The sequence below is a fragment of the Pseudomonas sp. NFACC56-3 genome (assembly GCF_900100025.1).
Classification (GTDB): domain Bacteria; phylum Pseudomonadota; class Gammaproteobacteria; order Pseudomonadales; family Pseudomonadaceae; genus Aquipseudomonas; species Aquipseudomonas fluorescens_AA.
Window position 1 is genome coordinate 283,695 of record NZ_FMTK01000001.1, and the last position, 56,640, is coordinate 340,334.

The 56,640-nt window shown below is 62.4% G+C and carries 50 protein-coding genes, 1 tRNA gene and 3 pseudogenes; 36 read left to right on the plus strand and 18 right to left on the minus strand.

Going from position 1 to position 56,640, the window contains the following annotated elements; translation table 11 throughout:
* Positions 1-144 precede the first annotated feature (144 nt).
* From BLO80_RS01135 to BLO80_RS30525, 4 genes and pseudogenes are all read right to left on the minus strand, one after another.
* Positions 145-3,240, minus strand: a complete 3,096-nt coding sequence (locus tag BLO80_RS01135; RefSeq protein ID WP_092326211.1) for an efflux RND transporter permease subunit — start codon at positions 3,238-3,240, stop codon at positions 145-147.
* A 3-nt stretch (positions 3,241-3,243) separates the two neighbouring features.
* Positions 3,244-4,413 (minus strand): efflux RND transporter periplasmic adaptor subunit, encoded by a 1,170-nt coding sequence (locus BLO80_RS01140; protein ID WP_092326212.1) that lies wholly within the window; start codon positions 4,411-4,413, stop codon positions 3,244-3,246.
* A gap of 101 nt (positions 4,414-4,514) precedes the next feature.
* Complete coding sequence (locus BLO80_RS30520) at positions 4,515-5,270, minus strand: methyl-accepting chemotaxis protein (protein WP_371856651.1); 756 nt, start codon at positions 5,268-5,270, stop codon at positions 4,515-4,517.
* A gap of 102 nt (positions 5,271-5,372) precedes the next feature.
* Positions 5,373-6,566 (minus strand): annotated as a pseudogene (locus BLO80_RS30525) (HAMP domain-containing protein); the annotation flags it as partial.
* A gap of 479 nt (positions 6,567-7,045) precedes the next feature.
* Between BLO80_RS30525 and BLO80_RS01150 the strand changes: the two are divergent.
* The 4 genes from BLO80_RS01150 to BLO80_RS01165 all read left to right on the plus strand — a co-directional run bounded on the left by BLO80_RS01150 (position 7,046) and on the right by BLO80_RS01165 (position 12,768).
* The gene (locus BLO80_RS01150; RefSeq protein ID WP_092326214.1) at positions 7,046-8,494 is read left to right on the plus strand and encodes an APC family permease; all 1,449 of its coding nucleotides are present in this window, start codon (positions 7,046-7,048) and stop codon (positions 8,492-8,494) included.
* An 83-nt stretch (positions 8,495-8,577) separates the two neighbouring features.
* Positions 8,578-9,999: an aldehyde dehydrogenase family protein gene (locus BLO80_RS01155; RefSeq protein WP_092326215.1), complete on the plus strand. Its 1,422-nt coding sequence runs from the start codon at positions 8,578-8,580 to the stop codon at positions 9,997-9,999.
* Positions 10,000-10,010: 11 nt separating this feature from the next.
* Positions 10,011-11,360: an aminotransferase class III-fold pyridoxal phosphate-dependent enzyme gene (locus BLO80_RS01160; protein WP_092326216.1), complete on the plus strand. Its 1,350-nt coding sequence runs from the start codon at positions 10,011-10,013 to the stop codon at positions 11,358-11,360.
* Positions 11,361-11,442: 82 nt separating this feature from the next.
* On the plus strand, positions 11,443-12,768 hold the full coding sequence (locus BLO80_RS01165; protein WP_092326217.1) for an alginate export family protein: 1,326 nt from the start codon (positions 11,443-11,445) through the stop codon (positions 12,766-12,768).
* A gap of 156 nt (positions 12,769-12,924) precedes the next feature.
* On the opposite strand, the gene BLO80_RS01170 is transcribed toward BLO80_RS01165, so the two are convergent.
* Positions 12,925-13,677, minus strand: coding sequence for an IclR family transcriptional regulator (locus BLO80_RS01170; protein ID WP_092326218.1), 753 nt, complete (start codon positions 13,675-13,677; stop codon positions 12,925-12,927).
* Between the two features lie 274 nt (positions 13,678-13,951).
* Here BLO80_RS01170 and BLO80_RS01175 point away from each other — a divergent pair, with 274 nt between their 5' ends.
* The 15 genes from BLO80_RS01175 (at position 13,952) to BLO80_RS01245 (ending at position 29,362) form a co-directional block, all read left to right on the plus strand.
* Positions 13,952-15,493 (plus strand): acetolactate synthase large subunit, encoded by a 1,542-nt coding sequence (locus BLO80_RS01175; RefSeq protein WP_092326219.1) that lies wholly within the window; start codon positions 13,952-13,954, stop codon positions 15,491-15,493.
* A 10-nt stretch (positions 15,494-15,503) separates the two neighbouring features.
* A complete protein-coding gene (locus tag BLO80_RS01180) occupies positions 15,504-16,994 on the plus strand; it encodes an aldehyde dehydrogenase family protein (protein ID WP_092326221.1) in 1,491 nt (496 codons plus the stop codon).
* A 26-nt stretch (positions 16,995-17,020) separates the two neighbouring features.
* Positions 17,021-17,815 carry an SDR family NAD(P)-dependent oxidoreductase gene (locus tag BLO80_RS01185; RefSeq protein WP_060742718.1) on the plus strand — a complete coding sequence of 265 codons (795 nt, stop codon included), beginning with the start codon at positions 17,021-17,023 and terminating at the stop codon, positions 17,813-17,815.
* Between the two features lie 12 nt (positions 17,816-17,827).
* On the plus strand, positions 17,828-18,868 hold the full coding sequence (locus BLO80_RS01190; protein WP_092326222.1) for a YCF48-related protein: 1,041 nt from the start codon (positions 17,828-17,830) through the stop codon (positions 18,866-18,868).
* A gap of 11 nt (positions 18,869-18,879) precedes the next feature.
* Positions 18,880-19,329 carry a VOC family protein gene (locus BLO80_RS01195; RefSeq protein ID WP_060742716.1) on the plus strand — a complete coding sequence of 150 codons (450 nt, stop codon included), beginning with the start codon at positions 18,880-18,882 and terminating at the stop codon, positions 19,327-19,329.
* Between the two features lie 13 nt (positions 19,330-19,342).
* Positions 19,343-19,945: an amino acid synthesis family protein gene (locus BLO80_RS01200; protein ID WP_092326224.1), complete on the plus strand. Its 603-nt coding sequence runs from the start codon at positions 19,343-19,345 to the stop codon at positions 19,943-19,945.
* Positions 19,946-19,971: 26 nt separating this feature from the next.
* Positions 19,972-20,835, plus strand: a complete 864-nt coding sequence (locus tag BLO80_RS01205; protein WP_092326225.1) for an alpha/beta fold hydrolase — start codon at positions 19,972-19,974, stop codon at positions 20,833-20,835.
* 2 nt (positions 20,836-20,837) lie between these two features.
* Positions 20,838-22,445 carry a bifunctional 3-(3-hydroxy-phenyl)propionate/3-hydroxycinnamic acid hydroxylase gene (locus BLO80_RS01210; RefSeq protein WP_092326226.1) on the plus strand — a complete coding sequence of 536 codons (1,608 nt, stop codon included), beginning with the start codon at positions 20,838-20,840 and terminating at the stop codon, positions 22,443-22,445.
* Positions 22,442-23,206, plus strand: coding sequence for a 2-keto-4-pentenoate hydratase (locus tag BLO80_RS01215; RefSeq protein ID WP_092326227.1), 765 nt, complete (start codon positions 22,442-22,444; stop codon positions 23,204-23,206). Before BLO80_RS01210 ends, BLO80_RS01215 begins: the two co-directional genes overlap by 4 nt.
* A gap of 178 nt (positions 23,207-23,384) precedes the next feature.
* Complete coding sequence (locus tag BLO80_RS01220) at positions 23,385-24,326, plus strand: helix-turn-helix domain-containing protein (protein WP_092326692.1); 942 nt, start codon at positions 23,385-23,387, stop codon at positions 24,324-24,326.
* A 238-nt stretch (positions 24,327-24,564) separates the two neighbouring features.
* Positions 24,565-25,233, plus strand: a complete 669-nt coding sequence (locus BLO80_RS01225) for a GntR family transcriptional regulator (RefSeq protein WP_072410018.1) — start codon at positions 24,565-24,567, stop codon at positions 25,231-25,233.
* 76 nt (positions 25,234-25,309) lie between these two features.
* Complete coding sequence (locus BLO80_RS01230) at positions 25,310-26,116, plus strand: ABC transporter substrate-binding protein (protein WP_092326229.1); 807 nt, start codon at positions 25,310-25,312, stop codon at positions 26,114-26,116.
* A gap of 12 nt (positions 26,117-26,128) precedes the next feature.
* On the plus strand, positions 26,129-26,905 hold the full coding sequence (locus BLO80_RS01235) for an amino acid ABC transporter permease (RefSeq protein ID WP_060742708.1): 777 nt from the start codon (positions 26,129-26,131) through the stop codon (positions 26,903-26,905).
* A gap of 3 nt (positions 26,906-26,908) precedes the next feature.
* Positions 26,909-27,688: an amino acid ABC transporter ATP-binding protein gene (locus tag BLO80_RS01240; protein ID WP_092326230.1), complete on the plus strand. Its 780-nt coding sequence runs from the start codon at positions 26,909-26,911 to the stop codon at positions 27,686-27,688.
* A gap of 63 nt (positions 27,689-27,751) precedes the next feature.
* Positions 27,752-29,362 carry a gamma-glutamyltransferase family protein gene (locus BLO80_RS01245; RefSeq protein WP_092326232.1) on the plus strand — a complete coding sequence of 537 codons (1,611 nt, stop codon included), beginning with the start codon at positions 27,752-27,754 and terminating at the stop codon, positions 29,360-29,362.
* 20 nt (positions 29,363-29,382) lie between these two features.
* On the opposite strand, the gene BLO80_RS01250 is transcribed toward BLO80_RS01245, so the two are convergent.
* Entirely contained in the window at positions 29,383-30,399 is a 1,017-nt protein-coding gene (locus tag BLO80_RS01250; protein WP_092326233.1) for an NADP-dependent oxidoreductase, read from the minus strand.
* A 99-nt stretch (positions 30,400-30,498) separates the two neighbouring features.
* Positions 30,499-31,287, minus strand: a complete 789-nt coding sequence (locus tag BLO80_RS01255; protein WP_092326235.1) for an SDR family NAD(P)-dependent oxidoreductase — start codon at positions 31,285-31,287, stop codon at positions 30,499-30,501.
* Between the two features lie 156 nt (positions 31,288-31,443).
* Between BLO80_RS01255 and BLO80_RS01260 the strand changes: the two genes are divergently transcribed.
* The gene (locus tag BLO80_RS01260; RefSeq protein ID WP_092326236.1) at positions 31,444-32,031 is read left to right on the plus strand and encodes a TetR/AcrR family transcriptional regulator; all 588 of its coding nucleotides are present in this window, start codon (positions 31,444-31,446) and stop codon (positions 32,029-32,031) included.
* Positions 32,032-32,091: 60 nt separating this feature from the next.
* Here the strand turns inward: BLO80_RS01260 and BLO80_RS30450 are convergent, their stop codons facing one another.
* Together BLO80_RS30450 and BLO80_RS01270 are read right to left on the minus strand one after the other, a co-directional pair.
* On the minus strand, positions 32,092-32,280 hold the full coding sequence (locus tag BLO80_RS30450) for a hypothetical protein (RefSeq protein ID WP_175459434.1): 189 nt from the start codon (positions 32,278-32,280) through the stop codon (positions 32,092-32,094).
* A 108-nt stretch (positions 32,281-32,388) separates the two neighbouring features.
* Positions 32,389-32,664 (minus strand): fructose-bisphosphate aldolase, encoded by a 276-nt coding sequence (locus BLO80_RS01270; RefSeq protein WP_092326238.1) that lies wholly within the window; start codon positions 32,662-32,664, stop codon positions 32,389-32,391.
* 767 nt (positions 32,665-33,431) lie between these two features.
* Between BLO80_RS01270 and BLO80_RS01280 the strand changes: the two genes are divergently transcribed.
* The 4 genes from BLO80_RS01280 to BLO80_RS01295 all read left to right on the plus strand — a co-directional run bounded on the left by BLO80_RS01280 (position 33,432) and on the right by BLO80_RS01295 (position 36,913).
* Positions 33,432-33,506: transfer RNA gene (locus BLO80_RS01280), tRNA-Lys, on the plus strand.
* Between the two features lie 25 nt (positions 33,507-33,531).
* On the plus strand, positions 33,532-35,844 hold the full coding sequence (locus tag BLO80_RS01285; protein WP_092326239.1) for a hypothetical protein: 2,313 nt from the start codon (positions 33,532-33,534) through the stop codon (positions 35,842-35,844).
* A gap of 164 nt (positions 35,845-36,008) precedes the next feature.
* Entirely contained in the window at positions 36,009-36,422 is a 414-nt protein-coding gene (locus BLO80_RS01290) for a GFA family protein (RefSeq protein ID WP_092326241.1), read from the plus strand.
* 29 nt (positions 36,423-36,451) lie between these two features.
* A complete protein-coding gene (locus tag BLO80_RS01295) occupies positions 36,452-36,913 on the plus strand; it encodes an NUDIX hydrolase (RefSeq protein WP_092326242.1) in 462 nt (153 codons plus the stop codon).
* A gap of 44 nt (positions 36,914-36,957) precedes the next feature.
* Here the strand turns inward: BLO80_RS01295 and BLO80_RS01300 are convergent, their stop codons facing one another.
* From BLO80_RS01300 to xylA, 4 genes are all read right to left on the minus strand, one after another.
* A complete protein-coding gene (locus BLO80_RS01300) occupies positions 36,958-38,094 on the minus strand; it encodes a sugar ABC transporter permease (protein WP_092326244.1) in 1,137 nt (378 codons plus the stop codon).
* Positions 38,095-39,651 carry a D-xylose ABC transporter ATP-binding protein gene (gene xylG / locus BLO80_RS01305; RefSeq protein WP_092326245.1) on the minus strand — a complete coding sequence of 519 codons (1,557 nt, stop codon included), beginning with the start codon at positions 39,649-39,651 and terminating at the stop codon, positions 38,095-38,097. It abuts the gene before it with no gap.
* 183 nt (positions 39,652-39,834) lie between these two features.
* Positions 39,835-40,836 carry a D-xylose ABC transporter substrate-binding protein gene (gene xylF / locus BLO80_RS01310; RefSeq protein ID WP_092165548.1) on the minus strand — a complete coding sequence of 334 codons (1,002 nt, stop codon included), beginning with the start codon at positions 40,834-40,836 and terminating at the stop codon, positions 39,835-39,837.
* Positions 40,837-41,041: 205 nt separating this feature from the next.
* Positions 41,042-42,358 (minus strand): xylose isomerase, encoded by a 1,317-nt coding sequence (xylA, locus tag BLO80_RS01315; RefSeq protein ID WP_092326247.1) that lies wholly within the window; start codon positions 42,356-42,358, stop codon positions 41,042-41,044.
* 155 nt (positions 42,359-42,513) lie between these two features.
* On the opposite strand from xylA, the gene BLO80_RS01320 reads away from it, so the two are divergent.
* Positions 42,514-43,752, plus strand: a complete 1,239-nt coding sequence (locus tag BLO80_RS01320) for a XylR family transcriptional regulator (RefSeq protein WP_092326248.1) — start codon at positions 42,514-42,516, stop codon at positions 43,750-43,752.
* On the plus strand, positions 43,742-44,677 hold the full coding sequence (locus BLO80_RS01325; RefSeq protein WP_092326250.1) for a hypothetical protein: 936 nt from the start codon (positions 43,742-43,744) through the stop codon (positions 44,675-44,677). The genes BLO80_RS01320 and BLO80_RS01325 overlap by 11 nt, the downstream gene beginning before the upstream one ends.
* A gap of 30 nt (positions 44,678-44,707) precedes the next feature.
* On the opposite strand, the gene BLO80_RS01330 is transcribed toward BLO80_RS01325, so the two are convergent.
* Complete coding sequence (locus tag BLO80_RS01330) at positions 44,708-44,947, minus strand: hypothetical protein (RefSeq protein ID WP_092326251.1); 240 nt, start codon at positions 44,945-44,947, stop codon at positions 44,708-44,710.
* A 150-nt stretch (positions 44,948-45,097) separates the two neighbouring features.
* Between BLO80_RS01330 and BLO80_RS01335 the strand changes: the two genes are divergently transcribed.
* Positions 45,098-45,439, plus strand: a complete 342-nt coding sequence (locus tag BLO80_RS01335; protein WP_092204573.1) for a YajG family lipoprotein — start codon at positions 45,098-45,100, stop codon at positions 45,437-45,439.
* Positions 45,440-45,546: 107 nt separating this feature from the next.
* On the opposite strand, the pseudogene BLO80_RS01340 reads toward BLO80_RS01335, so the two are convergent.
* Positions 45,547-46,146, minus strand: a pseudogene (locus BLO80_RS01340) (LysR substrate-binding domain-containing protein); the annotation flags it as partial.
* On the opposite strand from BLO80_RS01340, the pseudogene BLO80_RS01345 reads away from it, so the two are divergent.
* From BLO80_RS01345 to BLO80_RS01360, 4 genes and pseudogenes are all read left to right on the plus strand, one after another.
* Positions 46,123-46,464, plus strand: a pseudogene (locus BLO80_RS01345) (aldo/keto reductase); the annotation flags it as partial. The pseudogenes BLO80_RS01340 and BLO80_RS01345 sit on opposite strands and share 24 nt — an antisense overlap.
* 112 nt (positions 46,465-46,576) lie before the next feature.
* On the plus strand, positions 46,577-47,371 hold the full coding sequence (locus BLO80_RS01350; protein WP_092326253.1) for a DeoR/GlpR family DNA-binding transcription regulator: 795 nt from the start codon (positions 46,577-46,579) through the stop codon (positions 47,369-47,371).
* Between the two features lie 118 nt (positions 47,372-47,489).
* Positions 47,490-48,416: a Gfo/Idh/MocA family protein gene (locus tag BLO80_RS01355; protein WP_092326254.1), complete on the plus strand. Its 927-nt coding sequence runs from the start codon at positions 47,490-47,492 to the stop codon at positions 48,414-48,416.
* A gap of 15 nt (positions 48,417-48,431) precedes the next feature.
* Entirely contained in the window at positions 48,432-49,127 is a 696-nt protein-coding gene (locus BLO80_RS01360) for a tRNA (adenine(22)-N(1))-methyltransferase (protein WP_092326256.1), read from the plus strand.
* 161 nt (positions 49,128-49,288) lie between these two features.
* Here the strand turns inward: BLO80_RS01360 and BLO80_RS01365 are convergent, their stop codons facing one another.
* Together BLO80_RS01365 and BLO80_RS01370 are read right to left on the minus strand one after the other, a co-directional pair.
* Positions 49,289-49,666, minus strand: a complete 378-nt coding sequence (locus BLO80_RS01365; protein ID WP_092326258.1) for a hypothetical protein — start codon at positions 49,664-49,666, stop codon at positions 49,289-49,291.
* A 23-nt stretch (positions 49,667-49,689) separates the two neighbouring features.
* A complete protein-coding gene (locus BLO80_RS01370) occupies positions 49,690-50,415 on the minus strand; it encodes a CPBP family intramembrane glutamic endopeptidase (RefSeq protein ID WP_256574057.1) in 726 nt (241 codons plus the stop codon).
* Positions 50,416-50,616: 201 nt separating this feature from the next.
* On the opposite strand from BLO80_RS01370, the gene BLO80_RS01375 reads away from it, so the two are divergent.
* On the plus strand, positions 50,617-50,982 hold the full coding sequence (locus BLO80_RS01375; protein WP_092326695.1) for an avidin-fold protein: 366 nt from the start codon (positions 50,617-50,619) through the stop codon (positions 50,980-50,982).
* Positions 50,983-51,322: 340 nt separating this feature from the next.
* On the opposite strand, the gene BLO80_RS01380 is transcribed toward BLO80_RS01375, so the two are convergent.
* Entirely contained in the window at positions 51,323-52,567 is a 1,245-nt protein-coding gene (locus BLO80_RS01380) for an acyl-CoA dehydrogenase family protein (protein ID WP_092326261.1), read from the minus strand.
* 376 nt (positions 52,568-52,943) lie between these two features.
* Between BLO80_RS01380 and msuE the strand changes: the two genes are divergently transcribed.
* The 4 genes from msuE to BLO80_RS01400 are packed head-to-tail and all read left to right on the plus strand — an operon-like array spanning position 52,944 to position 56,615.
* Positions 52,944-53,507 carry an FMN reductase gene (gene msuE / locus BLO80_RS01385; protein WP_092326263.1) on the plus strand — a complete coding sequence of 188 codons (564 nt, stop codon included), beginning with the start codon at positions 52,944-52,946 and terminating at the stop codon, positions 53,505-53,507.
* A gap of 39 nt (positions 53,508-53,546) precedes the next feature.
* Positions 53,547-54,644, plus strand: coding sequence for a dimethylsulfone monooxygenase SfnG (gene sfnG / locus BLO80_RS01390; RefSeq protein WP_092326265.1), 1,098 nt, complete (start codon positions 53,547-53,549; stop codon positions 54,642-54,644).
* 14 nt (positions 54,645-54,658) lie between these two features.
* Positions 54,659-55,819: an AMP-binding protein gene (locus BLO80_RS01395; protein ID WP_092326266.1), complete on the plus strand. Its 1,161-nt coding sequence runs from the start codon at positions 54,659-54,661 to the stop codon at positions 55,817-55,819.
* A gap of 13 nt (positions 55,820-55,832) precedes the next feature.
* Entirely contained in the window at positions 55,833-56,615 is a 783-nt protein-coding gene (locus tag BLO80_RS01400) for an ABC transporter ATP-binding protein (protein ID WP_092326268.1), read from the plus strand.
* The last annotated feature ends 25 nt before the right edge of the window (positions 56,616-56,640 follow it).

Here is a 56,640-nt window from a genome sequence, read left to right on the forward strand (position 1 = left end):
GTCAATGAAGATGTTGAATGTGCTGGCCTCTTCGCGAGCAAGCCCGCTCCCACAGAAGTATTCCGGATACACGCGGATAGTGTGTCCGCTGAAGAGCCACTGTGGGAGCGAGCTTGCTCGCGATAGCGGTGGCCCGGCCTGGCCTCACTTCCGATCAACACGCCTGACACGCTTCATCACCACCACGAAAAACACCGGCACGAACACCACCGCCAGCGTGGCGGTGATCATCCCGCCGATCACCCCGGTGCCGATGGCCTGCTGACTCGCCGAGCTGGCACCGGTGGCAATCGCCAGCGGTACCACCCCGAGGATGAACGCCAGCGAGGTCATGATGATCGGGCGCAGGCGCAGGCGTGCGGCCTGGAGCGTGGCGTCGATCAGGTCGTGGCCTTCGTCGTACAGGCTCTTGGCGAACTCGATGATCAGGATCGCGTTCTTCGCCGACAGGCCGATGATGGTGATCAACCCGATCTTGAAGAACACATCGTTGGGCATGCCGCGCAACGACACGGCCAATACCGCGCCAAGCACACCCAGTGGCACCACCAGCAGCACCGAGGTCGGGATCGACCAGCTTTCGTACAGCGCCGCCAGGCACAGGAACACCACGAGCAGCGACAGGCCCAACAGGATCGGCGCCTGGCTGCCGGACAAGCGTTCCTGCAAAGACAACCCGGTCCATTCCTGGCCCAGGCCCGTCGGCCCCAGGGCCACCAGCCGCTCGATTTCGGCCATCGCTTGGCCGGTGCTGTAGCCCGGTGCCGGTTCGCCGGAAATGCTCACCGCCGGATAACCGTTATAGCGGGTCAATTGCGCCGGCCCCTGGGTCCAGCGGGCCTGGACGAATGCCGACAACGGGACCATTTTCCCGCTGTTGTTGCGCACGTGGATCTTCAGCAGATCCTCGACCTGGCTGCGCTGGTCGCCCTCGGCCTGGACCACCACCCGTTGCATCCGCCCCTGGTTGGGGAAGTCGTTGATGTAGGCCGAACCCACCGCCGTGGACAACACGCTGCCGACATCGGCAAAGGAAATGCCCAGGGCATTGGCCTGCTTGCGGTCGACCTCCAGTTGCACCTGCGGCGCTTCCGCCAGGGCGCTTTCGCGCACATTTATCAGCATCGGGCTTTTTTCGGCGGCGGCGAGCAATTCGCTGCGGGCCTGCATCAAGGTGGCATGGCCGAGTCCGCCACGGTCCTGCAAACGGAACTCGAAACCGCTGGAGGTGCCCAGGCCATCCACCGGCGGCGGCAGCACCGAGAACGCCATGGCATCCTTGATTCGACCCAGGGCCAGGTTGGCGCGGTCGGCAATTGACGCTGCCGAATCCTCGGCGCCGCGTTGCGACCAGTCCTTGAGGGTAGTGAAGGCCAGGGCGGCGTTCTGCCCGCTGCCGGAAAAGCTGAAACCGAGAATGATCGTGCTGTCGCCGACCCCTGGCTCGCCGGCGTTGTGGGCTTCGATCTGCTCCACCACCTGCACCGTCCGGTTTTTGCTCGCACCCGGTGGCAGCTGGATGTCGGTGATGGTGTAGCCCTGGTCTTCCACCGGCAGGAACGAGGAGGGCAGGCGACTGAACAACAGGCCCATGCCCACCAGCAGCACGCCGTAGATCAGCAGATAACGGCCGCTGCGTTTCACCGCATAGGCCACCCACCCCTGGTAGCGGTCGCCGAAGCGGTCGAAGCCACGGTTGAACCCGCCGAAGAAACCGCTTTTGGCGTGGTGATCGCCTTGGGCGATCGGCTTGAGCAAGGTCGCGCAAAGCGCCGGGGTCAAGGTCAGGGCGAGAAAGGCCGAGAACAGGATCGATGTCGCCATCGACAGCGAAAATTGCTGGTAGATCACCCCCACCGAGCCCTGCATGAACGCCATCGGAATGAACACCGCCACCAGCACCAGCGTGATGCCGATGATCGCACCGGTGATCTGCCCCATGGCCTTGCGCGTGGCCTCCTTGGGCGACAAGCCTTCCTGGGCCATGATCCGCTCGACGTTCTCCACCACGACGATGGCATCGTCCACCAGGATACCGATGGCCAGCACCATGCCGAACATGGTCAGCACGTTGATCGAGAACCCCAGCGCGAGCATCGTCGCGAAGGTGCCCATCAATGCCACCGGCACCACCAGGGTCGGGATCAGGGTGTAGCGGATGTTCTGCAGGAACAGGAACATTACTGCGAACACCAGCAACATCGCTTCGCCGAGGGTGTAGATCACCTTGGTGATCGAGACCTTGACGAACGGCGAGGTGTCGTAGGGAATCTTGTACTCCACGCCGGCCGGGAAGTAGCGCGATAGTTCGTCCATCTTGTTGCGCACCAGGGTCGCGGTGTTCAAGGCGTTGGCGCCCGGCGACAGTTGCACCGCCACCGCGGTGGACGGCTTGCCGTTCAGGCGCGTGGAAAACTGGTATTCCTGGCTGCCGATCTCCACCCGTGCCACGTCGGCGATGCGCACCGTCGAGCCATCGGGATTGGCCTTGAGCACAATGTCGGCGAACTCTTGTGGCGTGTTGAGCTGGCCTTTGACGACGATGGTCGCGGTGATTTCCTGGGTGCTGCGGCTCGGCAATTCCCCCAGGCTGCCTGCCGACACCTGGGCGTTCTGCGCCACGATAGCGGCATTGACATCGGCCGGGGTCAGGTTGAAACCGACGAGTTTCTGCGGGTCGATCCAGATCCGCATGGCTCGCTCGGCCCCGTACAGCTGGGCCTTGCCGACACCGTCCAGGCGCTTGATCTCGTTCATCACGTTGCGCGCCAGGTAATCGCTGAGGGCCACGTCGTCGAGCTTGCCGTCGCTGGAGGTGAGGGTGATCAGCAGCAGGAAGCCGGCGGAGACTTTGTCCACTTGCAAACCCTGCTGCGTGACCGCTTGCGGCAGGCGCGACTCCACCGCCTTGAGGCGATTCTGCACGTCGACCTGGGCCAGTTCCGGGTTGGTACCGGGTTGGAAGGTTGCGGTGATAGTGGCGCTGCCCAGGCTGCTCTGGGATTCGAAATACAACAGGTTGTCGGCGCCGTTGAGTTCTTCCTCGATCAGGCTGACCACGCTTTCGTCCACGGTTTGCGCCGAGGCGCCCGGGTAGACGGTGTAGATCTCGATTTGTGGCGGGGCCACCACCGGGTATTGCGCCACCGGCAGTTGTGGGATGGCCAGGACACCGGACAACAGGATGAACAACGCGACGACCCAGGCGAATACCGGACGGTCGATGAAAAATTGCGGCATGGCTTAGTGTCCTGCCTGTGGCCCGGGAACCTGGGCGAGGGGGAGTGGAGAGTCGTCGATCCGGACGTGCTCGCCGGGACGGGCGTGTTGCAGGCCTTCGATGACGATGCGGTCGCCGGGTTTCAAACCGTGGGTGACGACCCAGCGATCGTTTTGCGCGGCGCCCAGTTGCACCGGTTGCTGGCTGACCTTCTGCTCGGCGTCCAGCAGCAATACCTGGGCGATGCCGGCGCTGTCGCGCAAAATGGCCCGTTGCGGCACGGTGATGCCTTGGCTGTTGACCGCCTGTTCCAGGCGCACGCGGATGAAACTGCCTGGCAGCAGGTCCAGGTCGGGGTTGGGGAACTCGCTGCGCAGGGTGATCTGGCCGGTGCTCGGGTCGACGCTGAGGTCGGTGAACAGCAACTTGCCGGGCAGCGGGTAAGGGTTGCCGTCGTCCTGGATCAAGGTGGCCTTGGCTTGGCCCTGGCCGACCGCTTGCAGTTGCCCTGCGCGAAAGGCGCGGCGCAGCTCATTGAGTTCGCGGGTCGATTGCGTGAGGTCTGCGTGGATCGGGTCCAGTTGCTGGATCAACGCCAACGGCGTGCTTTCGTTCTGCCCGACCAAGGCACCTTCCGTCACCAGGGCGCGGCCGATGCGCCCGGATATCGGCGCGGTCACCGTGGCATACCCGAGGTTCAGTTTCGCCCGTTCCACCGCGGCCTTGTTGGCGGCGACGTCCGCAGCCGTCTGGCGCACGTTGGCCCTGGCGTTGTCGTAGTCCTGGCCACTGATCGCCTTGTCGTCGATCAACTGGGCGTAACGTTGTGCCTGCAAGCGGGCCTGGAACGCATTGGCCTCGGCCTTGCGCAATGCCGCCTCGGCACTGTCCAGGTCGGCCTTGAACGGCGCCGGATCGATGCGAAACAGCACCTCGCCCTGTTTGACGTCGCGGCCTTCGTGAAACACCCGCTGCAAGACCACGCCGGCGACCCGCGCCCGGACTTCGGCGACCCGTGGCGCGGCGATCCGGCCGCTCAGCTCGTTGCTGATCGACAGTGGCCGGGCCTGGACCGTTTCGACACGCACGCTTGCCAGCGGGGCGGAGGCTTGCGGGTTCGAGGCGCTATCACAGCCACTGAGCAACAGCGCGCCGACCAACAGGCCCAGTGTGACGAAAGGAATCTTGGACATGGTGCTTCCCCAATATTGAGCCGCCCATGGTAGGGATCGAGGCCAATGCCAGGGGTGAAGCTTTGTAGGCGCTCTGTGAAATTGTGTAAGCGCACAGGCCACTAGATCCGAAAATGCCCCACTAACTGCTGTTGATGGTTGGCCATGGCATGCAACGAGTGGCTCGCCTGCGACGCTTCTTGCATCCGGCTGGTCAAGGTTTCGCTGATTGCGCGAATGTCGCTGACGCGATGGCTGATGTCTTCCACGACAGTGCTTTGCTCCAGGGCGGCACTGGCGATCTGTTGGTTCATGTGTTCGATCACTTCCACGGCGTCGGTGATGTGTTGCAACGCCACATGGGTCTTTTCGACTTGGGCGACGCTGTCCCTGGCCTGTTCGCGGCTCAGTTGGGTGCTGTGCACGACCTCCTGGCTCAGCTGTTGCAACGCTTCGATCACCGTGCGTATCTGCTCGACCGAGTTCTGGGTGTTGCTGGCCAGATGGCGAACTTCGTCGGCCACCACGGCAAAGCCGCGCCCCTGTTCACCGGCCCTGGCCGCTTCGATAGCGGCATTCAAGGCCAGCAGATTGGTCTGCTGGGCAATGGCACAAATCACGTCCAGCACCTGGCCAATGTGTTGGCTGTTGCCGGCCAGCGCCTGCACTTGCTCAAGCGTGGTTTCCAGGCGCCGGTCGAGGCTGTCGATGCTGGTGACCGCGTTGGCGAACAATTCCCGCCCCGATCGGCTGGCGTTTTCGGCAACGGTGGCGGCATCGGCCGCCTGGTGGGAATGGCGAGCCACTTCCTGGGCGCTGGTGCTCATTTCATGCAAGGCGGTCGCTGCCAGCTCGACTTCCCGGTACTGCGTGTGCATGCCCGCGCTGACTTCCCGGGCCACCCGTGCCGACGTATCGGCGGTGTTGCGGGTGTCCAGGGAGGCTTGCTGGATATCGCGGATAATGGGCTGCAGCTTGTCGAGAAAGCGGTTGAAACCCCTGGCCAGATGGCCCAATTCATCGTGGCGGTCGTTGGGCAGGCGTCGGGTGAGATCGCCGTCGCCTTCGACAATCGCATCGAGCATCTGCGCCACCCTCAGCAGCGGCCGGGTCACGCCGTAAGCGGTGAGCCAGATGAGTAACAGTCCCAAGCCGGCAGCCAGCAAGCCCAGGCTGAGGTTGAACCAGTTGGCCTGGCGATGCTTGTCGTCCAACTGCGCCTGCATGTGCAGGGCTGGCGCTTGCACAAGCGCTTCAGGTACGCGTATCTGCAATTGCCAGGGGCTATTGGCGGCAACGGTTTGCACGGCTTGCCGAACGTCGACCGAGGTGCCGTCAACCGTGCCGCTATGGCCGGCGACTTGCCCTGACGGGGAAAGAATGTTGATCTCGCTGTGGCCGGGATACAGGTCGTTGGCCAGGCTGGCGGCCAGTTGCTGGAGGGTATCGAGGCTGATGTCCATGCCCACCACGCCGATGACGTTGCCCTGGTCCAGCAGCGGTATGGAGATGCTGCTCATCAATGTCTTCTGGCCTTCGACCTCGATCGCGTAGGGCTCTGTCACGCAGGTGCGTCCCAGGGTCTGCGGGCAGACGTACCAGGCGTTGGCCGGCTCGCTGCCCGGTGGTGCGGTGTTGGCGCTGATCTGGGCTTCGCTGAGCACCTCCTGCACCAAGTGGCCGGGCTGGCTTTGCGACCAGTACAAGGCGAAGCGACCCTTTTCGTTGCCGGCCAGATCGCGTTGGCCAATGAAACCGGCATCTTCACCGACCAGCGCGTCGGGAAACAGCACGACGTAGAAACCGAGGACTTTCTCGCGGTTCTGGAGGGCTTGGCGGGTCGCGGCGATCAGGTCGCGGCGCAGTTGCCCTGGTGTCAGTCGCCCGTTCCACGCCTGGGCGCGCAGTTGCAGGACCTGTTGGGCAAAACCTTCCCCATAGATCGCGGTTTCGCTGAAAAACCGCTCCACCCGCTGACCGTGTGCCAGGCCCTGTGCCTGCAGGCCTTCCAGGGCCGAGCGTCCGAGCAGTTGGCTGCTTTGCTGCTTGAGCAGCGTTGCGCCTTGCTGGTTCTGATACAGGGACGCACCGGTCAATGCCCCGACGACGGCCAGCAGGCACAGCCCACTCAGGAGCGTGATCCGCCATTGGATAGAGAGACGAGCGAAGAACATGCTGAGATTTTCCTGCGCTTAGGGATTTTTATTGTTCTGTGCCCAGCGCTGTTTGAACGACGGGCGAGGCTATCTTGCGGCAGGAAGCGCCTGCCGGTTATCCCGAATCGGCAGCCGTTGTGCGCAGGCGTTGGGCAATGCGGTTCCGCCAAGAAAACACAAAACCTGTGGCGAGGGAGCTTGCTCCCGCTGGACTGCGCAGCAGGCCCAGAAAAGAGGGGGCGCTTCGCGGCCCAGCGGGAGCAAGCTCCCTCGCCACAGTTTGTTGTTTGGTCCAGGGACATGGTCAGCGTTACAGCATTGGAATGACCTGTTTTGGGGCGCCGCCTCGGATGCTGCCGTTTTGGGATAGCGAAGGGTTTTGGCAAGGGCCTAGCATCGAATCCAGCGTGCAAGCAGAACAATAAGCTTTTGGACGCCGGCGAAACTGGCCGTCTCCGATCCAGCAACAACTGCCTCATACAATAAGGTCAAGAACAATGAGTGTATCTTTCCCGATCAGCAGCTCGACGGAGTTGAAGCGCGGCGCCTTGGGCGTCGGCTTCATCATCTTCTTTGTGATTTCGGCGGCGAGCCCCTTGAGCGTCATCGCCGGCGGTTTCCCCATCGGCATCATGTTGGGCAACGGCGCGGGTACGCCAGCGTTGCTGCTCCTGGCGCTGTTGGTGTTGCTGGCCTTCTCGGCGGGCTACACGGCCATGTCCCGGCACGTGACCAACGCCGGTGGTTTCTATGCCTTCACCTCTCGCGGTTTGGGTGGCCTGGCCGGCGGCGCGGCGGGGGTGCTGGCGATGTTCGCCTACAACATTCTCCAGGTCGGGCTGTACGGCATGTTCGGCGGCGTGGTCAGCGGCACGATGGCCAGTGTCTTTGGCCTGGATTTGCCGTGGTGGACGTATTCGCTCCTGGCGATGGCGAGCATCGCGGTTCTCGGTTATCGCAAGATCGACCTGTCGGCCCGGGTGCTGTCGGTGGTGGTCATTGCCGAGTACCTGGCGATCCTGACGCTGGATTTCGCCATCCTCAAGACCGGCGGCGACAGTGGCATCAATCTCGATTCGTTCGATCGCAGCCATGTGTTCAGTGGCACGCCGTCCATCGGTTTGCTGTTCTGCTTCGCGGCGTTCATCGGCTTCGAGGCCACCACCATCTACGGCGAGGAGGCCAGGAACCCGCACCGTACGATTCCCATCGCCACCTACAGCTCGGTGCTGCTGATCGGTGGTTTCTATGCCCTGTCGGTCTGGGCGATGGTGGTTGGCGTAGGCGCGGACAAGATCGTACCGACCTTGCAGGCGCTTCAGGATCCCACCACGTTCATCTATGGCATGTCCGATCACTTTGTCGGCCCGCACCTGACCCAGATCATCCGTGTGCTGTTCATGGTCAGCATCTACGCCGGCCTGCTGGCGTTCCACAACGCCGCAGCGCGTTATTTCTATGCCATCGGGCGTGACGGTTTGCTGCACAGCCGGTTGGGCACCACCCACCGCGTGCACCAGAGTCCGCACATGGGCTCGGTCCTGCAGAGCCTGATCGCAGCGGTGGTGGTGCTGATCTTCGCCGCGCTGGACGCCGACCCGATCCTGCAATTGTTCGCCTGGTTCTCGAACCTGGCCACGTTGTGCGTGATCCTGCTCATGGCCCTGACCTCGGCGGCGGTATGGGTCTATTTCCGCTCGCACCCGGAGTTGAAGCTGGGGCTCTGGCGCGGTCGGATTCTTCCGGGCTTTTCGTGCCTGGCATTGCTGGCGGTCCTGGTCCTTGCAGTGATTCATTTCGACGTGCTGACCGGCGCCAGCCAGCTGTTGTCCTACGGCCTTTGCGCCGTCATTCCCGTCGCGCTGATTGTCGGCGTGTTCCTCGCCGCCCGATTGCGCAAGTGCTCGCCCGAGCGGTTCATGGCGTTGGGCAGCCACAAACTCTAGGGCACCACGCGACCACGTCAAACCCCACAAAAAAACTGCGCTGTCGTTCGGGACGGTCCGGCAGCGCGTGAAAGGAAGATGCTATGCACGATTATCAAATGCTCATCAATGGGGCCCGGGTCGACGGCGAAAACGGCCACTTCGATGTGGTCAATCCGGCGACCGGCACCGTGTTCGCCCGTTGCGCGGCCGGTTCCCTGGCTCAGTTGGACCTTGCCGTCGAAGCGGCGCAGTCGGCCTTTATCGAGTGGCGATACAGCAGCCATGAAGATCGCCGCCAGCGCCTGCTGGGCATCGCGGCGGACATCGAGCAGGATGCCGAGTCGTTGGCCCGGCTGATTGTCCTGGAGCAGGGCAAGCCGCTGGAACTGGCGTTCTCCGAAGTGATGGGCGCGGTGGCCTGGACGCGTTACGCCGCCGAACAACAGATCCCTGTGGAGTTGGTGGAGGAGACCCCGAGCCAGCGTATTGAATTGCACCGCAAGCCGTTGGGCGTCGTCGCATCGATCACGCCCTGGAACTGGCCATTCATGATCGCCGTCTGGCACATCATGCCGGCGTTGCGGGCCGGCAACTGCGTGATCAGCAAACCGTCGAGCCTGACCCCGCTGAGCACGTTGCGCCTGGTGGAGATCATCGCGCGCCATGTCCCTCGGGGCGTGATCAATAGCGTGACCGGCGAACAAGGTTTCGGCAGTGCGATCACTGCCCACGCCGGCATCCAGAAGATCGTCTTCACCGGCTCGACCGCCACCGGCCAAAGCGTGATGCGCGGCGCCGCTGGCAACCTCAAGCGCCTGACCCTGGAGCTGGGGGGTAACGATGCCGCCATCGTGCTGCCCGGCACGCCGGTGGAGGCAGTGGCCGAAGACATTTTCCAGGCGGCCTTCCTGAACATGGGGCAGACCTGCGCCGCCCTCAAGCGTTTGTACATCCACCAATCCCAGTACGAGGCCTTTGCCGAGGCCCTGACCGTTATCGCCAGGCGCCAGGTGGTGGGTGACGGCCTGGCGCCTGGGGTCACGTTTGGCCCGGTGCAGAACCTCGAACAGCTGACACTGGTTGAGGATCTGGTGGCGGACGCCCGTGCCCAGGGCGCGCGGGTGTTGTGCGGCGGTGCCCGGCTGGACCGCCCGGGCTTTTTCTATCCGCCAACGCTGGTCGCCGATGTGACCGACGGACAGCGCCTGGTGGACGAGGAACAGTTCGGTCCGGTGTTGCCCCTGATCGCCTATCAGGATGTCGAGGATGTCCTGCGCCGCGCCAATGCCGGCGACATGGGCCTGGGCGGGTCGGTCTGGGGCCGCGACAGCGAGCAGGCACAGGCATTGGCCAGTCGCCTGGAATGTGGCATGGCCTGGGTCAATTGCCATGCGCAGATCCAGCCGAATACGCCGTTTGGTGGCAGCAAGATGTCCGGGTTCGGCGTCGAGTTCGGCTTTGAAGGGCTGCTGGAGTTTACCGGCCAGCAGCTGTTGTACGTACGCAAGCGTGAAACAGAGTGAGGACAGCAACCATGTACGAGCACTACAAGACAGCACAGAAAAAGTTCTGGCACCCGATGAGTTCTTCGGCGCCAGCCAACCGCTCCAAGACGTTGATCATCGCCCGTGGCGACGGCAACTACATCACCGATATCGAAGGCCATCGCATGCTCGATGGTGTGGGCGGCCTCTGGAACGTGAACGTGGGCCATAACCGGCCCTCGGTGAAGGCGGCCATCGCCGCGCAGCTGGACGAACTGGCTTATTACCAGACCTTCGACGGCATCGCCCATCCGCGGGTGTTCGACCTGGCCGAGCGGCTGACGTCGATGTTCGCCCAGGAAAACATGGCGCGGGTGCTGTTCAGTTCCGGCGGTTCCGATGCGGTCGAGACGGCCCTGAAAATGGCCCGCCAATACTGGATCGCCAGCGGCGAGCCAGGGCGCACGCGCTTCCTGTCGTTGCGCAATGGCTACCATGGCGTGCACATGGGCGGCACCTCCGTGGGCGGCAACGGGGTCTATCACTACAACCACGGGCCGCTGTTGGCCGGCTGTCATCTGCTCGATACGCCGTGGCTGTACCGCAACCCCTGGGACTGCCGCGATCCGGAGGAGTTGACCGATCACTGCATTCGCCAGTTGGAAGACCAGATCGCGCTGCTGGGTTCGCAGACCATTGCCGCGTTGGTCGCCGAGCCGGTGCAAGGTGCCGGTGGCGTGATCGTGCCGCCAGCGCATTACTGGAAGAGACTGCGTGAAGTCTGTGATCGCCACGGCATCTTGTTGATCGCCGATGAAGTGGTCACGGGGTTCGGCCGCACCGGCTGCATGCTCGGCAGCCGGGGCTGGGGCGTCGCGCCCGACGTGCTGTGCCTGGCCAAGGGCATCACCGCCGGCTACATCCCCATGGGCGCCACGGTGTTCAACCAGCGCATCGCCGATGCCATCGAGAATGGCCCGGGTTTCAGCAGCGTGATCATGCATGGCTACACCTACAGCGGTCACCCGACGGCGTGTGCGGCGGCCCTGGCGGTGCTGGACATCGTCGAAGCCGAGGACTTGCCGGGCAATGCCGGGAAAGTCGGTGCCCAATTGCTGGAGCAACTGCAGCCGCTGACCGAGCGTTATGCGGTGGTGGGCGAAGTGCGTGGCAAGGGCTTGATGATCGCCGTGGACCTGGTGGCGGACAAGGCCACCCGCGAGCCGCTGGACCCGGCCAATGGCCTGGCCTCGCGCATCGCCGAGCAGGCGCGCCGCGCCGGCGTACTGGTACGCCCGATAGGCAACAAAATCGTGATGTCGCCACCGCTGACCCTCACCTCCGACGAGGCCGCCATGATGGTCGCTGCGTTGGACGGCGCGCTCGCCGATTGCCGCTAGCCCGACCCGCCGGCGCAGCGTGCTGCGCCGGCTCCTGAATATAAAGACAGCCTTCGAAGGCGCACCACAAGGAGCTCCAGCCATGCGGAACCTGTCGCGTATGGAATTTTTCGGCAGTGGCCTTGCCTGTACGCTGGCGCTCTGCGCCGCGAGTCAGGTCCAGGCCTATGCGTTGTATGCCGATGACGACACTCACCTCAACGCCGACATGCTGGCGGTGTTCGGCCATTTCAACAGTCGCAAGAACTACGACGGCAGGCCTGGCGGTTCAACCTGGCGCGAAGGCTTCATCAAGTATGGCGTCAGCGGCGACCAGGGCCTGGCCGGCCGTGGCAGCGCCTACGGTGCGTTCAGCCTGGTCAGTTCCGCCACCTGGGGCGATGGCGACGCGGCCGGCAATACACTGGGCAGCGAGCGCACGACGAAAATCGAAGACGCTTACCTGGGCTGGCGCTCCGCCGATCTGTTCCCTGTGCTGGGGCAGGACGGTGTCGATATCTCCGGCGGCCGCCAGGTGGTCAAGCTGGGCAGGGGATTCTTGATCAACGATGACGGGCCGAACCTGGGCAAAGGGCCTGCCGATGGGCGCTTGAATCGCGGGGGTGCCTATTACCTGGCCGCCCGGCACGCATTCGACCAGACCGCCGTATTGCGTCTGGGCGGGCAGGAGGGGTTGCATGGCAGTGCGGTCTGGCTCAAGTCCGACAACCGTGCCCAGGCCGAAACCGAACTGGCCGCTGGCACGCTGGACTACACCGCCAAGGCCGGGACTTTGGGCTTGACCTGGATCCATGGCCTTGATGTGAGCGACCAGTGGGCCAGCGCTTTCCAGAAGCAACGCAAGGGCATGGACGTCTACAGCATTCGTGGTGAAGGCGACGCGGGCATCGAGAACGCCAGCCTGGCATTCGAATACGCCTGGCAGGACAAGGACGCCGGCCCGCAGAACGCCTGGTACGCCGAGGCCGGCTACACCTTTGCCGATCTCGCCTGGGCACCCAAGCTGACGTACCGCTACACCCGCTATTCGCAGAAGTGGGATTCGCTGTTCACCGGGCAGAGCACGGGTTATGGCACCTGGTTCCAGGGTGAAGTCGCGGGCAATTATGCCGGGCCCTTCAACAGCAACACGGGCATTCATCATGTCGGCCTGACAGCCACGCCGTTGGAAAACCTCACCCTCGGTGCGTTGTACTTCGATTACAACACCGTACGTAAAGACAACGCCCTGAACCTGGATGCCCGTGAGCTGGATGTGTATGCCGAGTGGGCCGTCAACGAGCATTTGATCGTCACCCCGCTGATCGGCCTCTACAAGCCGGATCGGGATGCAACGACGGGGGGCAATCAAGTGACGGGCAATGGCACCAACGTGTACAGCCAGGTGACGGTGGCCGTGCCGTTCTGAGGCAGGGGTTGTTCGATAAACCCTGTGGCGAGGGAGCTTGCTCCCGCTGGGTCGCGCAGCGGCCCCTCTCTTTGGGCCTGCTGCGCAGTCCAGCGGGAGCAAGCTCCCTCGCCACGGGGGGGATCGTTTTTCTTGAGTGAGCAGTGTCTCTGTTGTCTAGCTGACAGCAGGCTGGGTATGCATCCGCTCGGCAATCCGCCGGGTGGTGTCCATCACCATTTCAACCACGGTTTCCTGGCGCAGCAGTTTGAAGCTGTGGGTGCTGCCCACGGCCGAAAGGCTGCCCACCACCTCGTCGAGCTCCGGGTTGACGATCGGCGCGGCGATACCGGTGAGGCCCAGGTTGAGTTCGTCGTGGGTCATGCAATAGCCATCCTTGCGGATCTTTTTCGTGGCCTTGGAAAAGCTTGCCCAGTCATGGTCGCTGTCGGGGTCGTTGGCCAGGTGTTCTTCGAACAGGCGTTGCAGGCGCCGACCCTTCTGGAAGGCGATCAATACCTTGGATTGCGCACCGCGAAAAAACGGCAGTGGTTGGCCGCGGCCGAATGAGAACTGGTAGGTGTCGCTGGGTTCGGCGATGTAGGTGTTGATGATACGGCCGTCGTAGAAAACGCTGGCGAACACCGCCAGGCCAGTGGCGTCGGACAGCTCGTGCATCAACTCGCGGCCTGCCACGAGGATCGGGTCGTACTGCCGCATCATCCAGTCCAGCTCAATGATGCGTGGCCCCAGGCCATAGCTGCCGGCATCCACCCGCACCAACAGGCCGGCATCGCACAAGTCCTTGACGTAGCGGTACACGGTCGCCCGCGAGAGGCCCATGCGCTCGGCGATGGTCTCGGGGTCGATCTTCAATGTGGCCGGGCCGAAAAGGTCCAGCACACTCAGCATTTTGCTCAGACTGCTCATTTCGCTCCTAAAGGGGGGAATGGCGCGTAGGGGGTCGTTGGGTGAGCACTATAGGTAGCCGCGGCGCTGATGAAAAGCCCGCCCGCTCGCTCAGGAGCGCGTCGCCACGGTAACTCAATGCTTGAGAAATACAAACGGATTTTCAGTCGTTTACCTTCATAAAATATGCATTAATCTCAAAATATGATTTTAATGCAGAAAAATAGCTTGTTTTGTCGATTGTGCTGTGTGATAAATCTCAGCCACTGCAAACGCTCGATGAAGAGGGCTGGAAATGAATGGTGCGCAACTGATAGTGAAGGCGGCGGTGGCAAGCGGTATCGAATACTGCTTCGCCAATCCCGGAACGACTGAAATTCCCCTGGTGGCAGCCATGGCCAGCGCGCCAGCCCTCAAGCCGGTGTTGTCCTTGTTCGAAGGGGTATGCACCGGTGCGGCGGACGGCTACGGCCGGATTGCCGGCAAGCCGGCGATGACCCTGACTCACCTTGGCCCAGGCTTTGCCAATGGCATTGCCAACCTGCACAACGCACGTCGCGCCAACACCCCGATCGTCAACGTCATCGGCGATCACGCGTCCTGGCACGTCAATTACGATCCACCGCTGGCCAGTGACATCCAGGCATTGGCCGGCAGCGTTTCCAAGTGGGTACGGACCTCGCGCACGGCGTCGGGCGTCGGTGAGGATTTCCAGGAGGCGGTGCGTGCCGCCTGGCAAGCCAACGGCCAGATCGCCAGCCTGATCCTGCCGATGGATCTGCAAGCCAACACCGTGCAGCACGAGAAGGCCTTCACGGCATTGCAGGCTCCGGTCCGGCGTTTTGCCGGTGACCGGGTCGAGGCGGTCGCCCAGGCCTTGCGCGATGGTCGGCGCCTGGTGTTTATCGTCGGCGACCAAGGCTTGTCCGTCGCCGGCCTGGAAGCGGCGGGGCGCTTGGCGCAACTGCCGGGCGTGCGGCTGTTCGCCGAAACCTTTCCGCGCCTGAGTTATCGCGGTGGTGGCCTGCCAGACCTGGATCGCCTGCCTTACTTTCCCGAAGTGGCCATCGAGATCCTTGACCAATACGACGCGGTGGTCTGCGCTGGCGTCCCCGAGCCCATCAGCTACTTCGGCTACGAAGGCATTGCCTCCCGGCTGGCAGAGCGTGAACGCCTGCTGTGTCTGGCCGAGGTGGGGGACGACGTTGCCGGGGCGCTCACTGCGCTGGCCGATGCGCTCGAGGCGCCGGCTTACGTGCCCACGCCAACCGGTATCGAACTGCCGCCCGGCGAAGCCGCGTTGACACCGCAGTCGGTGGGCCAGGTGCTGGCCGCATCGTTGCCGGACGACTGCATCGTTTCGGTGGAAGGCGGCACGTGCGGCTATCCGTTCTTCACCGCCTCGGCCCATGCCGCCCGGCATCGGGTCCTGACCAACACCGGTGGGGCCATCGGCCAGGGCATCCCGGTGGGCTTTGGCGCCGCCATGGCCGAGCGTGGCAACAAGGTGTTCTGCCTGCAATCGGACGGCAGTGCCCAGTACACCATCCAGACCTTATGGAGCATCGCCCGCGAGCAACTGCCGGTGGTGATCTTGATCGCGGCCAACCACCGCTACGCCATCCTGCAGAACGAGCTGCGCCGCTTCGGCATGACCGAGCTGGGCCCCGAGGCCCTGAGCCTGACGGTACTGGACCGCCCACGCATCGATTGGAAAGCCCTGGCCAAGGGCTACGGCTTGCCGGCCAGCACTGTGCACACCAACGGTGAGTTGCAACGCGCCTTGGCCAACGCCAAGGCCGACGGTGGTCCTTGCCTGATTGAAATGGCGCTGTGAAGGAGCGGATATGAACCCGATTCAATTGTTACCTGCGGTCGAGAAGTTCCTGTCGCAACCCGGGCGTCTGTTTATCGGCGGCACTTGGCAGGACGCCGCCGATGGCCGCCGGTTTGCCGTGGAAAACCCGGCCACTGAACACACCCTGGCTGAAGTCGCCGAAGGTGGCGAACGCGACGTGGATGCCGCCGTCGCCGCCGCCCGCGCGGCCTTCACGGGGACCTGGGCGCAGCAGTCCCCGGCCCAGCGCGGGTTGCTGCTGTTTCGCCTGGCGGAACTGCTCGACCAGCATCGCGAAGAGTTGGCGCAACTGATCACCCTGGAAAACGGCAAGCCAATCGGCGCGGCCCGGGGCGAAGCGGCCAGCGCGGCCAACATCATTCGTTACTTCGCCGGTTGGCCGACCAAGATCGAAGGCAGCACGCTGCCGGTGTCGCCCTCCAGTGGCGCGCCGATGCTCAATTACACCTTGCGCGAGCCGGTGGGCGTCTGCGCGTTGATCGTGCCGTGGAACTTCCCGCTGACCATGTGCGTGTGGAAGCTCGGCCCGGTGCTGGCGACCGGTTGTGTCGCGGTGCTCAAGCCCGCCGAGCAGACACCCCTGGTTGCCATGCGCCTGGTGCAGTTGATCGAGGCCGCCGGTTTCCCGGCCGGGGTGGTCAATCTGCTGACTGGCCTTGGCGCGCAGACCGGTGCACCGCTGGCCCAGCACCCGGACGTGGACAAGATCGCCTTCACCGGCTCGACCCAGGTGGGACGACTGATCGCCCAGGCGGCCACGGGCAACATGAAGAAGGTCTCCCTGGAGCTGGGGGGCAAATCCCCCAACATCATCCTGCCGGACGCCGACATCGTCCGGGCCGCCAAAGGCGCCGCCGATGGCATTTTCTACAACCAGGGCCAGGTTTGCACCGCCGGATCGCGTCTGTATGTGCACGCCAGCGTCCTCGACCAGGTGCTTGAAGAACTCCAGCGCCACGCGGCCGCCCATGTGCTGGGGCCAGGCCTGGATCCGGCCAGCAGCATGGGCCCGCTGGTTTCGGCCCGGCAATTGGGCACGGTGCGCGGCTACCTGCAACGGGGCCAGGAAGAGGGCGCCGAACTGATCTGCGGCGGTGACCGGCCGGCCCACCTGGAACGCGGCCACTTCATCCGCCCCAGCGTGTTTCTCGACCGCGCCGAGCGCGCCTGTGTCGCCCGGGAAGAAATCTTCGGCCCGGTACTGACCGTCATGAGCTGGACCGACATCGATGAGCTGGTGCTGCGCGCCAACGACTCGCCTTACGGCCTGGCGGCGGGTCTCTGGACCCGTGACTTGCGCTCCGCCCATCGCGTGGCGGCGCAGTTGAAGGCCGGTTCGGTGTGGATCAACTGCTGGAACGTCGTCGACCCGGCCTCGCCATTTGGCGGCTACAAGCAATCCGGCTGGGGTCGGGAAATGGGTAAGAACGTGATCGATGCCTACACCGAAACCAAAAGTGTCTTCGTCGATCTGGCCTGAACCGAATCATCACAAGAGGAACTGCTATGGATCTGGAATTGCAAGGCCGCGTGGCGATCGTCACCGGCGGCGGTATGGGCATCGGCAAGGAAGTCGCGCGCTTTTTGTCCCAGGAGGGTTGCAAGGTGGTGATCTGTGCGCGGCGCATGGAGTTTCTCCAGCAAGCCGCCGAGGAAATCACCGCCGAGACCGGCAACGAAGTGCTGCCGCTGTACTGTGACACCAACCAGATGTCGGCGGTGTCCGACATGGTCGAGGCGGCCCACAAGCACTTTGGCCGCATCGACATCCTGGTCAACGGCGCCGCGGCACCGTCCGGCGTGGTGCGCAACGACATCGAACATGCCGGCGACGACGAATTGCTCTCGGACCTCAACACCAAGGTGATCGGCTACTTCCGTTGCGCCAAGGCGGTAACCCCGCACATGAAGGCCGGTGGCTTCGGTCGCATCATCAACATCGGTGGCTTGACCGGGCGTGGCAGCAAGGTCCTCTCGGGCATGCGCAACCTGGCCATCGCCCACATGACCAAGACGCTCTCCGACCAACTGGGCCCCTCCGGCATCACCGTCAACCTGATCCACCCCGGTGTGGTCGACACCCCGCACATCCAGGAGTTGTACGAGCGCGAAGGGGTCAAGCAGGGCAAGACGCCTGAGCAGGTGGAGCAGGGCTACATCGACGCGACGCCGATCCGGCGCACCCTGGCGCCCATCGAAATGGGCTGGCTGATCGGTTTCCTCGCATCTCCCAAGGCGGGCGCCGTGACCGGGGAATCCATTGGCATCGACGGCGGCTTGACCCGTGGCATCTTCATTTGAGGAGCAGCAGTGATGAGTAACGGAACCCTTTTGGTCGCCACCGTGGGGCAAGCGGTGATCCGCAGCGCCGACGATGGCCGTACCTGGCATCGCCTGGGCCTGGGCCAGGACCTGGAATTCGATGCGATCACCCGATCCCTGAGTTTCCATCCGGGTACGCCCGAGGTGATCTACGCCGGCACCGACGTCGGCCTGTGCGTCAGCCGTGATACCGGCGGCCATTGGCAGCGGGTGGAGTCGCCGTTCAACGGGCAGACCGTCTGGAAAGTGGCGGTGGATCCCCAGGATGCACAGCGTATTTTCGTGGGCACCGGTGCGCCGTCGCGCGCCGTGCTGTGGCGCACCCTCGACGGTGGCCAGCACTGGGACCGTGCCCCCGTGGAGATCCCGGAGTTCTGCGACGGCGTCAGTCGTCCACGCCTGCTGGCTTTCGCCTACGACCCGACGGACCGCAACCAGCTCTGGTTCGGCCTGGAAGAGGGCGGCTTGTTCCACAGTCGCGACGGTGGCGAGAGCTGGACCCGTGTCGATGATCGCTTGCTGTGGGACTTCAACTCGGACGTGCACAACATCGTGGTCCTGCCCAACCATGGGCAAAAGGTCATCGTCGTGGTGTGCGTCAACGCCGTTTACCGCAGCCTCGACGAGGGGCAGACCTGGACCGGCATCGTCGCCCGGGAAGCCTTCGGTCTGTATTACGTGCGCGCCATGAATGCACCGTTGGGCGGCGAGGATACGCTCTACCTGAGCATCTCCGACGGCACCCCGGGCACCACCAGCAAGGTCCTGGTTTCCCGGGATGCCGCCCTCAGTTGGGAGGTGCTGCCGCTGCCACAACAGCCCAACTCCTGTGTCTGGGCGATTGCCTTGAACCCTGCCGATCCTCGCCAGATCGTCGCCGGCACCAAGTATGGGCATCTGTTCACTTCCGAAAATGGCGGTGACGGCTGGCAGAAGCAGTGGCGTGAATTCAGTGAAATCGCTGATGTGCTCTGGACCCCCGCCGTGGCGCAAATCAAGTCCGGGCATCAATCCATCATCAAGAAAAACTGAGGTATCGCGCGATGAAAGTCGAAGTCGTTCGTACTCACCTGTCGTTGTTCGTGAGCGACCCGGAAGTGTCGGCCCGTTGGTACGCCGATGTGCTGGGCATGCATGAAAGCGCCCGGGGTGAAAGCTGGATCATGATGGCGTTTGGCGCCAAGCATCACGACATCGCATTGCTCCGCGCAGAGCCCGGCGCCCACCAGGGCGGCCTGGGGTTGCAGCACTACGGGCTGGAGATCGCGGGTGACATGACCACCCTGCGCAAGCTCTACGGCATGTTGCTGAACAAGGGCGTCGAGGTGGTGAAGATCACTGACCACGAGATCGGCAACGGCGTGTACTTCAACGACCCCGATGGCAATCGCATGGAGTTTTTCCTCGAGTCCGAACACGACGACGAGCGCGGCAAGGCCCGCTTCAAGGCCGCTGGGGCTCCCAGCCGGCATTTCGATCTCGACCCACTTTAAAGAGGCAAGTCTGATGAAAACCGCGAATTTCGCCAGTTACCACATCCGCAAATGGTACAGCTTCGTCGAGGAAACCCTGGCCAACGAAACCGGCCAGTTGGCCGATGGCGAGCCGCTGTTCAAGTACGCCATTGGGGCGGTGATCGCCAACCCTTATGCCGGACGTTTCAGCGAAAGCCTGGCCGAGTTGATAGAACCGTCACCCTTGCTCGGCCAGGAGTTTGGTCGACGTATCCAAGCCCTGGGCGGCGAGCATGAGATTGTCAGTTACGGCAAGGCGTGCCTGGTGGGCAGCCAGGGCGAGTACGAGCACGGCAACGCGTTGCTGACCAATCCGGCGGCGGATCCGATCCGTGTCGCATTGGGCGGTGGCAAGTCCTGGGTGCCCTCCACCGGCAAGCGGGGCGGGCCTGGCGTGACCATCGACGTACCGCTGGCCCACAAGGACGCGCTGTATGTCCGCTCCCATTACGACAGCATTTCCCTGTCGTTCGGCGATGGTCCCTCGGCCGACGAGTTGATCATCATCTGGGCCTTCGCCACGCGCGGTCGTTTGCATGCACGCCTGGGTGGTCTGCAGGCCGCTGACGTCAAGGGCAATGACGGCCTGTATTGAGGTGCGCTGACGTGGGAAGCCAACGAATGTCTGCAAACAGCCAGTTCTTCACCAATCGTTCGGGGATGCGCCTGCACTACTTGTCGTGGGGCAACGCGTCAGGCATTCCCGTGTTGCTGCTCCATGGGCTGCGGGCCTATGCCCAGACCTGGGCGTCCCTGGCCAATGCATTGGGCGAGCAATTCTGTTGCCACGCCCTGGACCAGCGCGGCCGTGGCGACAGCGACTGGGCAGAGGCTTCCAGCTACCGGACCGAAGCCTATGTCAGCGATCTGGAAGATTGGGTCAAGCACCTGGGGCTGGAGCGTTTCGTCCTGGTGGGGCATTCCCTCGGCGGCACCAATGCGCTGGAGTATGCCCGGCTCAATCCTGGACGCCTGCAAGCCCTGGTGATCGAAGACATTGGCCCCGGCTCGTCGATCAACGGCGACGGTGCCGAGCGCATCCGTCGCGAGATGAGCCAGACGCCCCTGTCGTTTCCCGACTGGGAAAGTGCCGCGCAGTTCTGGCGCCGCTCACGTCCCGGTCTGTCCGCCCAGGGGCTGGCGTCCAGGTTGACCCATTCGATGAAGGAAACCCCGGCAGGCATCGGCTGGCGCCATGATCAGGCCGGCATTGCCCAGGCGCGCCTGAGCATCACCCCGACCGATCTGTGGCCGGCGGTCCGGGCGCTGGATTGCCCGACGCTGTTCATCCGGGGCGCGCGTTCCGATTTCTTGCCCGAGGCGACCCTGGTGGCGATGAAAGAGGCCAATCCGCAGGTGCATACAGCGCAAATCGCCGATGCCAGCCATTATGTCCATGACGACCAGGAGGACACGTTCAACCGTGTCGTCATGGACTACTTGCACGACCAATGCCTACAACCACAACAACAAAGCGGTGAATAGCGATGAAGCAGGAGAAAACCCAGGTTGTCATCGTGGGCGGCGGCCCGAACGGGATCACGGCCGCTCATTACATGGGGCTGTACGGTATCGACTGCATCGTCCTTGAGTTGGCTGACGGCGTCCTGCCGTATCCCCGCGCGGTGGGCATGGATGACGAGGCGCTGCGGGTGTTGCAGGGCATCGGCATCGCTGAGCTGGCCGCGCGCGACATGATCTGCAACGTGCCCCTGCGTTACTACAATGCGCGAGGCGTCTGTTTTGCCGAGGTCAAGCCGAGCACGGCGAACTATGGCTGGCCGATGCGCAACATCTTCATGCAACAGTTACTGGAAACGACATTGCGCGAGCAGTTGGGCAAACACACCACTGTCGAGCTGCGCCAGGGCCATGAAATGCTCGACCTGGAGCAAGATGCCGAGGGTGTGACCTTGCAGGTGCGCGATGCCGGGGGCGAGCTCTATCAGTTGCAGGCGCAGTACGTGATTGGTGCCGATGGCGGACGCTCCAGCGTACGCAAGAAACTCGGCATCGAACTGCTGGGGCTGACCCATCCGCGCAAATGGGTGGTGATCGATACGGCCAACGACACCCTCGATGCACCGTATACCGCCTTGCATGCCGACCCTCAGCGACCTTTCGTCTGCATCTACCTACCGTATCAGCAACGGCGCTGGGAGTTCATGCTCCTGGAGGGCGAAGACGAAGCCAGGATGTGCGAAGAGGCAACGATCCGGGACTTGATCCGTGGGCATATCGGCGATGCAGTTGACCAACTGGAGATCATCCGGATCCGCGCCTACACCCATAATTCCCGGGTCGCGGCGCGCTTTGTCCAGGGCCGTGTGGCATTGGTGGGGGATGCGGCGCATATTTCCCCGCCCTGGGCCGGGCAGGGGCTCAATTCGGGCTTGCGTGATGTCGCCAACGTCAGCTGGAAGCTCGCCGCGATTCTCCAAGGGCGGGCGTCGCCGGCGATCCTGGCCAGTTACGACCAGGAGCGCCGTGGGCATGCGACCGATCTCATCGCGTTGGCCGACAACATGGGCGCCGTCCTGGGGCTGACCAACCCGTTGATGGCGGGGGTGCGGGACTGGTTGTTCCAGGCCGTCAACAGCGTCGACAACCTGCGTTCGCACTTGCTGGAGTTCAAGTTCAAACCCAAGGCGACCATCACCAAGGGCCTAGTGTATCACGAGCGCGCCGAGCTGCATGAGGATGATCTGGTCGGGCAGTTGTTCATCCAGCCGTCCATCGAAGATGCCCAGGGCCAGCGCCGACGCCTGGACGAGGTGCTGGGGCATTCCTATGCGGTGCTGGGGTATCGGGTCGACCCGAGCGAACCGCTCAGCGAAGAAACCGCCGCCTGGTGGGCGCGCTGGGAGACGCGCTTCATCCAGATCAATCGCTCGCGCAGTGGCGTGGGGCGCAACCAACCCTTGTCTGCCAGCGGGGCCATTTGTGTCGAGGACGTCGATAACCGCCTCGGCGAATGGTTTGCCAAGGTGCGTGATTGTGTCGTAGTGGTGCGGCCGGATCGGTTCGTGGCCGCGATCACCACGCCCGAGCGGCTCGAGGGCGTGTTGCGCAAACTGGCGGAGCAACTCTCATGAGCCGCGAAGATCATCTGTTGGTTCGACTTCACGATGCCGCGCAGGCCGTGCACGCCTTGCCGTCGTTGGAACCAGAGGCCGTCGACCTGCCGACGGGCTACACCTTGCAGCGCGAGGCGCTGCGCCGACGCCTGGCCGGTGGTGAGCGCTTGACCGGGTGGAAAGTGGCCTTCGCCGGCCGCGCCGCCCAGGACCGTTTCGGTATTGATGAGCCGGTATTGGGCGCACTGACCGATGCCATGGTCGTGGAGCCCGGCCGTGGGGTGTCGCTTGCGCGGCTGATCCAGCCGAAGTTGGAAATCGAGCTGGCATTTGTCCTGGGGCGTACGCTGGTGCCGGGTTTCTACAGCGACGAGGACATCCTCGCGGCCATCTCCGACGTCGCGCCGGCGTTCGAAATTGCCGATTGCCGCTGGCAGGGCTGGCGTTTCGGCGTCGGCGCGTTTCTTGCCGACAATGCCGCCGCGGGGCTGTATTGCCTGGGGGCGCGGGTCAAGTTCCATCCCGAACAACTGGCCCACGTGAACTATCGCCTGACGTGCGATGGGGTGCCCTGTGGCGAGGGCAATGCCCAGGCGCGCGAGGACACGCCCCAGGCCAACCTGTGCTGGCTGGTGCGGCGCTTGCTGGCCGACGGGCAGTGCGTTGAAGCGGGGCAGGTGGTGCTGTCCGGCGCTTTGTTGGCACCGTTGGAGATCAAGGCCGCCGAGTATCGGTTGGACATGCTTGGCATGGAACTGGCTTTGGTTTTCCGGCAGTAAGTACTGTTCACCCAAAGGAGCCCGTGGCGAGGGAGCTTGCTCCCGCTTGAGTGCGAAGCGCTCATAAAAATGGTCTGCTGCGCAGCCCAGCGGGAGCAAGCTCCCTCGCCACGGGGTTTAGATGTCCTTGAGCGACCGTACCAGGCAATAAACGCAGGGCTACCGAGGACCAATGATCATGTTCGCCGAAGTCCGTACCTTCAATGATCCTCAGCAACACGCCGGTTCGATCCTGGGCTGGCAACAAGTCTATGACCAGCTCGGGCGTGGATGTCTTTCCAGCGAGCTGCGCCAGGTGTGCGCCGAACGTTTCCAGATTTTCCAGGAGGTGCTGGATAAACGCGTGGTGCAGCACGGTTGCGCGCCAAAAGGGCGCTTGTGCATTGCCATGTCGCTGGGCGGTGCGCCGGTGGTCCAGGGGCACCAGGTGGGCGCCCACAGCGTCGTGTTGTTGCGCGATGGCGAAGACTTCGTCTTGCACGCCCCGGAGGGCACGCATTTCTTCGCGGCCAATGTCGACACGGTGCGGTTCGCCAAGCTGGCGGCCTACGAACTGTCGAGCGAACAGCTCAAGCGTTTGAAAAGCGTGTCCCAGGTCAGCGTGGATGAAGTGGTACTGCGCCGCGTGCAACAACGCATTCACCCGCTGTTTCGTCGCCTGTTGGAACAGGCGGACGCCGTCAATCCCGCCTCGGAAAAAGTCCTCGAAGACGTTCTGCTCAATGCCTTTCTCGACCTGTTCAGCCACGCCTCGGACGAGGTGCGCGGCCGACGCGGCAACTTTGCCGTCAGTGCCTACCTGGTCAAGCGTTGCCAGGAGCTGGTCGTCGCCAGTGCCGATATGCCCTTGAGCATTCTCGACTTGTGCGAGCAATTGCGGGTCAGCCGCAGGACCCTGCAGAACAGTTTCCAGGCGGTGACCGGGATGCGCCCGGTGGAGTACCTGCGCAACCTGCGGCTCAATGCGGTGCGCCGCCGTTTGATTTCCACCCATGCGGCGGCGCAGAACGTCAGTGAGATCGCCGTCGAGATGGGGTTTTTCCACCTGAGCCATTTTGCGTTCCATTATCGGGCGCTGTTTGGCGAGTCACCCTCGGATACGCCCAGGGCGCCGGCATGATGAGCCGCCGTTTGCGGTGTTACCGAAGCACCATCGCGCACCTGTAAAGGGCAGCCGCTGAGCTGTTTGGTAGCACACGGCTGCAGCCCCGCCCGTGGCAGGGCTCACGGCAGCCAGTCGCTTCTCCTCGGTAAATTCCTTCAAATCAAACGCTTGCACGGTTGCGTGAGAAGTTGGCACGTATTCTGCCTTTTTGAATCCATGGATAATTGGATACAAAAATGCAGAAGGTGCTGCCATGCAATTTGCTCCGACATACGCTGAACGCCCGCCCATGACCGCCGAGGAGGAGGCCTACAACTTCCTGCTCGATGCCATTTGTGGTGGTCGGTTACGCAAGGGCGACCGGTTGATTGCCGAGGACATTGCCAACGAGATCGGCATGAGCCGGATGCCGGTGCGCGAGGCCTTTCGCCGTCTGGATGCCCAGGGCCTGGTGACCCTGCGGCCCAATCGCGGCGCGGTTGTCAGCGGCCTGGACATCGATGAGCTGCACGAAGTCTTCGAAATGCGCAGCGCCCTGGAAGGCCTGGCGGTTCGTGTCGCGACAGCACGAATCGGCGAGCGCCAGTTGGCCGCTTTGGAGCGCTTGCTGGACGAGATGGACGACTACCGCGAGGAAAGCGCCGAGTGGGTCAGTCGCCATCGCGCCTTCCATGAATACCTGTGCAGCCTCAGCGGTCGCCCGCGATTGCTCAAGCAGATCAGCGCGCTTTATTCCTTGATCGAAGCGCCCATGCGCCTATGGCTGCAGCATGTGGAAAAACCCCTGAGTGCGCGTCAGGAGCACATGCTGATCCTCGATGCCCTGCGTGCGGGCGATGCCGAGAAGGCCGAGGCGGTGGTGCGTGCGCACATCGAAGGCACCGTTCCTGAATTGATCGAGTTCCTGCAATCGAAAAAATAACGAGAGCAGGCCCCGAGCCTGCCCGTGTTCTGACTTTGAGTACTGCCCGTTACCTACTGAACTGGAGTGTCTGGTCATGCATAAGCCTCGCCTGTTGGTTGCCGCTTTATCCTTGGGTTTCTGTGCGCAATGGGCGGTTGCCGCGCCCGTTGTCCCGGAGCGTTTGCTCAAGGTCGACAAACTCGTCTACTGCTCAGGCATGGATTCGCCGCCGCTGGTGTCTTTTGACGAGGCGCAGAAACCCAAGGGATTGACCGTGGACCTGGGGCTGGAAATCGCCAAGCGCCTGGGTGACAAGAAGGTGGAGTGGCGGGTCATTCCCTTTTCCGGATTGCTCCCCGCGTTGCTGGCTCGCCAGTGCGACATGATCGTTGATCAGTTGTTCGACAAGCCCGAGCGCCGCGAGGTGATCGACATCGTCAACTACATGTATTCCAGCCAGGCGGTGGTGGTGCCCAAGGGTAATCCGAAGGGCCTCAAGACACTGCCGGATCTCTCCGGGCACAAGGTCGCGGTGCTCAACGGTTCCACCATCAAGACCCTGCTCGACACCGAGAACGAAACCCTGGCCAAGGCCGGCAAGCCGGCGATGAAGCTGGTGGTCTACAACACCGACACCGATGCCTTCCAGGCCCTGCGCATCAGCCAGGTCGACGCCTACGGCACCACCGTGGAAACCGCCGGTTACTACGCGGCCATGGCGCCCGACCTGTTCGAGGAGGGTGTGCCGGCCTTCAGCCGGATTCTCACCGGCCTGGGCATTCGCAAGGACGATCCGCAACTGACCGCCGCCGTGCAGCAGGTGATCGGCGATATGCGCAGCGATGGCAGCTACAACCAACTGCTGGGCAAATGGCATGTCGCCAGCGATACGCTTGATTGAGGTGAACCATCGATGAATTTCAATTGGGATGTGTTCTGGCAGTACCTGCTGCAGCCCAGTGGGGTGTACCTCACCGGGCTCTGGCTGACCTGCCTGATCAGTGTGCTGGCGATGCTGCTGGGCTGTGCCCTGGGGCTGGCCGCCGCGTTGCTGCGGTTGTCGAGCAACCCCTTGCTGCATTTGCCGGTGCGCTTTTACGTGTGGCTGATGCGCGGCACGCCGTTGCTGGTGCAGATCGTCTTTCTCTACACCGCGCTGGCCGCCGGCGGGATTTTCCGCTTCGAAGACATCGACCTGTTCGGCCTGGTGATCCCCGGCAATATCCAGGCGGCGATCATTGCCCTGGGCCTCAACGAGGGGGCCTACATGGCCGAGATCATCCGCGCCGGCATCGGCGCGGTGGACAAGGGTCAATACGAGGCCGGACGTTCCCTGGGCATGACCTTCGCCAAATTGATGCGCCGCATTGTCCTGCCCCAGGCGTTCCGGGTCATCGTTCCGCCGCTGGGCAACGAGTTCAACGTGATGCTCAAGAACACCACGCTGGTCAGTGTGATCGGCGTCCAGGAACTGTTGCTCAGTACCCAGATGGTCACGTCGGCGACGTTCCGGGTGTTCGAGCTGTACCTGGTGGTGGCGATCTACTTCCTGTTGCTGACCACGTTGTGGGGCTTTTTCCAGCGCTGGCTGGAGACCCGTTTCGGCCAATCGGATCGGCCTTCGTCGCCACCGCCGGCGTCGACGCGGATGTTCGGTCGCAGCACCCTGAATCTGCTGAGGGCACGTTAAACCATGGCGCATAAAAGCGAAGAGCTGATCATCGAGGCGCTGGACGTGCACAAGTCCTTCGGCAAGCTGCAGATTCTCAAGGGCATTTCCCTGCAAGTGCGGCGTGGCGAAGTGGTGGTGCTGATCGGTGCGTCGGGCTCCGGCAAGACCACCTTCATTCGTTGCATCAATCTGTTGGAAGACATCCAGGGCGGACGCATCCGGGTCAATGGCCGGGCCATGGGGTATCGCGAGCGCGCCGACGGCAGCCTGGTGCGTGAGTCGGAGCGCAACATCGCCCGGCAGCGGCGGGACATCGGCATGGTGTTCCAACGCTTCAATCTGTTCCCCCACATGACCGCCCTGGAGAACATCATCGAGGCGCCCATCCAGGTGCTCGGTGTGCCGCGCACCGCTGCGTTGGAACAGGCCCGCGGGTTGCTGGAGCGGGTCGGCCTGGCGGAAAAAGCCGATCACTACCCGTCGATGCTTTCCGGCGGCCAGCAACAACGGGTGGCCATTGCTCGGGCCCTGGCCATGAAGCCCCAGGCCATGCTGTTCGACGAGCCCACCAGTGCCCTCGACCCGGAGACCGTCGGCGAGGTGCTGCAAGTGATGAAGGAGTTGGCCGAGGAGGGGATGACCATGGTCGTGGTGACCCATGAGATGGGCTTCGCCCGGGAAGTGGCCGACCGTGTGGTGGTCCTGGACCAGGGCGAGCTTATCGAGCAAGGGCCGCCGGAGCAGATCTTCTGTCACCCCGTTCACCCGCGGACCCGGGCTTTCCTCAGCCGGGTGCTATGACCCTGCGAGGTTGTCTACTTCATGAGTCCGGTCAATCAATTCCTGTATTGAAGAGCTTTCGCCATGCTGACATTTTCTGCCCACGAATACCCTTATCCATCCCAACGCCAGAGCGTTTTCGCCCGTCGGGGCATGGTCGCCGCGTCCCAGCCCTTGGCGGCCCAGGCGGGCATCGAGATCATGCAAAAAGGCGGCAATGCCATCGACGCCGCCATCGCCACGGCAGCGGCGCTGACGGTGGTGGAGCCCACTGGCTGCGGCATCGGCGGTGACGCCTTCGCCCTGGTCTGGTGCAAGGGCCAGTTACACGGCCTCAACGGCAACGGTCATGCGCCAGCGGCCTTGAGCATCGAGGCGGTCAAGGCCGCCGGTCATGAGCAGATGCCCACCTATGGCTGGACACCGGTGACCGTGCCGGGCTGCCCATCGGCTTGGGCGCAGTTGTCGCAGCGCTTTGGCAAACTGCCCTTTGCCGAGCTGCTGCAACCGGCCATCAGCCTGGCCCGGGACGGCTTTGCGCTGTCGCCGGTGGTTGCCCATCAATGGCAGATCGCGCTGAACGAGTTCACGCCCCATCGCGATGCCGTCCTGGAGGCCTGGTTCGAGACTTTCCTGATCGAAGGCCGAGCGCCACGGGCCGGGGAGATTTTTCGCAACCCGGCCCAGGCGCGCACGCTCCAGGAGTTGGCCGACACCGGCTGCGAAAGCCTCTATCGCGGGGCGTTGGCCGAGCGCCTGGACGCCCACTCCCGGGCCAGCGGCGGCTACCTGCGCGCCTCGGACCTGAGGGATTATCGCGCCCAGTGGGTCGACCCGATCCACGTCAATTACCGAGGCGTGGATGTCTGGGAAATCCCGCCGAGCGGGCAGGGCCTGGTGGCCTTGATGGCGCTGAAGATATTGGAAGGTTTCGACTTCGATCAGCGTGACAGCCAACAGACCTGGCATCGTCAACTGGAAGCGATGAAGTTGGCCTACAGCGACGGCCTGCACTACATCACCGACCCCCTGCACATGCGCGTGGCGGTGGCTGACCTGCTCAGCGATGACTACAGCGCCCGTCGGCGCGGGCAAATCGGCGAACAGGCCCGCCCGCCCAAGCCCGGCGATCCCCACGCCAGCGGCACGGTGTACCTGGCCACTGCGGATGGGGAAGGCAACATGGTTTCGTTCATCCAGAGCAACTACCACGGGTTCGGCTCCGGCGTGGTGCTGCCCGACAGCGCAATCGCCCTGCAGAATCGCGGGCAGGAGTTCAGCCTCGATCCGAGCCACGCCAACTGCCTGGCCCCGGGCAAGAAAACCTTCCACACCATCATTCCCGGGTTCCTTACCCGTAATGGCGAGGCCCTCGGCCCCTTCGGCGTGATGGGCGGCTACATGCAGCCCCAGGGGCATGTGCAGATGGTCATGAACCTGGTGGATTTCGGCCTGAATCCGCAAGCGGCCTTGGACGCACCGCGTTGGCAATGGCTGGGAGACATGAAGGTCGGGATCGAACACGGGGCTTCACGGGACCTGGCCAATGCCCTGGCGCGACGGGGGCACGAGGTGCAGATCGCCAGCGACCTGACCGACTACGGGCGCGGCCAGATCATCCTGCGCGACCCGGTCAGCGGTGTGCTGTGCGGCGGGACCGAACCCCGGGCGGATTCGCATATTGCGGTGTGGTGATGAGCGCCGGCAAACGGGTTTCATTCAGCGGCCATGCCTGAGTGGATCTTGATGACGACCTTGCCCTTGGACCGTCCTTGCTCGACATAACCCAGGGCATCGGCCGTCGCGTCGAAGGCGAAGGACCGGTCAACCACCGGCTTGAGGCTGCCGGACTCGACGAGCGTGGTGATCTCACGCAGTTGAGGGCCACTGGCCCGCATGAACACGAAGGCGTAGCTCACCCCCTTTCGGCGGGCCTTGCGGCGTATGCCGCTGCTCAGCAGGGCCATGATCAGCCGCAGCGGCCAGGACAAGCCCAGGTCTTGGGCGAACTGTGGGGTGGGTGGTCCCGAGATGGAAATGAGCTGGCCGCCGGGTTTGAGGATCTTCAGCGACTTCTCCAGTTCATCGGCGCCCAAGCTGTTCAACACGACGTCATAGTCCTGCAGAACGCTTGAGAAATCCTGCTGTTTGTAATCGATGACAACGTCCGCTCCCAGTGCTTTGACCCAGGGCACATTGGCGGTGCTGGTGGTGGTCGCAACGAAGGCGCCGAGGTGTTTGGCCAGCTGGATGGCGAGGGTGCCGACGCCACCTGAGCCGGCGTGGATGAACACCTTTTGGCCTTTCTTCATCTGGGCGGTTTCAACCAGCACCTGCCAGGCCGTCAGGGCGACCAAGGGCAGGGCGGCGGCTTCCTCCAGGCTGACGTTCGCGGGTTTCAGGGCCAGGGCATTTTCGTTCACTGCAATCTGCTCGGCGAAGGTGCCGATGTGCCCATCCGGGGCGCGGGCATAGACTTCATCCCCCGGTTTGAACTGCTGGACACGGGATCCCACCCGCATCACGACTCCGGCCACGTCATGCCCCAATACCAAGGGAAACGAGTAGGGCAGGATCAGCTTGAATTCGCCTTTGCGGATCTTTGAGTCCAGGACGTTGACGCCGGCGGCATGCACGCGGACCAGAACATCGTGGTCAGCCATTTCAGGCGCTGGCATGTCGCCGATACGTCCACTGTGCTTGCCGTAGCGGTCGATTAAAAATGCCTTCATGGTGCTTTGCTCTCATAAGGGATGCCGCGGACTGGTCACCCGGCCAGGCATCCAGGAATGCCAGCGCTGTCCTTCGCGCTGGCGCCCGCTGAGCGATGGTTACGCCAGGTCTTGATAGCGCTCGGCAACCTGGGACTGCTTGATTTGCCCGAGCAGGCCTTGGCGCGCCGCCTGCAAGGCATCCCAGCGTGCCTCTTCCTGCAGCGGCGGGATGGTCACTGGCTCGCGACGGTCAAAACCGACCAGCGCGGCGTCGACCAGGTCACCGACTTCCATGACTTCATTCAAGGTGTTGATATCGATGCCCGCGCGCTCCCAGATTTCGGTACGGGTCGCGGCCGGCAGGACGGCTTGCACGTAGACCCCTTTAGACGACAGTTCCAGGCTGAGTCCCTGGGAGAGGAACAACACGAACGCCTTGGTCGCGCCGTAGACCGACATGCCGAATTCCGGTGCCAGGCCGACCACGGAGCCGATGTTGATGATCGCACCGTCACCCGCTTTGACCAGTCGAGGGGCAATGGCGCTGGCCAATCGGACCAGCGCGGTGGTATTGAGCGACACGAGGTTCGCGACGCTGTCGGTCGACTGCTCGATGAAAGTGCCGGACTGGGCGGCGCCGGCGTTGTTGACCAGGATACCAATGCTGGCGTCGTCCCGCAGCCGGGCTTCGACTGTCGTCAGGTCGCTGATCTGGGTCAGGTCGGCCTGGAGAATGTCGATGGCAACATTGTGTTCGCTGCGCAGCTTGGCGGCCAGGGCTTGCAGGCGCGCATTGTCGCGGGCCACCAGGACGAGATTGTGGCCGCGTTGCGCAAAGCGCTGGGCGTAGGCTGCGCCGATGCCGGTGGAAGCGCCAGTGATGAGAACGGTTGTGCGAGTGTCCATGGGGGATTTCTCTTCTTCAAGGGGATGAGCCGCCGCCTGACGAGCACGGCTTTCCATTAGGATGATGATCGAAATCTAAACTGTCAACGAATTTGATTATGCTTGACATCTATGTATGATGTTAGGGTGATTTTCGAGCAGCACGAGGAGTGGAAAATGCGGGTGACCAAGGCCCAGGCCCAGGCAAACCGGGAGCACATCGTCGAGACGGCGTCTGTCTTGTTTCGCGAGCGAGGCTTTGACGGCGTGGGTGTGGCGGATCTGATGGCGGCCGCCGGGTTCACCCATGGCGGTTTCTACAAACATTTCGGCTCCAAGGCCGACCTGATGGCCGAAGCGGCCGCACGCAGCCTGGCGCAATCGCTGACCAGCAACGCGGGTCTCGATGTGCCGGGGTTCGTCAACCTTTACGTGTCCCGCAATCACCGTGACGCCCCGGGTGGCGGTTGCACCATGGCGGCTCTGTGCGGGGACGCTGCCCGTCAATCGCCCGAGCTGAAGGCGACTTTTTCCAGCGGCATCGAAGATATGCTGGCGGCGCTCGAGAGCCGGTACGAGACCGGGCAAGACGCGCCGCAGGCAGAGGTCAGGGCGAAAATGCTCGACATGTTGGCCCATGCCGTCGGAGCGATCATGTTGTCGCGGGCCTGCCCGGACGATTCCGCGCTGGCCGATGAAATCCTCGAGGTCTGCCGCGCCCGGATCATCGCATCACTGCCGCCATCGCCCGCGCAGCAGCCTTGACGGATACCGATTGGCCTTAGAGCGACGCCCTGACCCCCAGTGGGCAATCTTGCTGTGCAGCTACGCCGACATCGACGAGGCCAAGTTGCGCGAACACCTGGGGTACTGCTCGGCTTGCCACGCATCCCGTCCACCGCCGAAGACGCCCATGTCGACATGGTCGGAGTCATCGGTGCCTTGGTGGCTGAAGAGCGCCGACGTGAACGCGAAGGCGGCCCGCGCTTGCCGCTGCGTCCAGACCATGGGCATCAAATGCATTTCCCTGTGGGAGCGAGCTTGCTCGCGAAGCGGTATGTCAGCCTGCAAAGATATTGACTGTGCCGCCGCCATCGCGAGCAAGCTCGCTCCCACAATGGCTCAGCCTTCGAGCCCGCGCCGCTCGATCACGCCGAACACATCCGCCACATCCTGCACCAGGATCCGGGCGACATTGGTGATGGTGTTGATGTCGCGAGTTGCCGAGTCGCTCAGGCTGGTGCAGGCCACCAAGGTCAGGTAGTCGAGCGTGGTGTGCAGGCGTTCGCTGGCACAGGCATGGAGTTCGGGCAGTGGGGCGTGGGTGTCGATCAGCAGGACGGGGTGGGTGGTGGCGGTTTGGGTGAGAGGTGTGAAGCGTTGATCGCGTTGATTCATGGCAATAGTTACTCATTCTTCGTATCAAGAAAAAGCTACTTCGATCCGCTGCGAAACGAATGGGTGGTAGCTGCGCGTGGGTTCGCAGACCGAGGATACGAAGGAACCCGGCAGACCCGAAGATCTCCCACACACAGCCACCATAAAATGACGTCGAACGCCAAAGGCGCTCATTGTCACTTTTATGATGTTTGGTTGCTACCGTATCTGTCGGGCTGCGAAACCCAGCCACTGACCAAAGCCAGCGACGAGCTAACTATAGAAGTCGATCCCGGTACCCACAACCGGCCTGTAGGACGCCCCCGCCCCCCCGTGGCGAGGGAGCTTGCTCCCGCTCGGCTGCGCAGCAGTCGCAAAACCGGCGCCTGTGCAGTACCTGGTGAAAAGAGGCGCCTGGTTTGGGGCCGCTTCGCGCCCCAGCGGGAGCAAGCTCCCTCGCCACGGGGTGTGAATTCCTACGAGATTTTCGGACCGCCTCTTGCCGCTAGCACTGATGTGCGCGGATTTCTGTGGGAGCAAAGCTTGCTCGCGATGCAGGCGCCTCGTTTCCCCGGAATACCGCGTCATCTTCATCGCGGGCAAGCCTTGCTCCCACAGGAGGCTTGCGTATTCAGACCTCTTGTGACGAGGTGATTTAGCGAAACGTCGCCCCGCCCCGCCTGGCTGCGCAGCAGTCGTAAACCAGTTGGCATGAATTACCTGCTAACTCTGTCATCCAAAAGGGGTCTTCACATCTTCGCGATGCTGACCGACAATGCCCGTTCCGCTCCGGGGTAGTTCAGCGGTAGAACACCTGGCTCTTAACCGGGTGGGCGCTGGTTCGAATCCAGCCCCCGGACCCATTACATCGCAAGGTCATGAGGACGCATGCTCAGGGACGATACTGGTTCTGACGGAACACTTGGCATTGGCGTGGGCTATGCGATCTTCCAATTGTCCAAAGCATTCATCGCCCAAGGTGCTGATCCTGTGTCAGAAAACCACGCCAAAGCGGTTCAGCGGATTGCACGCTGGCAGCAGGTGTTGGCGCATGCAGTGCAGGGTTCTGCGCAGTACGGATCGCGGATGCCGCTGGCGGATATTCCCGTCTGGGTGACGCTGGAGGTTGCTACTGGTGGCTTTGCTACGGGCCACCTGCTGGCGGGTGGTGACCTGAACGAGCACGAGCGAGCGCTGACCGCATCGATCCCGGGTGTCCGCCCGGGCTTCGAGCGTCTGGATATCAATGCATGGTATCTGACGGATGAAGGGCTCGAAGTATTGTGGGGATATCTGGCGAAGGGCAATTACCGAGTCGATGTTCCAGAAGAGTCCGCCTTGCTGAGTGTGGCTTGGCTGTTGGGACAACAGCGAGTGGATGAGGCCTGGGCGCTCATAGAAACGATCACACCTTACTTCGACCGCCTGCGCTTTTTTCCAGCACCTTGTGAAAAGCTGCAATTTTCTGCGGCGCAGATACATGTCTTTGACGTCGGTGATATTCGGCAGCGTCTCTTGAAGTTGCGCGGTCAACCACGTGTGGCGATCCAGAAACAGGTTGTCGAAGTCTGCTTGCCCCTGTACGACACTGCCGTTTCCCACTTCCTTTTGACTTATCAGAATGAGTGGCCGTGCAGGGTTTATCCAGAGGGATGGCACGAGCAGGCTGCTTCGCTTTGTACTCGGTTCAATGCCGTTCGCGAAGCGGAAGGGCAAACGGTAGGGGCCTCCAAGCGACGCCTCTTGGAACTGTTTGCATTGCTTGAACAATGCTCTGGGGATTCGAGCTCGCTTACAGGCCGTCAAGTTGGTCGCATTCGTCAGATTGTTGATGATTTCGTGCGCAAGCATGGTCTGCCCGACTCCAACGCTCATCGTGAGTTCCGGTTAAAGCAGCGCGAGCAGGTAGCGGCGCCCGGCCATCACGTTATCGCCAAAGCCGTTGCTATGCGAATGGAGCAATATCCGGCCAGCGACGGCGTCTCGGATTTGACTCCTTTGCTTGAGCCGATCACCACTGAAGAGGCAAACGTATTTGCCCTGACGGACGGAGCCGATCTTCCGCAGGCGATTCGCCGGCGCGTAGAGCGCTGCCGTAGCGGTACGATTGCCGAGTTGATCGATCATGGCTTGATTACTTCGGGCGACACCGTCGCGCGAGTACTGCCAGCGATGACCGCTGAAATACGTAGCTCCGGATTTTCCGATCCCGCATTGGGTAATCTATACGCCGCTACTTATCGTGCCTTTCGCCAGCGCCGCTCATTGTTATTGCTCAATCTGCAAAGCCAGGTCAGGCTGGGCGAGTTGCCCTGGGTCGCGGCTATCGAAGGCTATCGCCAACGTGACCCCTTCGATGCGGATATTGCCCGGCAGGCACTTATCGAGTCGTCGGCATTGACGCTATCTGCCTTTCCCCAGGCGATTATTCCCAACAAGCTGCTTAAAGAACTGCGCGCTCTCGCCGAAACCGCCGGGCTGGATCTTCCATTCGTGGACGAAGTCGCTTCGGACATATTCATGGGGGAGTTCTCAAACAAGTTCATCGACGCCGCCAGGCGTGCGGCCAAGGCGCTGGCAGGTACCCTGTACGCCCGTTACTACGATATTGATACCGACAGGCTGGCGACGCTTCCCGATAGACCCAGATCGAGAGCGAGCCAACCCTTCTGGCGTCGCTCGTCAACAAGCAGCGACGCTTTGACAACCTTGTGCGCGCGGCGCGCAAACGCAGAACTTAATACTTGGCGTCCCGCAACCAACGGCACCATCATTGAACAGCAGCAGATATTGACTACGCAGAATCTCTCAATGCTGTTCTGCGAGCTTGATTTGAAAACACTGCTGTACCCGCGCTTGAGTTCACTCGTCCAGGCCTGTTTTGAATGGATCTGCAGGCGTCAGCAGATGCGAATAGAGCACTATCATGGGCGCTTGATCATGCTCAAGAACACCGCATACGCCTGGCGCCAGATGATTTTTTACTTGTCCATGCTCGACGAGTCCGAAAAAGGGCTTGCTATCGAGGGTATCGAAGCACATTACGCTCGGCAGCCAGATGCTTTCCGGGAGAAATTCCTACCTGTGATGATTGGGCTACGTATGGCGGCAGCGGGCCGTCGCCTGCCGCAACATGAACCTACCGCCGAAGGTGCGCGTGTTTTTCTGGGATGGACAACTGATTCGCATTGGCTGCGATAAAGAGTCCAGTAAAGGGCGGGTGAGTTAAAGCCCAGGAACATTTTCGACTCGATCAACGCCAGGGCTGGATTGAGGATCGCTGATCCGAAAGCGGTTGCTGGAATTGAAGGCAAGTCTTCAAGACGTCGACGTCGTTTCGATCAAGTTCAAACGGAGCGCCAAGGATGCATGAAGGTCACCACGGAAGCTGCCTGTGCGGTGTGATCCGATATGAAATTTCGGCTGAATTGAAGGCATTGACTCACTGTCATTGCAGGCGTTGCCAGAAAGCTCATGGTGCTGCGTTCGCGACCTATGCCAGCGTCCCGGCTGCATCATTGCGAGTCTCGGCAAATGGGAATGCACTCTGGCTGTATGAGTCCGAAACGGGCGTCAAACGGCAGTTCTGTGGAGCTTGCGGTTCAAGCTTGTTCTGGTCTGACCCTCACGGCGCGTATCCAGACTGGATATCGGTTGCCGTGGCCACTCTCGATACCGAGTTCAAACCCCACAAACAACAGCATAGCTACCGTGAAACCCGCTTTGATTGGCTCGTCTTGCCCGATTGCGTTGAGCCGACATGGCTTGAGAAGCCTTAGGCAACCAGGCCTTCTCTCAGGACAACATAATGATTCCAAGCAAAGCGTGTCCCATCATTCTTTCCCATTCTCATCAGCCGAGAATCATGCTGTTCCGTCACCCGTTGGCCGGTGTGCAAATTGTGAAGGGCACGATTGAGGTCGGTGAGTCTGCCCGGCAGGCCGCGCTGCGCGAGCTGAATGAGGAGGCTGGTATCGACTGCGCTGTAATCTCGGCAGACCTCGGATGCTGGGATGCTGAGCATCTTGCCCAAGTATGGTCATTCCATTTATGTGAGCCAAGGATCGCGCTCCCAGAGCAATGGACATACAACACGTGTGACGGCGGCGGCCTTTTCTTCGAATTCTTTTGGGCCGCTTTCGACGATTTACCTTATGACCAATGTCATCCGGTCTTTTGCCGAGCACTACGTTTTCTGACCGTTACCCTGGATACGTCTGGCTATTTGAGGCCCAATAAAGCGTTTGTCAGGCGTCCCGCCAACCTGTAGGCCGTATCGATGCGCCTACAACGTGGAGTGATTCATGGCCCCCCTCAACGCCGCCCCGTCCGCGTACTCACATCCACCCACACCGCCAGCACCAGAATGCTGCCTTTGACGATCATCTGCCAATAACTGTCGACATCAAGCATGGACATGCCATTGTCCAGGCTGGTGATGACCAACGCGCCGAGAAGGGCGCCATAGACCGTGCCGGAGCCGCCGCGCATGGAGGTGCCGCCGATGAAGCAGGCGGCGATGGCGTCGAGCTCGCCCATGTTGCCGGCCGAGGGGGAGCCGGCGGCCAGGCGTGCGGTGTTGACCACGCCGGCGAGGGCGCACATCACGCCCATGATGCCGAAGATCCACAGCTTCACCGCTTGCACGTTGATACCGGACAGGCGCGTGGCTTCCATGTTGCTGCCCACCGAGTAGACGCGTCGGCCGAACACGGTCTGGCTGGTGACGTAGCTGAACACCCCCAGCAGGATCAGCAGGAGCAGCACCGGTACCGGGATGCCGTCGTAGCTGTTGAGGGTATAGACGAACCCGGCCAGCACCGCGCCGATCACCACCACGCGCAACACGTCACGCACCAGGGAATGAGCCGCGAGGCCATGGAGGGCGCGGTTGCGCCGCTGTTTCCAAGTCAGGAACAGGGTCAGGGCGAACAGCAGGATGCCAAGCCCGGTCCCGACCGTGTGCGGCAAATAACCTTGGCCGACGTAGACCAGTTCCGGTGACACCGGGGCAATGGTGGTGCCGCCGGTCACCCCCAGCAGGACGCCGCGAAACGCGAGCATGCCGCCCAGCCCGACAATGAACGACGGAATGCGCAGGTAGGCGGTCATGTAGCCGTTGGCCAAGCCGATCACCAAACCGCACAGCGCCACCAGGCTCAAGTTCGCCAGCAGCGGGATGTGATAAACCACATCGAGGATCGCCGCCAGGCCCCCCAGCAGCCCAAGCAGCGAGCCCACCGACAGGTCGATCTCGCCGCTGATGATCACCAGCACCATGCCACAGGCGAGAATCCCGGTGATGGACATCTGCCGCAGCAGGTTGGAGAGGTTGCGCGGGGTCACGAACCCGCCGTCGGTCTGCCAACTGAAGAACAGCCAGATGATCGCCACGGCGATCACCAGGGCGAGCATTTTGTAGCGGGAAAACAGCTGTTTGACCTGATTCATCTAAGCGGACTTCCGATCATTATTGTTATGGCCGTCGGGATGGCTGAGTGCGGCGGCGAGCACTTGTTCCTGGGTGAGTTCGTGGTTGATGAAGTCGCCGCGCAACTGGCCATCGCCGATCACCAGGACGCGGTCGGAGACCCCAAGCACCTCGGCCAGCTCCGAGGAGACCATGATGATCGACACGCCTTCGGCCGCCAGGGCGCCCATCAGCTTGTAGATCTCATACTTGGCGCCGACGTCCACACCGCGGGTCGGTTCGTCGAGGATCAGCACGCGGGGCTTGGTCAGGAGCATTTTCGCCAACACGGCTTTTTGCTGGTTGCCGCCGGAGAGGCTGGTGATCGGCAGGAACGGGCTCGCGGTCTTGAGGTGCATGCGCGCGATTTCCTTGTCGATGCTGCCCAGTTCGGCTTCGGCGTCGATGCGGGTCAGTTTCGAGTAATTGTCCAGCACCGCCAGGGTGATGTTCTGGCCCACGCCCAGGTCCGGAATGATGCCTTGGCGCTTGCGGTCTTCGGGGACCATGCACAGACCGGCGCGGATCGACTTGAGGGGCGTGCGCGTGTCGATTTGCTGGCCGTTGAGCCAGACTTCACCCTCGTAGCGACCGGGGTAGGCGCCGAACAGCGCCGAGACCAGTTCCGTACGACCGGCGCCGACCAGTCCGGCGATGCCAAGGATTTCCCCGCGCTTGAGGACGAAGGAAATATCGTCGACCCGTTTGCGTTTGGGGTTGTCGACGTCGTAGCAGGTGACGTGGCGCGCCTCGAAAATCACCTCGCCGATGTCATGGGGTTCGGTGGGGTAGAGGTTGCTCATTTCCCGTCCGACCATCTGGGTGATGATCTTCGGGATGTCCATGTCGGTCATGGCGGTGGTGGCGATGTGTTTGCCGTCGCGGATCACCGAAATGGTGTCGCACACGGCGGCCACTTCGTCGAGTTTGTGGGAGATGTACACGCAGGCAACGCCCTTGGCCTTGAGGTCGCGGATGATGTCCAGCAGCACCTCGATTTCCGAGCGGGTCAGGGCCGAGGAGGGCTCGTCGAGGATCAGCAGCCGGGCTTGCTTGTTCAGTGCCTTGGCGATCTCCACCAACTGCTGGTAGCCACCGCCGTACTGGGAAACCGGCAGCGACACGTTCATGTCCGGGACCTTGAGTTCACGCATCAGGGCTTCGGCGCGGTGGATCATCGCCGGGTAGTTCATGCGCCCGCCGGGCAGGGTCAGCTCGTGGCCCATGAAGATGTTTTCCGCCACCGACAGGTCGGGGACGAGGGTCAGTTCCTGGTGAATGATGACGATCCCGGCGGCTTCGGTTTCGCTGATGGACTGCGCCTTGAGCGGCTGGCCGTCCCAAATGATCTCGCCTTCCCAGGTGCCGTGGGGATAGACCGCCGACAACACTTTCATCAGCGTGGATTTGCCCGCGCCGTTTTCACCGCACAGGCCGACGCATTCCCCGGGCCTGACCTTGATGTCGATGCCGTTCAGGGCTTTGACACCGCCAAAGGTTTTGACGATGCCGTTCATTTGCAGCAGGTAATCGGACATGGCGAAGGCTCGTGAAAAAGGGCTCACACAGAGGCAGGAACCCTGAAGTCAATCAGCCCCTGTGGGAGCGAGCTTGCTCGCGATAGCGGAGGTTCAGCTTGCACCCCTCTTGGATGGGCTGCCGCCATCGCGAGCAAGCTCGCTCCCACAGGGACTTTGCTTAACCCAGGACGTGCACCCAGGTCACTGCCCGGCGATCTGCGCCTTGGTATAGAACCCGTCTTTTTCCAGCAGGTCGATGTTGTCCTTGGTCAACGGCGTGGGGGTGAGCAGGATGGTGTCGACTTTCTTGCTGCCATTGTCGTATTGCGAGCTGAAGGCCGGTTTCTCGTTACGCGCCAGTTGCACCGAAAGCTTGGCGGCTTCGGAAGCGATCAGTTTCAGTGGCTTGTAGACGGTCATGGTCTGGGTGCCATCGATCACGCGCTTGACCGCCGCGAGGTCGGCATCCTGGCCCGAGATCGGCACCTTGCCGGCCATTTTCTGCGCGGCCAGGGCCTGGATGGCGCCGCCGGCGGTGGCGTCGTTGGAGGCGACGATGCCATCGATCTTGTTGTTGTTCCGGGTCAGGGCGTTTTCCACGATGCTCAAGGCTTCGGTGGGGTTCCATTCCTTCACCCACTGCTGGCCGACAATCTTGATGTCACCCTTGTCGATGGCCGGTTGCAGCACTTTCATCTGGCCTTCGCGCAGGACCTTGGCGTTGTTGTCCGTGGGCGCGCCACCGAGCAGGAAGTAATTGCCCTTGGGCGCGGCTTTGAGCACGCCACTGGCCTGCATCTCGCCGACCTTTTCGTTATCGAATGAAATGTAGGCGTCGATATCGGCATTGAGGATCAGTCGATCGTAGGACACGACCTTGATCCCGGCCTTCTTGGCTTCGGCGACGGCGTTGGTCAGCACGGTGGCGTTGAACGGCACGATGACGATTACATCGACGCCACGGGAGATCAGGTTTTCGATCTGCGAGATCTGCTTCTGCTCGTTGGCATCGGCGGACTGGACGAAGACCTTGGCGTCGAGTTTTTCCGCCGCCGCGACGAAATAGTCACGGTCCCGCGACCAGCGCTCCAGGCGCAGGTCATCGATGGAGAAACCGATTTTCGGATGGGCCGCATCGGCCATGACCGGAAGCGAGAGCAGGGCGAGGGCGCCGGCGAGCAGGGTACGTTTGAATGTTTTCATGTAGTGCGTCCTTTTATTGTTGTTTGAAAGACACTGCCTGACGATGAGCGTGATACCGGGTAGAACTGTAGAGCGTTGCGAGGCGCCGTGGGCACAGATTTGTCGCGAGAATGTAACGGCCTCTTTGGTGGGGCAGACAAATCAGTTTGTTCTTCCGGGGGGCTGCTTCGCAGCCCAGCGGGGATAAATCCCCTCGCCACATTTGTCAGGGGTAGATAAACCGATTGACCACGTTCTCGAGCATTTCCTGGCGACCGCTGACAGCCTGGGGATTCAGCTCGTTGTTAAAGGCGTGCTCGGCCAACGATTCCAGGCTGAAGTCGCCAGCCAGCACCGCCTTGCCAAACGGTTGCTGCCAGCCTGCGTAGCGCTGGTCCTTGAACTGTTGCAACTGATCGTTCTGTACCATGGCTGCCGCGCGCTCCAGGGCGAGGGCGAGGACGTCCATGGCGGCGACATGGCCGTGGAACAGGTCGATATCGTCCAGGCTCTGGCGCCGGACCTTGGAATCGAAGTTGAACCCGCCATTGCCGAAGCCGCCAGCCTTGAGGATTTCGTAGGTGGCCAGGGTCATTTCTTCGACGCTGTTGGGGAACTGGTCGGTGTCCCAGCCGTTTTGCGGGTCGCCGCGGTTGGCGTCGATGCTGCCGAAGATCCCCAGGGAGACGGCGGTGGCGATCTCATGGTGGAAGCTGTGCCCGGCGAGGGTGGCGTGGTTGGCTTCGATGTTGACCTTGATCTCGTTTTCCAGGCCGAACTGCTGCAGGAAGCCGAACACCGTGGCGCTGTCGTAATCGTACTGGTGCTTGGTCGGCTCCTGGGGCTTGGGTTCGATCAGCAGGTCGCCTTTGAAGCCGATCTTGTGCTTGTGCTCGACCACCATGCGCATGAACCGGCCCAGTTGCTCGCGCTCGTGTTTCAAATCGGTATTGAGCAGGGTTTCGTAGCCTTCGCGACCGCCCCACAATACGTAGTTGGAGCCTTTGAGGCGTTGGGTGGCGTTCATGGCGCTGAACACCTGGGCGGCGGCGCAGGCGAACACTTCCGGATCGGGGTTGCTGGCGGCGCCTGCGGCAAAGCGCGGGTTGCTGAAGCAGTTGGCGGTGCCCCACAGCAGCTTGATCCCGGTCTGCTCCTGATGGCGTTCCAGGTGGTCGATCATCTGGGCGAAGTGGTTGCGGTACTCCTTGAGCGAGTGACCTTCCGGGGCGACATCGGTGTCGTGGAAGCAGTAGTAGTCGATGCCCAGCTTGGAGAAGAACTCGAAGGCCGCTTCGGCCTTGCCGATGGCCACTTCCATCGGATCCCCGGCGTGCTGCCACGGGCGCTTGAACGTGCCGGAACCGAACACATCCGACCCCGGCCAGACGAAGGTATGCCAATAGCAGACCGCCATGCGCAGGTGTTCGCGCATGGGTTTGCCGAGCACCAGTCTGTTGGCGTCGTAGTGACGGAAGGCAAGCGGCGAATCGCTGGCGGGGCCCTCGTAGCGAATCTTGTCGACACCGGGGAAGTACGGCATGTGCGGGTTTCCTTTTTATTCTTGGCGGTGTCTCGATACTAACGCCGGCCCCGTGGCTGCTGATTATGAAAATCACCAACGGGCAGTTCGATTTTGAGTATTGAGATTCGTCGGCCGCGCGCCTAGTCTGTGTCCACCGGCACAGGGTTAAACCAATGAAAACCGTCCCGCCCGTTCACCGCATCGCGCTGTTGTTCAACGGCAGCAAGATCTACGACCGCGGCATCATCAGCGGTATCGGCAATTACTTGAGCAGCACGCGTGCGTCCTGGGACTTGTTTCTCGAGGAGGATTTTCTCTGCCGCTTGAAAGGCATCGAGCGCTGGCAGGGCGACGGGATCATTGCCGACTTCGACGACCCGCTGATCGGCGAGGCGCTGGCCGGGATCAAGCTGCCGGTGGTGGCGGTGGGCGGTTCCTATCAGGATGAACGCGCCTACCCGAAGGGCATCCCCTATGTCGCCACCGACAACGACGCGTTGATGAGGTTGGCCTACGAGCACCTGATCGAGGCCGGGCTGACCCGCTTCGCCTGTTTCAGCCTGCCTGAAGCACAAGCCAATCGCTGGGCCCAGGAACGGGAGAAAGCCTTTCGCCGGCTGGTGCAGCGCGACGGCCTGCCGGCCGAGGTCTATCGCGGCATGGGCACCAGCGCACCGCTCTGGGACAGCGCCGTCGAACAGCAGATCGCCTGGCTGCAAAGCCTGCCCAAGCCCATCGGCATCATCGCCGTCAGCGACGCCCGCGCCCGGCAACTGCTGCAAGCCTGCCTGACCGCCGGGATCGCCGTGCCGGAGCAAGTGGCGTTGATCGGCATCGACAACGACCCGCTGACCCGCAGCCTGACGCGGGTGCCGTTGAGCTCGGTGATCCAGGGCACCGAGACCATGGGCCGCACCGCCGCACGCCTGCTCCACCAAATGCTGCACGGCATGCCGTCCACGGGCACACAGATTCTGATTCCACCTGATGCGGTCAATGTGCAGGTGTCGAGCCTGCATCAACCGTTGGGCAACCCTTACGTCATGCAGGCACTGCTCTTCATCCGCCAATACGCCTGCCAGGGCATCAAGACGGCCCAAGTGGCGGCTTATGTAGGGATATCGCGCTCATCGCTGGAAGCGCATTTTCGCAAGGAGCGGGGCTGCAGCGTCCACGATGAAATCCTGCGCTTCAAACTGACCGCCGCTGCCAATGGGCTGGAAAACACCGACGCGCCGATTGCCGACATCGCCCAGAATTGCGGCTTCAAATCGGCGCAATACCTGCACACGGTGTTTCGCCGCGAATTCGGCTGCACGCCCCGGGAGTATCAGCAGGGAAAAGATCGCAGCCTTGCTCCGCTCGACAGCTCCTACCGCGCGCGCCAACCAGAGCCGATCCATGAGCGATGACACCTACACCCTGTACATGCGTTTCCAGACGCCCGATCCTGACATCGGCCCTCGGGAGCGGGCGCCGATGCTTGCTCAGGAGCAGGCCTGGGCGCGCGAGCGTGCGACTATGCATCGCTTCAGCTGGATCATGGTGCTGGTGCCGCCGTTGTGCCTGGGCCCGGTGTTGCCGGGCATCGCGTTTTTACTGGGGCTGTTGGTCTATCAGGGGTTATCCGCCCCAGGCGTCGATCTTGACCGGATCGTGGGGGATTCCCTTGGCTGGCTTGTGCTCGTCACCTTGCTGTTCATGGCTGCCTGGGTCCTGCATAACTACTTGCGCGATAAGCGCGACCCGACCAAGCGTTATTGGCAATCGATGCCCGATCAAGGGCTGGTCGAACTCGAACACCACACCCTCATCCGCGGCATCAGCCTGTGGTCCAACGACTATGATCCGGACTGCAACACCCTCATGCAATGGACCGACGGCAAGCTGAAATGCGTGCAGGACAGCGGCGTGTCGCAATGGATCCTGGCCCGGACCGCAGCGGGGCATTGGCTGGTGCTCAAGGAGCAATATCCGGGCAACTTCAGCTACGCACGGGTAGGGCAAATGCCTGCACCGGACAAGCTGCTGCAACCCCGGCAGCAACTGGCGATTGCTTTCGCCCCCGGTACGAACCTGCAGCTGGGCCGGCGTTTCGACGGTGCGCCGATGCCATTGGTGGATACGCCGTACTGGATGTCTGCCGATGAGCTCAAGCGTCTGGAGGAGGCCGCCCATCACTGGCATTTTTTACCGCCGAACCGCTATGGGGTGGTCAATGACCAGGACGCCACCTGGGTGCAACGGCTGGTGGACAGGGCCCAAGCCAGTGTCGGGCCGCAGCCGGCGATAGATCGCAGCCCAGCCCGGCGGGAGCAATCGCCCTCGCCACCCTGAATCGAACACACGTCCCGCACGTCCGGCCTGTCACTGAAGCCACGTGTCCACCACCCGCCGATCCAGCTCCTCCCAATCCGCCATGCCCAATACCCGAGTGGTATTCAATCCGCGCAGATAACCGCGCAGTTGATTGGCCGTGGCCCGCTTGAGCTCCTGGTCGGGTTCTGTGTTGCCCAACAGCACGCTTTCGTACTGGATCAAGTAGTCAGCCACCCGCTCACGGAAATCGGGCAATACCGCGTCGCGAATCAGATCAAACGTTCTCATGGATAGGCCTCATCAATCTTTCTCGGCTTGCAACTATTGCTAGGAGTAATAGTGACCATTACCAAATGCAAGTTCTGCTTTGCCGGCAATCATTGGAAAATCAGCGCCATCGAACACGCAGCCCCGTATTTATTTTCAGGACCCTGACCCATGCGCCGTTTATTTTTGCTGCCCCTGGCGTTTTCCCCCTTGTTGCTGGCCGGTTGTGCCTCGGCACCGAACGATCCGACCCTGACCTTGCAAACCAGCAAGACGCCGGCCCAATACGCCGAATGCGTCGTACCGAAATTGCAGGGCAACGCCTTGAACCCGGTGGTCTCGCAGACCCAGCGCAGTTACCGCATCGTGGTGCCGAGCAAAGTGTCGGCGGACAACGTGCTGGAAGCCTACAAGGCCGGCGACGGCGGCAAGGTATTCATCTACGAGCGGCACTTGCTGGCCTCCAACCTCCTGCCTTCGAGTTTCGAACGCGCCGCACAGGAATGCATCTGACCGGCCCGTAAACGCTTTTCCACCGTGCTCCTTTGGTTGGCCGCAACCAACCAATTTCCCTTGCCCCGCACCGTCCCCGGTCGCGGGGCTTTTTTTTGCCTGCCGGTTCACGTTAGCCAATCGTCCGCCCGGATGAACTCGATGAGCGCTTTCAGGGCCGGTGGCACATGGCGTCGGCTGGGGTAATAGAGAAAAAACCGGCTTGGCGGCGCTTTCCATTGCGCAAGCAGTTCCGGCCCATTGCGGAGGTCGTCGCGCGCCAGCTCCTCGTAGACGTAGGCAATCCCGGCGCCATCTTTCGCCGCCTGGATCATCAGCACATCGTCTTCAAGAATGAGCGGGCCGGTGACGGACAACCGGATCGGTTGTCCCTCTGCCTGATATTCCCAAGCGTAGAGTTTGCCGCTGGGAAAACGCCGGGCGATGCAGGCATGGTCGAGCAAGTCCCGTGGAGCCTGGGCGATTCCCTTCGTGGCCAGGTAGGTTGGCGCGGCTACGGTCACGAACGATTGCGGGGGGCCGACAGGGACGGCGACCATGTCGCCGGCCAGGCTTTCGCCAAAGCGCACGCCGGCGTCAAAGCCGCCGTTCACGATATCGGTCATGCCATCATCGGTGACCAGGTCCAGCTGAATGCGTGGATACCTGGCCACGAACGGCGCGAGCACCTTCGCAAATACCGCACGGGCCGCCGGACGCGCGAACGCATCGCCCAATTGCCCGACGACGACTGGCGCAAGGCACGAAGCGCGGATTTCCAGAAGCCTCGCTTGAGCGCGAACCTGGCGCTGGTCGAGGTCTTGGCGGGTATCGGCGAACGGCACGGGGTCAGTGCGGCGGCAGTCGCCATCGCCTGGGTGCTGCGCAAGCCGGTGGTAACCGGCGCCATTGTCGGAGCCCGTCGCCGCGGGCAGGTCGATGGGCTGATTGCCGGCGCTCAGCTGCGTCTCAGTGTCGGGGAGATCGAGGAAATTCGACCCTTCCTGCCATCAGGCATGGGCACGAATGTCCCAGGGAACGCTTGACCGTTTATCGTGCAGGCGCTCGCTGGAATGAGCGGGTTTGACGCTGCGCTGCATAACCGGCACTATCTGCTCGTTTATGATCATTAGTGCTCGTTTATGCAGGTTGTATGTCATGACTTCTCCCCACGAAGCGTTCCCCGGCGAACGCCAGCAATTGATCAGCCAGCGTCTCGCCCGGTATGGCCGGGTGATCGCGGCTGACCTGGCCAGCGAATTCAATGTGTCCGAACACTCGATCCGGCGTGACCTGGGGGTATTGGCAGCGGCGGGGTTATGCAAGCGTGTTTATGGCGGCGCGATACTTGTGCCGGCTGCCGAAGGGTCGCTGGATGTACGCGTGCGTAAGGACCCGGTACGCAAGGGCAGCCTCGGCCAAGCGGCCGCTGCATTGCTGCGCGCGGGCCAGCACGTGTTCATCGATGCCGGGTCGACCAACCTGGCGATTGCTGGCGCCATCGATCCGAGCCTTCAGTTGACCCTCTCCACCAATTCGCCGTTGATTGCGGTTCAACTGATGAAACTGCCCCGTGCCGAAGTCATTCTCCTGGGGGGGCGCTTGAATCCAATCGCCGGTGGTGTGATCGGGCTGACGGCAGTGGAGCAATTGCGCCAGTTCAGTTTTGACGTATGTTTTCTCGGTGCCTGCGCCATCGATCCAGACAATGGGGTCACGGCATTCGGTCTGGAGGACGCCGAGTTCAAGCGCGCAGTGGTGGCGGCGAGTGGGCAAGTGATTACCGCGGTGACCAATGAAAAGCTGTCCAGCGTTGCGCATTATCAGGTGGTTTCTTGTGAGGAGGTCGCCACCCTGGTGGTGGAGCACGATGCGCCACGTGAGCGGCTGGAGCCCTTCTACGGCCGGGTGACCAATGTCGTGACAGGTGTCCGTGAGCAGCGGCGTAGCTGATGCCTTTGCGGCGCAGGGCAGGGCAATCGGGTAGATACTGCGCAGCCCCCATTGTCCGCCAGGCGATTTGCGTCTAGTTTGCTGCCCCATCACAAGTACAAAAAATCAGGAGTCATCGATGCAACCGATTCGTCTCGGCCTGGTGGGCTACGGCAAGATTGCCCAGGATCAACACGTTCCAGCCATCCACGCCAACCCCGCGTTCCAACTGGTGGCGGTCGCCACGCAAGGACAGCCCTGCGCCGGGGTGGAGAACTTCCGATCCCTGGGCGAGCTGCTCGAAAACGGCCCGCACGTCGATGCGATTGCGTTTTGCACACCGCCGCAAGGTCGATTCGCCCTGGTGCAACAGGCGCTGGCGGCCGGTAAACACGTTCTGGTGGAAAAGCCACCGTGCGCCACGCTGGGTGAAGCCATGGCCTTGGTGGAGCAGGTTCGCGAGCAAGGCGTCAGCGGCCTGTTCGCCTGGCATTCCCGTTACGCCCCGGGCATCGCTGCGGCCCGTGACTGGCTGGCCAGTCGCACCTTGCACAGCGTGCAGATCGATTGGAAAGAAGACGTGCGCAAGTGGCACCCTGGCCAGGCGTGGATCTGGCAACCCGGCGGCCTGGGGGTCTTCGATCCCGGCATCAACGCGTTGTCGATTGCGACTCATCTGTTGGCATTGCCGTTGTTCGTGCAGGCCGCCGAGTTGCGCGTGCCGGACAACTGCCAGTCGCCGATTGCCGCCAGCATCAAGATGGCTGACGCACGCCACCTCGACATTCGGGCGGAGTTCGATTTCGACCATGGCCATGACGAGCTCTGGAGCATCGAGATTCGCTGTGCCGAAGGCGTTCTGCGTCTGGACAACGGCGGTGCGCTGTTGAGCATCGACGGCGTGCGCCAGGCCGTCTCCGAGGAGGGCGAGTACGCGGCGGTGTATCGACATTTTCAGCAACTGATCAACGACAAGGCCAGCGACATGGACCTGCAGCCACTGCGGTTGGTCGCGGACAGCTTCTTTGTCGGCAGTCGGACGGCGGTCGAGCCGTTCTACGATTAACCCAGGGAACTGCAGTTGAACGAACAGACATTGTCCATGCGCCTGGAGCGTGTGGCGGCGCATATGCCAGCGGGTGCGCACCTGGCCGATATCGGCTCGGATCACGCTTATCTGCCGGTGGCCTTGTTGCGCCGTGGCGTCATTGCGGCAGCGGTGGCCGGCGAGGTGGCGTTGACACCGTTGCGTGCCGCCGAACGCACCGTGGGCGAGAATGGCCTGGAGCAACGGATCAGTGTGCGCCTGGCCAATGGCCTGGCGGCCATCGAGCCGGAAGACGGGATCACGGCGATCAGCGTCTGCGGCATGGGCGGCGAGACGATCCGTGACATTCTGGACAGCGGCAAAGCACGGCTGAGCGGGCACGAGCGGCTGATTCTGCAACCCAACGGCGGCGAACAACCGCTGCGCCAATGGCTGATGGAAAACGACTACCGCATCCTTTGCGAGGAAGTGCTGCGGGAAAACCGCTTCTACTACGAGATCATCGTCGCCGAGCGCGCCGGGCCAGTGACGTACACCGCCGAGGAGCTGTACTTCGGCCCGCTGCAGATGCAAGCGCGAACCCCGACCTTCCTGGCCAAGTGGCAACGCCTGCTGCGCCAGAAACAAAAGACCCTCGCCAGCTTCGCCAAGGCACGGCAAGCGGTGCCCGAAGAGAAGCTGCAGGACATTGCCCGGCAGGTCCGGTGGATCAGTGCGCTGCTGGCTTGAGTTGCATCGACGTTGGATGTGCGGACGTCATCGCGAGCAAGCTCGCTCCCACAGGGATCTTCAGTGCGCCACAGATCCAGTGTGTGGGAGCGAGCTTGCTCGCGATGAGGCCATCAGCGACTTCACTGATGCGAGAAATGCCACCTTCTCCGGCTGCCCGACTAGCGATCCATCAGGGGGTAGTGCTTGATACGACATGCATACGAGTTACCGTCGCCTTTACAGACACCGTCCAGGTAGCGGTAGTCCACCCGTACCGACTGCCCTTTGCCGGGCCATTGTCGGCGGGGGAGCGTGGCTTGGTAGTCCGGGGTTTCTGGCGTAAAGGTGAGCGACGAGCCTTGCGGCGGACACTCCACCGAGGAGGACCTCGGCCGGACTTTCACGACCTGCGCCTGAAGCTGCGGATAAGGGCGTTTCAGGACCTCGACGATACGCAGCTCCATCTGGCAGATCTGCCACGTCGAGGCCTGGACCGGCTCGCATAGGAGGGGGAGCGTCAAGGCAAGCAGTGCGAGGCATGCTGCGTGAATGTTCATGGCCGCTGGCCTGGACTGCTGGTTCAACCGTAAAGCCCCATCAGTGAGAAAGACTGGTCGGCGCTCAATGCGACAATCTCGGTCAGCGAATGCAGGAGCACCGGCACCAGCAGGCCACCGCTGACCACCCTGGCGACGGCGAACACGCCTCCACAGGCGAAGATCAGCACGATCGTCATCCAGTTCCCGTACTGGATGTGCATACCGGCGAAGACGGCCGATGTCACGATGATCGCGATCCATGTCCAGGCACGGCTGTTCTCGTAGGGAAACAGCCGGAGCATGTAATGGCGGAAGAACAGTTCTTCGGCGATGGGCGGCAGCACGATCAGCGAGGCAATCTTGATCGTGGCCTGCCAACGGTTGAGCCCGTCCAGAAGCTCGGCCATGAACACCTCACGTGGCAACTCGAACACGAAGACGGCGGCCCCGAAAAGCAGGTAGGTCCCGACAATGCCGATCGCCCCCCACCGCAAGGGTTTGCCAATGGTATGGCCGCGCCACTGCACGCGTGAATCGGCGCGGTATTGCAAGGCGAAGAGAGCGAAGAGAACGAGCGCGGTGATCCCCGAGGTGGTCGTGAACATCAGATAGGCCTGCATGTCCGCGGGGACGAAAAGGACCTCGGGCATCGCGGCCAGGAAGACGGCCACAGTGGCCAGCACCAACATCCCGAGCCGGGGAAAGAAGCGGTAGGGCGATAAAGTGGAGGCGGGTGCAAACTCAGGGGCGGCACTTAGATTCGTCACAGTCACTCCATGAGTGCAAGGAAAAAAGGCATGATGCCAGTGTTTTGATCGTCTGGGATGAGTTCCTCTCGGCTTTGTGGAGAGGTAGGCAGTTAGCCCTGTCACTCGGTACTTACTCGGAGGGCTTTGCCAGTGGCGACAAAAATGATTCAGGTCATCGACGGCCGCAATGGAATATCTCGACTAAAGGACGCGACATTTATGGAAACTCCCTTTTCTGCAATCAGCGAGCGTTTGCACAATCGCCGGTTTTCGGTGGCGGACAACGTCCAAGGACTCTCAGGCGCAGGCACGGTATTTCATTACCATGTCGAGGACGGTGCCATTTCGAGCACTTACCAAGGCGGCCGGATTCGCCTGGGCAATCAAGTCGGACGTGTAACGGGCCCCGATACCATTGAGCTTCTCTTCCAATGCTTGACTACGGACGGTGAGATTCTTTCCGGCTGGTCTCGTGGGGTGGTGAGTGTTGATCAAGCGGGACGTACGATGTTGAGTTTCGTGTGGGGTTGGTTGTCGGGTGCGACTGGAGGTGGAGAATCCCACTACGTCGAACTTGTGGCGTAAGGAACAGGCATCCATGCAACTGCACCACCGCCATCGCGAGCAAGCTCGCTCCCACACTCGATCTCCAGTGGACACGAAATTCATGTTCAACCCAGATTCACTGTGGGAGCGGGCTTGCTCGCGAAGGCGGCGTCACAGTCAATGAAGATGTTGAATGTGCTGGCCTCTTCGCGAGCAAGCCCGCTCCCACAGAAGGATTCCGGATTCACGCGGATATTGTGTCCGCTGAAGATCCAATGTGGGCGAGCTTGCTCGCGATGAGGCCCGCCAGCTCAACATCCCTGTAGCTGAACCACCGCTATCGCGAACAAGCCACGCGGTCTGGCCAAGAGCTACCTGCTCAAAGCTGCTTCGAGCCCCCGCCAATCTGCCAGACATACGGCGGTTCCGTACCGTTGATTTCCCAATCACCGATGATGCGCTCCTTGTAGATCAACGGATTATGCGAGGCAGCGGTGCGGGCATTGCGCCAGTGACGGTCGAGGGCCTTGCTGGTGCTGGTGGCCGAAGCACCGAGGGCATTGAACAGGTCGCTGGTGGCGCGCAACACCAGGTCGGAAATCACCACCTGGGCCTGGGCCGACTCCAGTTCGGCGGTGATGTTGGCGGTGTGCTCGATTTCGGCGTCCTGGCTGAAGCGACTTTCGTAAGCGCGTTGGGAGGCGCTCGCGGCGCGCAGGGTGGTGGCTTCGGCGGCATAGACCTGGGCCGATGCCCTGCCGACCACTTGTTGCACTTGCACGTCCTGGCTCACTTCGCTGGCATTGCCGGTGCTGAAGACCCGTGTGCGTTTGCGCACTTGCTCGGTGATGTCATGAACCGCAGCGCGGCCGGCGCCGGTCAGCACGGCCAGCAACACCAGTTGATAAAACGCGGTCTGGTATTTGAAGCGGGTAGAGAAGTCGATGAGGTTTTGCGCCTCGACCAACGCATTCTCGAACAGCGACGTCCCGCTGCCGGTGGTGCGTTGGCCGAAGCCGTCCCAATCATCGCTTTGCTTGACGCCCGGCTGGTGCACGCGGACGGCGGCAATCACGTCGGCGCCGTTGTCGTCGCGCTGGGCATACACGTCGATCCAGTCGGCGAAGATACTGCCGGTGCTGTAGTACTTGGTGCCGTTGACGACCCACTGATCACCCTGGCGGGAAACCCGGGTGCCGACTTCACCGATTTTCACCGCGCCGACTTCCGTCCAGGCATTGCCCACCAACTCACCCTCGACAAAGCGCTTGAACCAGATGTCCTGTGGGCTACTGGCGTGGGCGTTGAGGCGGTCTTCGACGAATGCGAAGTGCCCGCGCAGGGCCTGGGGCAGGTTGGAATCGGCTTCAGCCAGTTCGATCAGTAATTGCAAGAGCTGCGGCAACGAAGCCCCGGCGCCGCCATATTCGACCGGTACGCGGACGGCGCCAAAGCCGGCTTCCTTCAGCCACTTTACCTGTTCAAAAGGCAGGCTGCGCGTCTGCTCACGCTCCAGGGCGCCGGCCTGGATGCGTGCAAAGATCGGCCGGAAGCGTTCGGCCAGGGGTTCATAGTCGGTGCCCGTGGAAAGGATCGGCGGCAGGTGGTGTTGCTGTGCGGTCATGTTGATATTCCTTCTGGGTGGCGAGTCGGCGGGCAGGGGAAAAATCTGCCGGTGCCAAAGGCCATTGCACAGTCCATGCCCGAGCTCCAACGCCCGTAAATGCGGGGCTTATACGGCGTTCCTCGGCGCAGGGCTGTCCTGGCCACGGACAATCTGTTGCGCAACTGTCTGCCGGGAAACAGTTGCCACGACGGGTATCGACAGGCCAGGTGTTGGCCAGGCAACAGCGGACCAACAGCTTGCCCGTCGGGCGACAGTGCAGTGATTGGGTTGTCGATATAATTATTTGATTAATAAGGAAATATTTAACTGGCACGGTTGCTGCTCTACACCTTGTGCAGACGCTGAGGTGGCGTCTCCAGGCATGGGGTAAGCGATGAGCAAGCAATTCAAAGTGGTGGCGGTGTCAGGCAGCGTGCAGCACCCGTCACGCACCCTGGCACTGCTCCAGGCGTTGGTGGACCGGCTCGGGCAGCAGTTGCCGATCGAGGTGCGCTTGATCGAATTGGCCAAGGTCGGTCCACAGTTCGCCGGGGTGTTGCGTCGCGAGGCGTTGCCGGCTGCCGTGCAAGAGGATCTGCACGCCATTGAATCGGCCGATCTGTTGATCGCCGCCAGCCCGGTGTACCGAGCCTCGTACACCGGCCTGTTCAAGCACCTGTTCGATTTCGTTCATCACGAAGCCCTCAAGAACGTACCGGTGCTGTTGGCCGCGACAGGTGGCTCGGATCGCCATGCCTTGATGATCGATCACCAGTTGCGGCCCCTGTTCGGCTTCTTCCAGGCCCTCAGCCTGCCAGTGGGGGTCTATGCCAGCGAAACCGATTTCAGCCAATACCGGATCTCCAGTGCACAGGTGCTGGAGCGTATCGAGCGCGCCGTCGAGTCGGCGTTGCTGAGCCTGGTCCCGGGCGCCCGGCGTGACGCCAGTGCTGCCTGATCCTTTTTTCCTTTCACAACGAGCCGTGGAGTACATGCAATGAGCCAGGACACGATCAAATTTGCCTACTGGGTGCCCAACGTCAGTGGCGGTCTGGTGGTCAGCAAAATCGAACAACGCACCGACTGGGGCATCGACTACAACCGCAAGCTGGCCCAGATCGCTGAAGCGGCCGGCTTCGACTACGCCCTGTCCCAAGTGCGCTTTACCGCCGGCTATGGGGCTGAATACCAGCACGAGTCCGTTGCGTTCAGTCATGCCTTGCTGGCCGCCACCACGCGCCTGAAAGTCATCGCCGCAGTGTTGCCGGGGCCGTGGACGCCGTCGGTGTTGGCCAAGCAGATCGCAACCATCGACCACCTGACCGGCGGCCGCGTGGCGGTCAACATCGTGTCGGGCTGGTTCAAGGGCGAGTTCACGGCCATTGGCGAGCCGTGGCTGGAGCACGATGAGCGCTATCGCCGTTCCGAAGAGTTCATCACCGCGCTCAAGGGCATCTGGACCACCGACAACTTCACCTTGCGCGGTGATTTCTATCGCTTCCACGACTACACCCTCAAGCCAAAACCACTGCAGCAGCACCCGGAGATCTTCCAGGGCGGCAGCTCACGCGCGGCTCGGGACATGGCCGCCCGGGTATCGGACTGGTACTTCACCAACGGCAATACCGTGGAAGGCGTCAAGGCGCAGATCGATGACCTCCAGGCGAAAGCCGCGGCCAACAACCACAAGGTCAAGGTCGGCGTTAACGCCTTTGTCATTGCCCGCGACACCGAAGAAGAGGCGCGTGCCGTCCTCGCCCAGATCATCGACCAGGCCGATCCCGAGGCCGTCAATGCCTTTGGCGATGCGGCGAAGCAGGCCGGCAAGTCCAGCCCGGAAGGCGAGGGCAACTGGGCCAAGTCCAGCTTCGAGGACCTGGTGCAATACAACGATGGCTTCAAGACCAACCTGATCGGCACGCCGCAGCAGATCGCCGAACGCATCGTCGAGCTCAAGGCCGTGGGTGTGGATCTGGTGCTCGCCGGTTTCCTGCACTTCCAGGAAGAAGTCGAGTATTTCGGTCGTAAGGTCCTGCCGCTGGTGCGTGAGCTGGAGCAACGCAAAGTGGCAGCCAAAACGGCGGCGGTCGCTTAGGCGCGGGAGGCAGCATGGGCACGTTCACCGACACCCCCGACGCGGTCCCGGCCAGCTTGCCCCAGTGGTTGCAGCGCCAGGCGCTGGAGCATGGCACGGACGTCGCGCTACGCCACAAGCACCTGGGTGTCTGGCAGGAGCGGACCTGGGCGCACGTGGCCGACGAGGTGCGCCGTTTCGCCAGTGCCCTGCAAACCCGTGGTTTTGCGGCGGGCGCGACCCTGACGATCATCAGTCGACCCAGGCCGCAGGCACTGCTTGCCGCCTTGGCCGCGCAATGGCTGGGCGGCGTGGCGAGTCTGTTCGACCCGCTGGAGACGGCGGCCGAACAGGTGCAACGGCTCGCCACGCTGCAGCCGGGTTTCGTCCTGGTCGAAGGCGTGGAAGAAATGCTGCGTCTGCGTGCGGCGCAGGTGGCCGTGGGGGTGTGGGTCTACCTCGACAAGCGTGGCCTGTCGGATTCGCTGCCATTTGCGCAAGCGCTGGATTACGCCGCGTTAGCTGCCGAGCGGCCAATCGTTGACCTGGCCCCGCAAGGGCAAGCACTGCAAACGGCCTTTGTCTTTTATCGCGGAAGTGGACGGGCGATGGAGGAGCAACGCGTCAGCCACGCCGAACTGTTGCAGGAGGGGCAGCGGTTGTTGGCGCGCGAAGGGCTGGGCCGGCAGGAAGAGGCGCTGGCCGCACGGGCGTTCGCCTCGGGCGGGCAAGCTCGCTATCTGCTGGCGCCCTGGTTGATGGCCGGTTTTCGCCTGAACTTCCCTGAGAACCTGGCGACCCGTGATCGCGACCGTCGCGAGCTGGGCCCGACGCTGGTGGCCGGGACGCGGGAAACCTACGAGCGTTTGCACCGCTATGCGCTGGAACGTTTGCCAGAGCCGGGCAGTGGGTCGCGCCGGCTGGTGGACTGGTCGTTGGCAGCGCAGCCGGGGCTGTTGCAACGGCATCTGGGGGACTGGCTGGTGCGCCGGCCGTTGCGCGACGTGCTGGGGTTTTCCCGCACCCGCGCGCCGCTGCTGGTGGGCGATGCCTTGCCGCCCGAAACCCAGGCTTTTTTCCTGGCATTGGGTATCAAGGTCCGCCAGTGGGACGACGGGGCCCACTGGCAAGCGACGCCGAACCTGGTGCAGCGCACTACCGATGACTGGACGGGCCTCCAGTCGCAACTGGCCTGAGAGGAAACGCCCCATGACCCAGACGGCCATCCCGCATTTGCTGGAGCTGGACCATATTTCGCTGTCATTCAAAGGCGTCAAAGCGGTCACGGACATCAGCTTTCGCGTCGCCGCCGGTGAAATCTGTGCCTTGATCGGCCCCAACGGCGCCGGCAAGAGTTCGCTGCTGAACGTCATCAGCGGCGTGTACCAGGCCCAGGACGGGCACATCCGTTTTGATCGACAGGAGCGGCGCCGGATGCGCCCCCACGACGTGGCGGTTCGCGGCATTGCCCGGACATTCCAGAACATCGCGCTGTTCAAAGGCATGAGCGTGCTCGACAACGTGCTCACCGGACGCAACCTCAAGCGCCGCAGCACCTGGATCGAACAGGCACTGCGCATCGGTCGCGCCCGGGCCGAGGATGACCGTCAGCGCGAAGCGGCCGAGCGCGTCATCGCGTTCCTGCATTTGCAGCCTTGGCGCGACGTCCTGGTGGGTACGCTGCCCTATGGCTTGCAGAAACGGGTGGAGCTGGCCCGTGCGCTGGCGGCGGAGCCTCGGTTGTTGCTGCTGGACGAGCCCATGGCCGGAATGAACGCCGACGAGAAGCAGCAGATGAGCCGCTTTATCGTCGACATCAACCGTGAGCTGGGCACGACGGTGGTGTTGATCGAACACGATATCGGCGTGGTCATGGACATCAGCGACCACGTGGTGGTGCTCGATTACGGTCGCAAGATCGGCGACGGCTCGCCTGAAGACGTACGGCAGAACCCCGAGGTCATTTCGGCCTACCTGGGCACTCGCCACTGATACCGGATATTCGACGCTTTCCCGC

Excerpts from the sequence above, each read along its gene's own strand:
- BLO80_RS01190 (WP_092326222.1), top strand. The coding sequence starts at position 17,828 with ATGAGTAACGGAACCCTTTTGGTCGCCACCGTGGGGCAAGCGGTGATC.
- xylG (WP_092326245.1), bottom strand. The coding sequence starts at position 39,651 with ATGTCCGATTACCTGCTGCAAATGAACGGCATCGTCAAAACCTTTGGC.
- BLO80_RS01185 (WP_060742718.1), top strand. The coding sequence starts at position 17,021 with ATGGATCTGGAATTGCAAGGCCGCGTGGCGATCGTCACCGGCGGCGGT.
- BLO80_RS01365 (WP_092326258.1), bottom strand. The coding sequence starts at position 49,666 with ATGAACATTCACGCAGCATGCCTCGCACTGCTTGCCTTGACGCTCCCC.
- msuE (WP_092326263.1), top strand. The coding sequence starts at position 52,944 with ATGAGCAAGCAATTCAAAGTGGTGGCGGTGTCAGGCAGCGTGCAGCAC.
- sfnG (WP_092326265.1), top strand. The coding sequence starts at position 53,547 with ATGAGCCAGGACACGATCAAATTTGCCTACTGGGTGCCCAACGTCAGT.
- BLO80_RS01230 (WP_092326229.1), top strand. The coding sequence starts at position 25,310 with ATGCATAAGCCTCGCCTGTTGGTTGCCGCTTTATCCTTGGGTTTCTGT.
- BLO80_RS01335 (WP_092204573.1), top strand. The coding sequence starts at position 45,098 with ATGCGCCGTTTATTTTTGCTGCCCCTGGCGTTTTCCCCCTTGTTGCTG.
- BLO80_RS01355 (WP_092326254.1), top strand. The coding sequence starts at position 47,490 with ATGCAACCGATTCGTCTCGGCCTGGTGGGCTACGGCAAGATTGCCCAG.
- BLO80_RS01160 (WP_092326216.1), top strand. The coding sequence starts at position 10,011 with ATGTACGAGCACTACAAGACAGCACAGAAAAAGTTCTGGCACCCGATG.
- BLO80_RS01300 (WP_092326244.1), bottom strand. The coding sequence starts at position 38,094 with ATGAATCAGGTCAAACAGCTGTTTTCCCGCTACAAAATGCTCGCCCTG.
- BLO80_RS01395 (WP_092326266.1), top strand. The coding sequence starts at position 54,659 with ATGGGCACGTTCACCGACACCCCCGACGCGGTCCCGGCCAGCTTGCCC.
- xylA (WP_092326247.1), bottom strand. The coding sequence starts at position 42,358 with ATGCCGTACTTCCCCGGTGTCGACAAGATTCGCTACGAGGGCCCCGCC.
- BLO80_RS01215 (WP_092326227.1), top strand. The coding sequence starts at position 22,442 with ATGAGCCGCGAAGATCATCTGTTGGTTCGACTTCACGATGCCGCGCAG.
- xylF (WP_092165548.1), bottom strand. The coding sequence starts at position 40,836 with ATGAAAACATTCAAACGTACCCTGCTCGCCGGCGCCCTCGCCCTGCTC.
- BLO80_RS01175 (WP_092326219.1), top strand. The coding sequence starts at position 13,952 with ATGAATGGTGCGCAACTGATAGTGAAGGCGGCGGTGGCAAGCGGTATC.
- BLO80_RS01180 (WP_092326221.1), top strand. The coding sequence starts at position 15,504 with ATGAACCCGATTCAATTGTTACCTGCGGTCGAGAAGTTCCTGTCGCAA.
- BLO80_RS01285 (WP_092326239.1), top strand. The coding sequence starts at position 33,532 with ATGCTCAGGGACGATACTGGTTCTGACGGAACACTTGGCATTGGCGTG.
- BLO80_RS01380 (WP_092326261.1), bottom strand. The coding sequence starts at position 52,567 with ATGACCGCACAGCAACACCACCTGCCGCCGATCCTTTCCACGGGCACC.
- BLO80_RS01235 (WP_060742708.1), top strand. The coding sequence starts at position 26,129 with ATGAATTTCAATTGGGATGTGTTCTGGCAGTACCTGCTGCAGCCCAGT.
- BLO80_RS01165 (WP_092326217.1), top strand. The coding sequence starts at position 11,443 with ATGCGGAACCTGTCGCGTATGGAATTTTTCGGCAGTGGCCTTGCCTGT.
- BLO80_RS01260 (WP_092326236.1), top strand. The coding sequence starts at position 31,444 with ATGCGGGTGACCAAGGCCCAGGCCCAGGCAAACCGGGAGCACATCGTC.
- BLO80_RS01250 (WP_092326233.1), bottom strand. The coding sequence starts at position 30,399 with ATGAAGGCATTTTTAATCGACCGCTACGGCAAGCACAGTGGACGTATC.
- BLO80_RS01270 (WP_092326238.1), bottom strand. The coding sequence starts at position 32,664 with ATGAATCAACGCGATCAACGCTTCACACCTCTCACCCAAACCGCCACC.
- BLO80_RS01195 (WP_060742716.1), top strand. The coding sequence starts at position 18,880 with ATGAAAGTCGAAGTCGTTCGTACTCACCTGTCGTTGTTCGTGAGCGAC.
- BLO80_RS01290 (WP_092326241.1), top strand. The coding sequence starts at position 36,009 with ATGCATGAAGGTCACCACGGAAGCTGCCTGTGCGGTGTGATCCGATAT.
- BLO80_RS01325 (WP_092326250.1), top strand. The coding sequence starts at position 43,742 with ATGAGCGATGACACCTACACCCTGTACATGCGTTTCCAGACGCCCGAT.
- BLO80_RS01255 (WP_092326235.1), bottom strand. The coding sequence starts at position 31,287 with ATGGACACTCGCACAACCGTTCTCATCACTGGCGCTTCCACCGGCATC.
- BLO80_RS01400 (WP_092326268.1), top strand. The coding sequence starts at position 55,833 with ATGACCCAGACGGCCATCCCGCATTTGCTGGAGCTGGACCATATTTCG.
- BLO80_RS01320 (WP_092326248.1), top strand. The coding sequence starts at position 42,514 with ATGAAAACCGTCCCGCCCGTTCACCGCATCGCGCTGTTGTTCAACGGC.
- BLO80_RS30450 (WP_175459434.1), bottom strand. The coding sequence starts at position 32,280 with ATGCCCATGGTCTGGACGCAGCGGCAAGCGCGGGCCGCCTTCGCGTTC.
- BLO80_RS01200 (WP_092326224.1), top strand. The coding sequence starts at position 19,343 with ATGAAAACCGCGAATTTCGCCAGTTACCACATCCGCAAATGGTACAGC.
- BLO80_RS01375 (WP_092326695.1), top strand. The coding sequence starts at position 50,617 with ATGGAAACTCCCTTTTCTGCAATCAGCGAGCGTTTGCACAATCGCCGG.
- BLO80_RS01240 (WP_092326230.1), top strand. The coding sequence starts at position 26,909 with ATGGCGCATAAAAGCGAAGAGCTGATCATCGAGGCGCTGGACGTGCAC.
- BLO80_RS30520 (WP_371856651.1), bottom strand. The coding sequence starts at position 5,270 with ATGCACACGCAGTACCGGGAAGTCGAGCTGGCAGCGACCGCCTTGCAT.
- BLO80_RS01135 (WP_092326211.1), bottom strand. The coding sequence starts at position 3,240 with ATGCCGCAATTTTTCATCGACCGTCCGGTATTCGCCTGGGTCGTCGCG.
- BLO80_RS01150 (WP_092326214.1), top strand. The coding sequence starts at position 7,046 with ATGAGTGTATCTTTCCCGATCAGCAGCTCGACGGAGTTGAAGCGCGGC.
- BLO80_RS01245 (WP_092326232.1), top strand. The coding sequence starts at position 27,752 with ATGCTGACATTTTCTGCCCACGAATACCCTTATCCATCCCAACGCCAG.
- BLO80_RS01350 (WP_092326253.1), top strand. The coding sequence starts at position 46,577 with ATGACTTCTCCCCACGAAGCGTTCCCCGGCGAACGCCAGCAATTGATC.
- BLO80_RS01155 (WP_092326215.1), top strand. The coding sequence starts at position 8,578 with ATGCACGATTATCAAATGCTCATCAATGGGGCCCGGGTCGACGGCGAA.
- BLO80_RS01170 (WP_092326218.1), bottom strand. The coding sequence starts at position 13,677 with ATGAGCAGTCTGAGCAAAATGCTGAGTGTGCTGGACCTTTTCGGCCCG.
- BLO80_RS01225 (WP_072410018.1), top strand. The coding sequence starts at position 24,565 with ATGCAATTTGCTCCGACATACGCTGAACGCCCGCCCATGACCGCCGAG.
- BLO80_RS01210 (WP_092326226.1), top strand. The coding sequence starts at position 20,838 with ATGAAGCAGGAGAAAACCCAGGTTGTCATCGTGGGCGGCGGCCCGAAC.
- BLO80_RS01220 (WP_092326692.1), top strand. The coding sequence starts at position 23,385 with ATGTTCGCCGAAGTCCGTACCTTCAATGATCCTCAGCAACACGCCGGT.
- BLO80_RS01140 (WP_092326212.1), bottom strand. The coding sequence starts at position 4,413 with ATGTCCAAGATTCCTTTCGTCACACTGGGCCTGTTGGTCGGCGCGCTG.
- BLO80_RS01295 (WP_092326242.1), top strand. The coding sequence starts at position 36,452 with ATGATTCCAAGCAAAGCGTGTCCCATCATTCTTTCCCATTCTCATCAG.
- BLO80_RS01330 (WP_092326251.1), bottom strand. The coding sequence starts at position 44,947 with ATGAGAACGTTTGATCTGATTCGCGACGCGGTATTGCCCGATTTCCGT.
- BLO80_RS01205 (WP_092326225.1), top strand. The coding sequence starts at position 19,972 with ATGTCTGCAAACAGCCAGTTCTTCACCAATCGTTCGGGGATGCGCCTG.